Consider the following 57,671-nt stretch of genomic DNA (forward strand, 5'->3'; position numbering starts at 1 on the left):
CTGATTCATGATGCAAGCATCAATCATCAGGAAAGCTCGTTCGACTTGCATGTATTAGGCATGCCGCCAGCGTTCGTCCTGAGCCAGGATCAAACTCTCATATTAAAAGTTTGTGACTCATAAAAAATATTACTAGCGAATTGACTTCGTTGTATTCCAACAAATAAATGTTGGCCTACACAATTTAGTGTTAAAACTTTGTTCAGTTTTCAAAGATCTACCAGCTGATTAAGCGCTTACGCTCATCAGCGACTTAATTAGTTTATCAAGCCGACAAGTTAATGTCAAGAACTTTTTTAAAATAATTTTTCTAACAAGATATCAACGAATTGATAAGATGTTAGGTGATGTCTAACAGACAACTTAATAATCATATCGAAGTTACAAGACCAAGTCAATAACTTTTTTAAAATTATTTGAAGCGATAAAGCCAAGAGATAAACTCGCAAAGCCTTGTCGCCATTGCTCTGTCGCAACAACAAGATATATATATTACCAATTAGATAAGAGGGACGCAACCCTTTTTTACAAAAAAGTTGATTTTTTTGTAAATTAATCAGTCTTACCCTCGTATTTCATAATACTATCACGCTTTTAACCTCTTTGTACACAAAAAGACACCGAAAGCTTCTCTGCTTCCAGTGCCTTTATTTACTTATTAGAACTTAATTCTGGCGCGTCAGTCTGATACAAGTCAAGCATGGACTTATTATCATTTTGTGCTAGTAAACTAGTTCCGTTCTTCTTTTGAGCCTTCTTAAGCTTCTTAAGAGCCTTACTCTTCTTATAAGAGTAATCTTTTGTGTTAACAGTAGTAAATCCTGGTAGTTTATGGAACCTCAATAGATCTCCATTAATAACCCTATCAGATAATGATAGCTCTGTTGTAACCTTATTAGATAATTTAGACTTTTCAGCCTGGGAGATATTCTTATCTACTTTACCAGTCTTTGTATTATAGTACGTACTTCCGACCTTAGTTACTGTTGGCGAGACAAAGTCACCATTTCTAAATGCCACGACTTGCGAGTGTTCACTTGATAACAAGTCACTACCAAATTGAATCATATTCTTATTATCGATTCCAAGAAGATTCAATAGTGTTGGCAAGACATCGATCTCACCACCATAAGTATGGTTAATACCACCTTTTAGTCCATCCATGTGAATCATAAATGGTACACGTTGGTATTGAGCATCATTAAAGTCATTAAATCCTTTAATACCAGTTAACTTAGCCATAGCTTTATTGTGGTTATTGGAAATTCCATAGTGATCACCATATAAGACGACCATACTATTCTTTTCTAAACCGGTTTCTTTAAGCCAATTCATAAATTCACCAATAGACTGATCAAGATAATGAGCTGTTTGGACATACCCATCAACGGTACTGTCACCGGTCTTGGTCTTACTGATACTTTGGTTCTTCTTATCCAAGGTGTAAGGATAGTGATTCGTAACCGTAATCAATTTTGCATAGAAAGGCTGTGGCAATTGCTCGATATACTTAGCCGAATCTTTCAAGAAAATCTTATCCTTCATACCATAGCCAACGTTGTAATCCTTCTTCTGCTTAAAGTAGTTAGAACTAAAGAAGTAATCATAGCCCCATGACTTATAAGTATTATCACGATTCCAAAAACTTGGCACATCCCCATGGAATGAGGCGGTCGTGTATCCATCTTGATCAAGAATTGCTGGAGCAGCTTGGAAGGTACTCGAAGTACCATCCGTAACCATTGCTGATCCTTCTGATAATCCAAAGAGTGAATTCTCAAGCATCAATTCCGCATCAGCTGTTTTACCTTGTCCAACTTGATTAAAGAAATTATCAAAACTCAAGGTATCGTTTTCGTGGTAAATCTTATTCAGATTAGGCGTAACTTCTTGTCCATCCCACTTATAATCAATCATAAATTGTTGCAAACTTTCCAAGTGAATGATGAAGACATTCTTACCCTTTGCAACACCAGAGTATTCAACATTAGGTTGAACATAATTATTCTTCATATATTTTTCAATCGAATCAATATCAGAACTCTTAGCCTGTGATTTAACAGCATTAGTTTTTGTAGTCTTAACCATGTCATAAATATTAAAAACATTTAGACCTAAATACTTCACAATATAATTATTATCGAAAGTTCTAGTCAATAACTGTGACCGATCACTTTCAGCAAGAGTTAAATTAGCTCCGAATAATAAAACTGCTAGAGAACTGACCAAAACTGGAATTCTCCAATTGAGACGTTTGACATCCATTTTAATAACATGGAATGCCAACAATAATATCAATACTAAGACATCAATAAAAACTAGAAAATCAGTCGGTTTGACGATTCCCATAATACTTTTACCCAAGTTATTAGAAACTGAGCCTGAGCCTTTGATCAACACCATTGTTAAAAAGTCTGAAAACTCTCGATAATATAAGATATTCGAGAATAGCCAAACAGTATCCAAGAAGTCAACAATCAAAAGGAAGATATAAGACTTTCTTCCTTTCATGTACAAGGCAATTCCAAATAAAAGCAACATGATAGGAATTGGATTGATAATCATCAAAAATGTTTGGATAGAACCCTTAACGCCTAAATTAAACTTATTTTCATAAGCATAAATAGTTTTCAGGGTATATAAAAATACCGCTAGGATCACAAAACCTAGCCTAGTATTTAAAAAATTAGAAATTGATTTCGTAATACGCTTCATTGTTTTCGCTCCATAGATTTATTAGCAACTTGTTGTTCAATTTTTGGTTTCTTCGAAACAGCAATAATCCCCAAGAACATCCCTAAATAATACGTAATAAATCTCCATAAAAACATTCCCAAAACAAGACCTGAAGGAGAAGGTATAAATCCAGCAAAGAGTGTCTTAAAACTGAATTCTGCCCCACCTGATCCACCAGGAATTGGGAAGATTGAGACAATCATTACAATCATAATATGCATAACTAATACATCAACAATATTTACATGATCACAATTCAATGCCAATAAAACAAAGTAAACTACAAAATAATACAAAAAAAGCTGAACAATCGTTAATAACGACGCTTTGACAACTTTTTTCTTCTCTCGCTTCAAAACTAAACTTTCTTTATAGAAACTGTCAATACTATTTGTAGCTGACTGTAAAATTTTATCACGTTTTTCCTCTTTAAGAAAAAATAAAATCGGTTTCAGAATGATTTGGACCATTTTTTTCGTAAAATCATAATAATACATAATCATTAATAGAAAAGAAATGGTCACAACGTGAATCACCATTCCAAAGACAATCAAGGTCGCTAATCCGGAAAAATGTCTGGCAACGCTTCGAAAACTAACTACCATTGCAATTATGAAGTTGACTAAAACCATTGCTTGATAAATAACAAATTTCATTAGCAAAACTGAACTTGCTCTACCACCATCAATTTTTAATTGCATTAAACCAACTAATTGAGCTGGCTGTCCACCTGAAGAAAAAGGTGTGATTGCATTAAACAAGGCTTGAATAAGTGGAATTCGATACATTTCCCACCAGCCAAATTTTCGATCTTCCTTCTTCTTTAATAAAGTATGCAAAACTAACGCTTCAACGCCATACGACAGTAAAATCGATAAAAAGGCTACTGCAAGCCAAAAATAATTCAAATTCTTAAAAGTCGAAACTAAGGAATTGAAATCAATTTTTCGAGCTTCCCACCAGAAAATACTGATTCCTAACCCCAGCATGACAAAGAGTGCTGCAATTTGTTTTCTATTCATTATCTATCCTGTTTGGCAATTTTATATTGGTCCATATAGAACTCATGCCAAATTTTACTCAAATTATCTTCAGAGTATTGTTTGGAAGCTGCTCGTGATTTTTGCTTGAAATCATTTAAAATAGAACGATTCTGATTAGCTTTATTGATAAAAGCATTCATCTCGGAAAAGCCCTCAGCTTTTTGATAATACCCGTCAATAATTGCTCGATATAAATCAAGGTCACGCAACAAAACAGGTGCCCCGCAACTGAATGCCTCTAGAACTGACATTGGGAACAATTCATCATATGAAGGCAACAAGAAAATATCGCAAATATTATAATAATTCACTAAGTCATTGCGATTGACTATTCCAGTAAACTTCATATTGCTGGGAGCATTTTCAATCATATCTTTATAACGATCATATCCATCAGTAATTTTACCAAAGGAAAAGCCTCCTGCCCAAACAAATTGAATATCAGGATTCATTTCAGCTAAGTGGTAAAAATCATCAATCCCTTTACGCTCTTGAACCTGACCATCGCCAAAGACGACAAATTTATTTTCAGGAATACCGATTTTCTTTCTAAAAGCTGCTTTCTCTTCAGCTGTTTTTTCATAGAAATTATCAGTGGAAACGAAGTTAGGAATATATTTGATTTTCTTTCGATCTAAGCCATGGGCAACCAATTTATCAATAAAGGTTGGATTGACCACGACAATTTGGTCCATACGCTTATAAAAACTAATCACATAATTGTAAAAAATTTTTCTTGCGGGCTTTGGTAAATTAATGCTGCCCTCCAGTGTTTCTGGCAAGAAATGAACATAGCCAATCTTACGTCCGCGTTTCTTAGAAAATGTCGACAAATAAAACTGTGGATCAATTGTGTGATAGTGACTTAAGTCGCTTGCGTGATAATCATTGATCTTAATTTGAAATTCATCGCTAAAGCGTTCTTTTAACAAATTGATCAATTCTAAATACGCACTACCAACGCCTTGTCCAGCTACTTTATCAGCCGATGAAAACATATTTATCTTAATCATTAGAATACTCCTCTGGATCAATTGATGAATCTGAAAGTTTTTCTCTTATGAAGTAATCTTCAGCATGACGATAAAAATCTAATATCGAATTGCCAAATCCATCTGATGAAATGCCATACAATACCTTTTGACGAGCTTCACGATCATCAAAAGACTTGGGATGGTCTAAATAGGTCTTAATTTTAGGTACTAACTGGTCATCTTCGCTGAATGTTACGCCAACTGATGGATCAGTCAGTAATGAATCAGTGTAAGGTGCACTTCTCACAACGATTTTTGTTCCAGAAGCAATTGCCTCAATATAAGTCAAGCCTTGCGATTCTGTATCGCTTGATGATACAAAAAGATTAGCCATATGATAATAAGGCAAAATTTGGTCATGTGCTACTTCGCCGGTAAAAATAACGTTATCGCTAATACCTAAATCTTGAGTCATCTGAACTAATTCATCCATGTCAGGACCATCGCCAACAATAACCAACATAATTTCAGGATTATATTTGAGTAGCTCTGGCATTGACTTCAACATGTGATCAATTTTTTTCTCTAGAGCTATTCGACTTAACATCAAAATCACTGGCGTATCTTCAGAAATACCCAATCGTTCACGAACAGCTGAAGCGTTAACTGGTTTAGTATATTCGGATAAATCGACTCCAGTTGGAATAATTGAAACTGGTGCTTTAATACCATACCTATCCATCGTCTCTTTAACTTGCTTACTTGGAGCAACGACTCCAGAAGCATTTTTTAAAAACAAGCGTGTCATCTGCTTAACGTGATAAGGTTTTAATAAATGTCCATTTAAAACATAGTGCAAATAATCTTCATACATTGTGTGGTATGTGTGAACGAAGGGAATCTTTAATTGCTTAGCAACAAATTTACCCATCATACCTAGTGAAAATTCAGTTTGTGTATGAATTATATCCAATTTTAATTCCTTAGCTAAATCAACCGCATGAAACATTCCCCGAATCGCAATTCTCCGGTCCGTAAACGAAATAAACGGTACACTGGCTAAGCGAAAAATATTAGGTTCAATTGTCTTCTTAGAAACTTTAGGGTCAGTTGTAGTAAAAATATAGACTGAATGACCTTTTCTTTCTAAGTCACTCTTTAATGTCTGGATTGATGTAGCTACCCCACTTACTTGAGGGAAGTATGTATCGGTAAAGATTCCGATATTCATATAAACACATCTCCTCACAATCTTTATAGAATAGATTATAACAAAAAAAAGAGGGAATCACTTCCCTCTCACTGTCTTAATTGATTAATTTGTTGAAATTTTGATTCTGCATCAAGAAATAGAAAATAATTGCGCCGATTGCGACAACAACTAATTCTCCTAATCCAACAGTGACAAAATTTAACCAAAATGGCAAATTCAACACAAAATGTAATTCAGCACCAACGATAATTCCATTTACCACGGCACAAACAACTGGAACAGTCCAGAGCCACTTAACATTTTTAGGAATCTTAGTGATGATCAAGCAAGCGATGGCAGTTGCCAAAGTCCCCAATATCAGATCATATACTCCTAAAGAAGCACTAAAAATGTTCGAAATGAAACAACCAATGATCAATGACCAGCTGTATTTATGATTGAAGAATGGCAACAACATTAATATTTCTGAAACTCGAAATTGAATCTGGCCATACGAAAAAGCTGAAATTACAGGAGCAATCGTCACTGCTACATAAAGTGCAGCAATCAAAGCTAATTGTGTAATATCCCTTGTTTTCAAATTATTCAAAATAAAACCCTCCACTGTTTTAATTAAAGCAGGTTACCAGTGCAAACTGCCTCTAATAGGTTATCTTATTTTGAATCGACTCGCAAGTAACAAAAAAACCACAGCAATCGTCTTTGATTGCTGTAGCGTCTTTGTTTAACTTAATCAATTTCTATTTTAGTGTTCCGCGAGCACGTAATTGTTCATCAATCAAATCCAAAACCTTTTGACGATCTTCAGGGTTTTCAACAAAGTCATACTTGTCGCCATCAATCTTCATCTTTGGACTGTAATCATAATCGTCATACCAGCCATCATAACGGCTAAGCAATTGCTTATAATATTCAGGCAAAGTTGGATCTTGTTCTGGTTGTTCATATGAACGTCCACGTTTTTCGATACGGTGAATCATTGTATCGTAAGAAATATCCAAGTGTACTAATAAGTCAGGTGCTTTTTTTGCAGCAGCATATGGTAATTCTTGCATCATGTTAGCCAATAGTTCATCGTAAACTTTTACTTCTTGTGGAGTGGCTCTTCCCATATCAGCGTTCATATGGAAAAATAGTGAATCTTCATAGATCGAACGGTCTAAGACATTATTATCTTGGACCATCGCTTTCTTGATTGATTCGAAACGTTTGTTCAAAAAGTAAATTTGTAATAAGAATGCATACTTCTTAGGATCCTTATAAAATAGTGGCAAAACGGGGTTATTATCAACCTGTTCATAGAAAGCCTCTGTTCCTAAATGTTCTGATAAAACCGTTGCCAATGAACTTTTTCCGGCTCCAATTGCGCCGCTCAATACGATCATCATTATTCTCCTCCATACCTCATTTAAATATCTTAATTTGTAAAAAAAACAACATTCATAATGATATCACTTCTAATCTATATATTGTATAGATTTCTCAAATTTCACAAGATATGGTGCCTTATGATAGCGGATAATCTCCGATTAATCAGGCTTTTAATTAAATATAAAGTTTTCTTTTTTCTTTTCCCCACCCCCTGTTTAAAAACTATTATTGCCTCTATAATTAGAATTGTATTGAAAAAGAAAGGGGAAGAATAATGGGGAAATATTTACGAAGATTTTTTGTCGTTGCTTTTGCAATATTGGGCTTGATTCTTATTTTCAATAGCCAGACCAATACTACAGAGGCTGCAACTGATTACCAAACTAATGACCTTTTAAGTGGAATGTCGATAGCTCAAAAAGATTATGGTACAGCAAGCGATGTTAATTTAACGCTTGACTGGAAAGTACCTGCAAATACTCAACTGCAAAATGGCGATACTTGGACAGTTGATTTTCCAGATACATTAAAGGTTACTAAAGATGGCGAAAGAATTTCTATCTATGATAGTGATAATAATGTGATTGGTACTGCCGTCCTTAACAAAAGTTCAAATAGTATGACCGTTACTTTCAACGAAAATGTTGAAAATAAAACCGATTTTGCTGGTGAAATCAATATCGGTACCGGAGTTCAACCCGGAAAAGACGCTGTTGTAGGAAACAATGATGTAACGATTGGAAATTTCACTGACAATATGACTTTAGTTTCATCTGATGCCGACTTCTCAAAAAAGGGAGTCATTGGAAAAGATGCCAATGGCAACGCAATTATAACTTGGACGATTCTAGTCAACCGCAATAGCGAAAATTTTCCTAATTTAACGGTCAAAGATTTTATCGACCCTAGTTCTGGACAAACTTACGTTGATGGTACTGTCAATGTTTATGAAGCTTACTGGTCATCACCTGGTTACTATAAGAAAGGTCAATTGCTAAGTAATGGCGACTACAATTTACAAGAAACTTCTGGTAGCGGCTTTACTTTAAATGGACTTTCCAACAATCAATTTTATGCCGTAACTTTCCAAACAAAAATCAATAATCCAGCTGATGCTGAAAATGGAACTAAATTTAAAAACCACGCTGACTTCACATGGGGTGGCGGAACCTCTGGCGAAACTAATTCTGGAGTAGCCGATGGCAGCGTCACTGGAAATAGCAATTCTGGTAGTGGCAATGGTAACGAGATTCTAGGATCGGTGATTTTAACTAAAACTAGTGCCGATGAAAATAATACCCCACTAGCTGGTGCTGTTTATGACCTGTATCAAGAAGGTTCGGATACTCCAATTAAATCAGGTTTAACTACTAATGGAGCTGGTCAAATAAATGTTGGCGAATTAGCAAAGGGCAATTATTACTTCAAAGAAGTAACTCCTCCAACTGGCTATACATTGAACACAGCACAGATTCCATTTACAATTTCTGGAACAACTACCGATGCTGTACATGTCTTCACAACAAATGAACCTGTAAAAGACGATGAAGATAATAATGAAGACAATAATACTGAAGAACCAAATACTGGTGAAGGTAATGATAAGGATGACAATAACGAAGACGTAATTGTTGATCCTGAAAATCCTTCAAGTAACAATGATGAGGAAATAGAAGGAGAAGCAGGTTTGATTACTAATCCCTTTAAACCGGGACAATCCAGCAGCGATTCAGATTCAAAAGCTTCAGATTCAAATACTGCTTTACCACAAACTGGTACTGATTCAGGAATTATTACTTCAATAATTGGACTATTTGTTTTAACGAATCTTATTTATTTTAAACGTCGTAATGTATAATTAAAATTTAAACATTAAAAGGAGACTCCAAAATTAATTTGGAATCTCCTTTTTTAATGTCTTAAAAAGCTCCACCACCGGAACCTCCGCCAAATCCTCCCGAAGATCCGCCACTAAATCCACCAGAACCACCGACAACGCTTGAGGAACCACTGGCTGTGATTGCACTAGTAAATGATGACTGAAAGCCAGTTGAACTGGAGCCAAGAAATCCTCCTGCTCCAATATAAAATGGAATGACCATCGATTGGTCTAATTGCTCAGTACTGAAGTTTAACTTCAATGCCTTAATGACTTTATCTGATACTCCAAAAACGACTGCATAAGGCAAAAACTGCTCCCAGAGAATCACATCCCCGACTTCAGCCATCTTGATATCATCGATATCGTTCAACATTCTCTTAAAAGCACGAATTTGATTAACCTCCACTTCACCTTCATCAGTATACAAAGTAATTTTCTTTTTTAAATACCAATAAATTATCCAAACAGCAATCATTAAGATTACTGCAATTGTACTGAATAATAAGATATGTCGTTCAAACAAAATATTGATCATTATCATAATAAAGAGGATTACATCGCTAGCAATTGCTGCCACACGGAAATTATCCATTATATTAATATTCTTGAAGTCGAGATACTTCTCTCTACCCTCAGCAGCATCCTTGGACCAATTTTCAAAGAGTGTCACAAATTTTTCACTGGAACGAGCCACCCCTTTGATTTGATTCAAGGTAACCGACTCGCCATTTCCAATCTCTTCAATTAAATACTTAAAGAATGCATTAGTTGGTGGTGTCAAGGCGGTTATTTCATAATTTTTGCCATGAATTCCAATTTTCTCGATTTTTAAATGATGTTGACCGACTTCGTACAATAAATCAGCCGTTAAAGCCTGAGCATCAGCTTTATCCGTGTGATTTAAAACTATTTGCGTCATACTTGGCAAAAATTTCGGTTCATCGAAGAAATGATGCAATGGCGTAGGAATAATATGCTTATTAGTAGGATGCTTTTTCAATGAAATGAAGTGATAAAGATAAATTATCAAAATAACTGCAAATCCAAGTATCATCAGGATTCGATAAATCCAAATTTTATGATTTCTTTTTGCATTGGCTGCTTGGGCTAATCTTTTTTCATGTTTTAAAACGGAAGCTTTAGCCTTTTTATTGATGACATTTTTATTGTCAGCAGTCACTGCCGTTGGAAAAATAATATGACTTTCAACAAATTGATTTGAGGGTAAATTATCTATCGTCATTTTAACCTGGCCATTTTTTTGACTAACTTTGGTCGTTCCATTTAAGGGTCCATGCGTCCAGGCTTGCAACTTAGAAACGTTTTTTTGAGGCAAATTGACTTGTAAATCAGCTTTATTTATTTTTTGATCCCAGCCGCTACCAATCATTTTCCAATTCATCTCAGCCGTATCTAAATAATTAGTGATTGCCCCATTCAATTTGTATTTATAAATATAAGTTACTTTTTGAAATGAAACATCGTGATAGACTTTGATATTCACTTGCTTATTACTTTTTGTAACTTTAAAAGTATCGTTTTGTCCAGAATCAGATGCTACTAAGGGTTTAATATCTTGGTCCGAATCTTCATAGTAAACCTGGGGTTTCGACATCCCTTTGATACCCTGAATATCTTGGTTATAGTAGACGCCATGAAAATCACCATTGAATCGATAGGTAACTCGTTGCGTTAAGTCAATGTCGCCATTTTTTAAAATATCAGCATTAGCAAAATATTGCTTAATTGTATAATCGTCAGCTTTTACTGTTGTTGCTGACTGAAAAAAGATAGCCACGCCTAAAACAGCAAAGATAATTCCCCATAGTTTCTTCATTACGCACCCCGTGAAATATTTAATTTAATTTTATCATATCCAAAATTATGACAAAGCACTTAGATAATTTATCCAAATTTTTGGCAAAAAAAAAAGCGATCAATCTAAAGAGATTAATACGCATTCTTAAGAACACGTTGAATTTCTCTTTCTTGATCACGTCTTTTGATTGTTTCACGTTTATCGTATTGCTTCTTACCTTCTGCTACGCCAACCAAAACTTTAGCAAAACCATGTTTCAAATATACTTTCAAAGGTACAACAGTAATTCCCTTTTCCTGAATAGTTGAAGTAATCTTGCGGATTTCTTTTTTGTGCAACAGTAATTTACGATTACGTAATGGGTCATGATTGAACATATTTCCTTGGTCATAAATGCTGATATTAACATTTTCTAACCAAAGTTCACCATTTCTGGCTTGAACGAATCCATCTTTAATATTCATCTTACTGGCACGAACTGATTTGATTTCAGTTCCAGTCAAAGCAATTCCTGCTTCGTAAGTATCCAAAATATTATAATCATGGCGAGCTTTACGATTGTTTGCTACTTCATTAGCAGCTTTTGTATGATGTTTCTTCAAAAGAATCACCGTCTTTCGTATTTACCACGTCTCTTATGGTTATTATTATTGCCGTTTTTACGGTGGTCATTATGACGACCATGTCCACCGCGTCCGCGACCATGTTGATTTGAACGTTTCTTCTTGAACTCAGCTTCACGTTTATCAGCTTGCTCTTGTTCTTCTGGAGTTAAGACTCTTTCAAAGTCGATTTGACGATGTTCAACATCGGCTCTGATAAGTTTGACCTTGATTGGTTGTCCAACTCTAAAGATTTTACCTGTTCCACGACCATGCATGGACATACTCTTCTCATCAAACTCATAGAAGTCATCTTTCATATTTGAAATATGAATCAAACCTTCAACGGTATTGTCGAGTTGAATGAACATCCCAAAACTTGTCACAGAACTGACAACAGCATCAAAAGTATTTCCAACTTGATCAGCCATATATTCAGTCTTCTTCAAATCGTCAACTGCACGTTCAGCATTAACTGAAACACGTTCACGACTTGAAGTATGAGTTGCAATATCGTCCAGTTTATTAGACCACTTAGTTTGTTCTTCATCAGTAAAGCCGTTCTTAGCATAACTGTGAATCATACGGTGAACAGTCAAATCAGGATAACGTCTGATTGGTGAAGTAAAGTGCGTATAGTACTTGGCAGCTAAACCAAAGTGACCAAGAGGTTCGTCGGAATAACGAGCTTGTTGCAAACTTCTCAACAACATAATAGTTACGACTTGTTCTTCAGGTGTTCCGACAACGCTAGCTAAAACATTTTGGAACATCTTAGGTGTGATTTCTTTTAAGTTACCTTTAACCTGAACACCCATTGCGGCTGCGAATTCAAAGAAGTTCTTAACTTTTTCTTCATCGGGCTTTTCGTGGACACGATACAAGAATGGTACGTGTTTAACATTGTAGTGTTCGGCAACAGTTTCGTTAGCGGCCAACATAAATGATTCAATCATCTTTTCAGATGTGCCACGTTCTCTCAACTTAATGTCGATTGGCTTACCGTTTTCATCAACGATGATTTGAGCTTCAGTTTCTTCAAAGTCGATAGCTCCACGTTCATGACGCTTGTTGAACAAGATTTCGTGAAGTTGCGCCATCTCTTTAAGCATTGGAACAACTGGTGCATATTCTTCGTTGAGCAGTTCGTCGCCCTTTAAAATGGCGTTAACGTTGTTGTAAGTCATACGATATTTAGATTGAATGACACTAGGATAAATTTCATGATTAATAACATTACCCTTGTGGTCAATTTCCATTTCACAAGTAAGGGCCAAACGGTCTTCACCCGGATTTAAGGAACAGATACCGTTAGATAGTCTAAATGGAAGCATTGGAATTACTCGATCTACCAAGTAAGTACTTGTACCACGAGCGTAAGCCTCTTGATCTAATGGTGAACCTTCTTTGACATAATGCGTTACATCGGCAATATCTACTTCTAGATGGAAGTTGCCATTTGGCAACATATCTAAACCGACAGCATCATCAAAGTCTTTTGAGTCATCCCCATCGATTGTGATAACCATATTATCAGTTAAATCTTTACGACCAACACGGTCAGAATCTAAGACATGATCAGGAATTTGTTCAGCTTCTTTAAGGACTTCACTTGGAAATTCGGGATTGATATCGTTGTCGACCACGATTGACATGATATCAACACCGGGATCATTTTTATTACCAATGATTTCTAGAGCAGTTCCTTCCATACTTTGAGGGTGCTTGGCATTTGGATATTCATCAATTGATACTTGAACCATATCGCCAATTTGTGGGTGCAAGCCCTTATCGGAAATGAAAATCATGTAAGAAGCAATCTTCTTTTCATGACTTTGAACATAACCGTAATGACCACTCTTTTTAACTTGAGCATCACTATAAGCGTGGAATTCACCAACTGCCTTAGTCAATGAACGTTCTTCAATTTTTATGATTTCACCTTCAGGACCCTTATCTATCCAAGGATTTGAAGGTTTAGTTATCTTAACTTCAACTGTATCTCCATTAACAGCGAACATGGTATTGCTTCTAGCAATAAAGGCATCAGGTTCAACTTCGTCATATCTTACGAAACCAAAACCTTTATCATTACCCTTAAAAGTTCCTTCAACGACAGTTTCTGGTGCAGCCATCTTGAATTCATCCTTATTAGTCAAAGCAATTTTGCTTTCACCTTCTAGGACTGCTAGAGCCTTTACGACACGTTTGAATGCTGATGCCCCGTGCATTCTTAAAATGTCTTCAATTTGTTCAGATTTGTAGCGGCGATCAGGATTACTTCTGAAAACCTCTAATATATCTGCAATTAATTTATTTTCTTTATCTGGCATTTCTATCCTCAATTATTTTCTAAAAAGTTTAAAACATCGCTCTGCAATTGATTATGAGCGTTGTTGATAGTTAAAACATGCCCTGCATTATATAAATGTAGCTGTGATGTTTTAACGTCCTTTGCTACTTCCGTTGCAGCATTGGGATCTACTAATTTATCACTCGTACCTTGACCAATAAAATATGGTCTTTTTATTTCAGCTAGATTATCTGTTACATTTACTGACGCTTTTCTTATCTCCATTAAAAACGAATCTATCTTAGAATCAACAATTCTAAGTTTAGAGTCAATTTCGATATCTGTTAAGCCCTGTTGAACAGAATACACCTTTTTGGCATACGTCATAAAGGCGTTTCTTATATTATTGAACTCTTTATTGTACAAAGGTGAGCCAAATACTCCCCCGCAGACAACGTCATCAAGTTCTTCGATTGCTTGGGTGGCAAAAATAGCCCCTAAAGACAAGCCAAAAACATAGATTTTCGTTTTATTTTCTTGTTTTAAAAAATCAATTGCTGACTTTGTCTGTTGCCACCAGGCTTGTGGAGATCCTTCTTGCAAGATATCTAAAGGTTCAGAAGTTCCATGTCCAACTAACATTGGAGCATAAGCTGTATATCCATTTCTTTCTAAAAACCGACCCAAGAGACGCATATCATTAGATGTCCCTGAAAATGAATGTAACAATAACACTGCACTGGAACCACTGTCAAAATAAAATGGTTTTGGTCTTAGAATTTTCATATAAAGCTCCTTATAACAAAAAACCTCCTGACAAACTTCAGGAGGATAAATTGCTTAGTGAGATGATAAGTAAACTAGTATTAGTGAACATACGAAAAACAATACTAGTAAAACGTAGGTAACCTTAACCATGAAGGCTTCAAAGCCACGTTTCTTCTGGTTGCTGAATAGGTCACCACCACCACCAGATAATGCATTCAAAGCATCTTGTTGCTTTGTAGGTTGCATTAATACGGCAATAATAATCAAAATAGAAACGACTATCAACACTGTTTCGATAATGTTATACACCTGTAAAACCTCCGTTCATGGTGTCTAAAAGCTGAAATCACTCCTAAAACAATAACATAAAAGCAGTCAAATTTCTAGTTAATTCCATTAATCAAATCTTTCAGCTTCCTAGCTATTTTAGCACGTTGACCAGCGTTGACCATAAAGATAATTCTATCGCCAGCTTTGATCAGAGTATCGCCACGAGGTATCAATTGTTGCTCGCCACGATAGACTGCAACTACCAAGATATTCTTAGGAAACGGAATATCTCGAATGTATTTACCATCGATTGAACTGCCCTCATAAATTGGCACTTCCAAACGGTCATTGAATTTGCTGACCCGATTTAAATACTTCGAATTAATCTTGAGACGTTCTTTTAAGGCTTCATAAATTGGTGCCCCATTCATCAAATCGACCACAATATAAGCAACTAATGACAAAACGGCTAAAGGCATCAAATGTTTTAATGACCCAACCATTTCTGTGACTAAGATAATTGCTGTAAATGGCGCTTTACTGATACAAGCAAAGTATCCAGCCATTGCAAAAATAATCAGATTGCTTTCAAAATAAATTGGCAACAAACCTATTTGATTCATAAAAACAGCATAAATAGCACCAATGATGGCACCTAAATTCAGAATCGGTAAGAAAATTCCTCCAGGTAATCCAGAACCATATGAAATCAATGAAAAAATAAATCTCATAACTAACAGACCAACCAAGAGTAACAAACTCGTACCATATTTATCAAGATTGATGATAACAGAGTTACCGCCACCGATAAATTGGGGAACCAGCATCCCTAATGGAACAATCAACAATAGAGGAATTATCCCATGGATATATCTAGGTAAACGTGTTTTAGCAAAAATTGAAGGCATTGATAAAGTACCGACTTGGTAAAGTCTTCCCATCAAACCTAAGATGATTCCTAAAACAATCAAATGCCAATAATATTTAACTGGCAAACTGTATTGGTAAGGTACTTGTAAAACAGGTTCCAATCCAAAAACGTATAAAGCCACCAAATTGGCACTGACGGCACTGGCCAAGGAAGTTATCCACACTAGTGGTGAAAAATTATGATAGACTTCTTCCAAGACAAACATTGCTCCAGCAATTGGGGCACTGAAAGCTGCAGCTAATCCAGCTGCTGAACCACTGGCAATCAAGACACGTTGGTTAACGCCGACATTATCATGCGTTAAGTCACCGATTCCTTGACCAACTGATGCTCCTAATTGAATCGATGGTCCTTCACGTCCAAGAAATAATCCTGGACCGATACTCAAAATACCACCGACGAACTTTCTCCACAAAATCGACCACCAATTAAGTTTCATTTCTCCACCTAATTGAGCTTCAACTTGTGGAATACCTGAACCCGAAATATTGGGTTCTTTTTTAATCAAAAATCCTACAAAAACAGCAATAACAACCATCAACACTAACAAAGCAATGATTAAAAGCGCATTAGTTCTAGCTGCAATGTAAATATCCTGATAAATTTTTAGGGATTTCGCAATCGACCAGCGAAATAAACTGACGATGACCCCTGAAATTATTCCAACTAAAACTCCCTCAAGCGTTAGTCTTACTTTTTCATTATCAGTAATTGTTATCCTCATTATAACTCCCTACATATCTAGCTTTGGAACATTGTAGATTGAAGGTGATGGTTCGTAAAAACCAGCTTCCAATAATTCCATATCTGTTAAAATTTCTTTATTGCTTACTAAACGTGGCTTATGATTGACTAATGTCTGATAGACAGAATCGTAGTACAAACCGTAGTCACCTAGTGGCGTTTTAATTTGTTTCTTAATCCAGTCGCCATTGGAATTTCTATATTTAGCAATTCCGTAATACATAGGACTGTCTTCACCAAAGCCATCAGTTCCTGGCATGATACCAGCTTTCAAGTCATTTTCCTGCTGGTCGGCACCATATTTGATAAAGGAACCATTCATACCCTGAATTATAAAACGAGGATATTCTTGAGCTACATCTGTGCTGACTTTGATTTTAGCTTTCATCTTTTGACCATAGTGCAAGTCGACATCAAAATAGTTATCCACAGCATCTTCAACTTCGGTATTGCGAATATCGTAAACCACTTGGTCAGGCCGACCAAACAAAGCGACCATACGATCCATCAAATGGATTCCTAAACCGTAGAACTCGCCTTGTTCCTTAGTCCCCTTACCGTTAACAGTATTAGGACGGTAATAGTCAATGTGTGACTCAACTTCAACTATATCACCTAAAAAGCCTTGCTCAATAACTTTTTTAGCTGCCAAGTAATCGCCATCGAAACGACGATTTTGATAAGGCATAACTAAGACGTTATTTTCTTGACCTAATTTAATCAATTCTTTGGCATGATCTAAGGTGTCGACAAATGGCTTTTCAACGATAACTGATTTGTGAGCTTCAATAACGCTCTTAGCCAAATCATAATGAGTTTTGGCTGGAGTACAGATGGTTACCAAATCAATTTCTGAATCATTTAGAATGTCGTTTAAATCATTAGTAAATTTAACTCCCTTTTCTTTATAAGGTTTCGCTAGAGATTCATTAGGAGCTTTTCTGGTATAAACGGTCTTTAATTCAAACTTGTCTCTAATATTTAGGTATGGCAAATGATAACGATTAGCTGATTTACCAAAACCGATAAATGCAATTTTAAGTGTCATTTAATATTACCTCCAACAATATATTTATATTGTACAAAAAAAACAGCCCAGAGGGCTGTTTTATTCAACTACACATTTGTAATTATTTCTTTAGGTTGTAGAAGCAATTGCCACCCTTGTATTCTGCTTGGTCACCAAGTTGATCTTCAATTCTCATCAATTGGTTGTACTTAGCAATACGGTCAGTACGGCTCATTGAACCGGTCTTGATTTGTCCTGCGTTTGTAGCAACAACAAAGTCAGCAATAGTTGTATCTTCAGTTTCACCTGAACGGTGTGAAACGATAGCTGTGTAACCAGCTTCTTTAGCCATTTCGATAGCTTCAAATGTTTCTGTAAGTGTACCGATTTGGTTAAGCTTGATAAGGATTGAGTTTGAGACTCCCATTTCAATACCTTTCTTCAAGTAGTCAGTGTTTGTAACGAACAAGTCATCACCAACAATTTGTACTTTCTTACCAAGAACCTTAGTAGCTTTTTGCCAGTCTTCCCATTCGTTTTCATCGATAGGATCTTCGATTGTAACAACTGGGTACTTGTCAACGATACCATCAAGCAAGTCGATAAGTTCGTCAGCAGTTAAGCTAGCACCGTTTTCGCCTTCACCCTTAAGGTTGTATTTCTTTGTATCAGCGTCGTAGAATTCTGATGAAGCAACATCAAAACCAATAGCAACGTCGTCACCAGGCTTGTAACCTGCTTTTTCGATAGCTTCAACAAGAATCTTGAATGGAGCTTCGTTGTTTTCAAGGTCAGGAGCGAATCCACCTTCATCACCAACGGCTGTGTTCAAGCCACGGCTTTCAAGAACAGCTTTAAGTGAGTGGAATGTTTCTGAACCCATACGTACGGCTTCACGCATTGATTTTGCACCAACGGGCATAATCATGAATTCTTGGAAGTCAACGTTGTTGTCAGCATGCTTACCACCATTGATAACGTTCATCATAGGTGTTGGCATAACGTGACCATTAGGACCACCAAGGTATTCGTACAATGGAAGACCTAATTCGTCAGCAGCAGCACGTGCAGCAGCCAATGAAACACCAAGAATAGCATTAGCACCAAGAGTAGCTTTGTTTGGTGTACCATCCAAGTCGATCATAGCTTGATCAATAGCACGTTGGTCAGTAACATCCATACCGATAACTTTTTTAGCGATTTTATCGTTAACGTTAGCAACGGCTTTAAGAACACCTTTACCACCAAAACGTGATTTGTCGCCATCACGTAATTCGACAGCTTCGTGTTCACCAGTTGAAGCACCTGATGGAACAAGTGCGCGGCCAAAGCCACCTAGTTCAGTATATAGTTCAACTTCAACAGTTGGGTTACCACGTGAATCAAGAACTTCACGGCCTAAAATATCAGTAATTACAGACATATTTTAAATTTCTCCTTTATGATTTAATACAACCTAATTTTAACCTTTTTGGCACTTAAAATAAATAACTTAATAAAAGTTATTACTTATTATAGTTAACCAAAGCTAAGAATGATTCAGGGTCCATGCTGGCACCACCAACAAGTCCACCATCAATATCTTCTTTAGCCATTAATTCTTTAACATTAGCTGGTTTTACAGAACCACCGTAAAGAATTCTTACTTTATCAGCAGTATCTGCATCGTACAAGCTAGCAATCTTTTCACGGATTACGTGAACCATTTCTTGTGCTTGATCAGCAGTAGCAGTCTTGCCAGTACCGATAGCCCAGATTGGTTCGTAAGCGATAACTGATTTAACTAAGTCGTCAGCAGAAATACCTTTAACAGCATTTTCGATTTGACCAGTTACCCAGTCTTCAGCTTTTCCGGCTTCACGTTGTTCTAGTGTTTCACCACAACAAATGATTGGGAACATGTTGTTCTTTAAGATAGCATGTGCTTTCTTGTTGATGTCTTCATCAGTTTCCTTGAAGTATTGTCTTCTTTCTGAGTGACCGATGATTACATAGTCAAGACCCATTTCGTCAAGTGCTTTAGGTGAAGTTTCACCAGTAAATGCACCTGCATCTTCGAAGTATGAGTTTTCAGCAGCAGTCTTTAAAGGTGTACCTTCAGCACCAGCAACAAGTGTTGTCAAGTCGATAGCTGGAGCACCGATAATAGCTTCTACGCCAGATTCTGGCAATTTGCCTTTGATGCCGTCTAAGAATTCTTGGGTTTCTTTAGGATTTTTGTTCATCTTCCAGTTACCCGCAATAATAGGTGTACGCATAAATTAATTCTCCTTGTGAAAAATAATTATTTATCTGAAATTGAGTCAATACCAGGTAATACTTTACCTTCAAGGTATTCTAGTGATGCACCACCACCAGTTGAGATGTGTGTAAGCTTGTCAGCAATACCAAGGCTCTTAGCAGCAGCAGTTGAGTCACCACCACCAACGATAGTAATAGCATCTGATAAGTTACCCATAGCACGTCCAACTTCAAGTGTACCTTCAGCGAACTTGCTCATTTCGAATGCACCCATTGGTCCATTCCATACAACAGTCTTTGCACCATTTAATTTATCTTGGAACAATTTAACTGTCTTAGGTCCGATATCAAGAGCCATTTCGTCATCAGGAATATCAACGCCATCAGTAGTTGTTGCATCAGCATCATTAGAGAATTCTTTAGCAACGATGTGGTCTACAGGAAGTACGATCTTGTCGCCAGCTTTTTGAAGGAGGTCCTTAGCTAGGTCAACTTTGTCAGCTTCGAATAGTGACTTACCAATCTTGTGGCCTTGTGCAGCCAAGAATGTGTATGCCATACCACCACCGATTAAGATGTGGTCTGATTTTGGAATTAAGTTTTCAATAACACCGATCTTATCTGAAACCTTAGCACCACCAAGAATAGTTACGAATGGGTGTACAGGATTGTCAACGGCATTACCTAAGAACTTGATTTCCTTTTCCATCAAGAATCCAGCAGCAACTGGCTTGCCAGCAGCCTTCATGGCTGTTGAAATACCAACGTTTGAAGCATGGCTTCTGTGGGCTGTACCGAATGCATCGTTGATAAATACGTCACCAAGTGATGCCCAGTATTCGCCAAGTTTAGGATCGTTCTTGCTTTCACGTTTACCAAAGTCATTATCGATATCTTGGAAACGAGTGTTTTCCATAAGTAGGATGTCGCCATCATTTAGTTCGTTGATAGCATCTTCAAGTTCTTTACCTTCGTTAGTTGGTACGAACTTAACTGACAAACCACTTAATTCTTGAAGTTTAGCAGCAACTGGCTTCAATGATAAAGCTTTCTTGTCTTCGTCACTCTTAATACGACCCAAGTGAGAAAGTAAGATAACCTTTCCACCATGTTCTGAAACATATTTGATTGTTGGGATAGCACCAACGATACGGTTAGTATCGCCGACAACACCATCTTTGATAGGAACGTTGAAATCAACACGCATCAAGACTTTTTTGTCTTTTACGTCAACGTCAGAAACAATAAGTTTTGCCATTATAAATCCTCCAATATTTTCCTTAAAAAAAGGCGGAAGGAGTTTCCTCCCTCCGCCAATTTAAATCACACTAAATTAGGTTTTTGCGATTACATGTAGATTAAATAATTAGTCCAATGTAGCAAATTTTTCAAGTGTACGAACCATTTGTGCAGTGAAACCTGATTCGTTATCATACCATGCAACAGTCTTAACAACTTGGCCATCACCTGAACCAACAACTTGTGTTTGTGTTGGGTCAAATACTGAACCAAATGAAGTACCGATGATATCTGATGAAACGATTTGGTCATCATTGTAACCGAATGATTCATTGTTTTCTGTTCTCTTCTTGATAGCTGCGTTAACATCGTCAACTGTAACTTCTTTGTCAAGAGTTGCAACTAATTCTGTCAATGAACCTGTGATAACAGGTACACGTTGTGCGTGTCCATCAAGCTTACCCTTAAGTGCAGGAACAACAAGACCCATGGCCTTAGCAGCACCAGTTGAGTGAGGGATGATGTTTGCAGCAGCAGCACGTGCAGCACGAACATTACCTTTACGTTCTGGACCATCTTGAAGTTTTTGTGTAGCTGTGTATGCGTGGATTGTTGTCATTGTACCAGCTTTGATACCGAAAGCTTTGTTTACAGTATCAGCAAGTGGTGCAAGACAGTTTGTTGTACATGAACCAGCTGAAGCGATCTTAACATCCTTTGTTAGGACATCTTCGTTAACACCGTAAACAACTGTAGGCATGTCACCTGATGGAGCTGAGATCAATACACGTTTTGCACCGGCATCGATGTGAGCTTGTGCTTTTTCTTGTGATGTGTAGAAACCAGTACATTCAAGAACGATGTCAACACCGTCGTTAGCAACCCATTTAAGGTCTGCAGCGTTCATTTCTGCGTATACAGGGATCTTCTTACCATCAACAACGATAGCACTTTCTTCAGCTGTAATAGCATCTGTCTTGAAGTTACCGTGAGCTGTATCATACTTCAACAAGTGTGCAAGCATAGCAGGTGAAGTTAAATCGTTAATAGCAACAACTTCCAAATCTGTTTTGCCTTCTGCTTGAAGAGCAGCGATACGGCGGAAAGCCAAACGACCGATACGGCCAAATCCATTAATACCAACTTTTGTAGTCATACAAAAATTCCTCCTTCAGGAAATCAAAAAAATATTATTTTAAAGGGTTATCCCTTAAAATCAACTTTGAGGCACCCTCATCAGTGATTAGAATCGTATGATGAGGTGCGTTTTTCATATATGATTGAATTGCTTTAGCCTTACTTTGACCACCGGCAATTGCAATCACATGTTCTATTTTATCAAGGTCCCGGACATGAAGTCCAATCCTAGGTACCTTATATACAAGTTTACCACTTTGATCGAAGAAATCACCAAAAGCTTCAGAAACAGCTTTTCCTGAGCTGACAAGTTTACGTTCCTTATCAGAAAGATTTCTTCTCTCAGCCATAATACTTGCGGTTCCAATGCTGTGAATCACAACATTACTTCTATATATTAAGTCAAGAACCGATTTAATTGAAGTCTCTTTTTGCAAAGATTCAAAACTTTTTTCGCTAATGTCTTCAGGAAGATACAAAGCACGGTACTGGCCTTGCGTTCTTAAAGCCATTTCGGCACAAACACTATTTGCCTGAATCGTAACTGACTCACCTACTCCACCTCGAGCTGGTAAAAAGACCAACTGACGGTTTTTTGATAAATCAGGTGAAAGATTTCTTGCAGCTCGTGCCAAGGTGCTTCCTCCAGTAACAGAAATCATTGACTGTCCTGTAAGAAGCAATGAGCCTAAAAGTTGATTGAGCCTTCGTCCAAATGAGTCAATCACACGGTATTGCTTGTCAGCATTACCTGGTAAAACAATACAACGACTGATTCCAAGTTTTGTACTAAGTTGTTTTTCCAAGATAGCCGTTCCTTGATAATCAGCTAAAATATCGGTTAACTTACCCACTACGTCGCTACCAGTTTCAGTAAGAGACATCCCTGACTTTGAAGACTCAAGCAACCCTTGCTTCTTCAATAGGTCTGTCTCAGTTCTTAAACCACGTTCCGTAATGTTGAGGTCATCAGCTAATACTCTGCGCCCGACCGGCTCCATTAATGAGATACTCTGAAGAATTTTAAATCGCTTTTCCAGAGTCTTAATGAAGTCTGGAGCGACTAAATCTAGCAATTCTAAATCTTCATTATTAGTCATCTGATATACTCCACGGGACTTATTTCGTCCCTGTATGTCTGTTTACGACCCATGTACTCCAAAAATAAAAGCTCGGATGAATCAAGTTCATCTCTCAAGCACAGTTATTAGTATAAACTCTCTTGTGAAAATATCAAGGGATATGTTTACGAAAAATCCAATTAATTCGATTTTTTTAGTGATTTACTTTTCACCCTAATGTGCGCTAAAATTATTATTGTACTTGCGCCGCTAGTGTAATGGATCGCACACAGGATTCCGGTTCCTGGAATGCGGGTTCGACTCCCGCGTGGCGCATTTTTTTGTTTCACAAACTATTGATTTTAAGTGTTGATAAATCAACTTTTTACACCGTTTTCAGAATATTATTACAAAAAATAAGATAATTCTTCGGATTTAGACCGAGAATTATCTTATTTTTTTCGTTTACTCTGAAAAATGAAGTGGCGTAAGGTTTGGTTGAAGATATCAGGTACCTCCGCCATAATGTCATGCCCACAATCATCAATAACGACTTGGCTAATACAAGGATTCTTCTCTGACATCAATTGGGCAAATCGATAGTTAAAATATGGACTTTCCTTCGCTACGACCAAATTAATGGGTACTTTAGTATTCAAAACAGTGTCGCGCCAATCTTTTTGAATGTGATCAAACAATAATGGCAAGTCTTTATCTCTATCGAAAGGATAATTAGCTTTAACTTTATTCAAATCAAAACTGATTCGACTATCTAAACCATGCAGCGTTTCATGGATACCATTAGGAGTGGTGACTTTTGCTTTGAAATTTTCCTGTGTAATATCTTCAAATCCATACTGCCAATCTTGACCATTTAACATCTTAGGCGATTGATCGATTGCCATAACCGTTTTGACATTACGATATTTGGACAAATACGCATAACAGATGCTTGCTCCCATTGAATGCCCAATCAAAATTGGTTTTTTAATCTGCAAATAATCAATTAAGCTTGCTAAATCATTGACCAGTTGTTCTATCGTCAAATTTTTATCAGTTCGCTGCGACTTACCTTGATTGCGATGATCGTAGGTGATGACTCGACAATTCATCTCTAAAAGGTATTCGACTTGAGCCTGCCAAACCTCTTGATAGCCACCAAATCCTTCTACTAATATAACAGGTTGGCCACTGCCACTATCTTGATAATCCAGTTTTATCTTGTCATTTGTTAAAAATTTCATCTTTTCTCCTATAAAAAAAGCCCAATCCACTAATGTGAATTCGACTCTTTTATACAATTTATTCTTTTGTCCAGGGATTCTCAACCAAAATTGGTCCCGAAATAGTTTTCATCATAATAGTTTTTGAACTATTAGCGTACTCCTCTAATGAAAAGCCGCTGCTTCCTAAAATGACTTGCAAATCGGCATGAACGCCAAATTGATTGAGTTTTTCTAAAAGTTTCTTTGCGCTGATTTTATCAATTGGCGTTTGAGTCTTTAAAATCAAATCCAAATCGCTAGTCATTTTGGCTGCTTTAGTTCTCGTAGCTAATTCAAAACCTACGCTACCACTGATTCCCCATCGATAGTTAGACAAAATTTGCGCTACTTTTGGTAATGCTTTAATTGCTGGCAATTCAAAACGTGTCGTCTTTTTAGTCCAAGCCTCATCTTGAACCAAATCAAAAGGCGTGATGACCTTCTTGATCTTCTTTTCAGAAAGATACGTTGCAAACCGATGCTCTCGTTTAATACCGCGAATACCAACCGGAATCAAATCACCTTGTTTTTTCTGTCGTCTAACTACAACCGTCAGTGAATTAGAAAAAATTTGTTCGGCCCAATCTGGCAGTCTATCGCCTGACAAATCATTAATAGAGTTAATTTCTAATAAATCGTGTGGCTCTACTTCTACCATTGTTCGTCCACTAATTTACGGACTTTGAGAGTAGCTTTACGACCACTTTCAATGGCAATTGGTGTTTGATAACGGAAATGTAAAGTTCTATCGCCATCGAGACTATCGATAGCACCTTGAATCAATTCCTTAACTTTAGCTACATTTTCGTCAGTTGCATCCCATGAACCGATACCCTTAACTAATTTGTACAAAGCACCAAGTTTTTCATAGTTATCGATATCATAAGCCATAGCTGGAACATGCTTCGTAGCTTCTTCTAGTTCGGCAATAGTTCTTTGAGTGATACGGGCAGCACTAGCCTTTGACATAGCTTGAATAGTGATTGAATCATCATCAAGTGCAATCATACGGTTAGATTGAAGACCATGTGCTAAGAAACCACCGGAAACAGCATCGCCAGGAATAAAGTCAATTACGGGGTGACCTGCTTGTCTAGCTTTAGCATAGGCTGCAGCACTTGAACCTAAAGCCAAGTGGATACCAATCAATTCCTCTTGGTAACCATAAGCTTGACTAGGAACATCAACGACTAGAATAATAGGACGCTTTGTGTCTTTATCTTTGTCTTCAGCAACAATGTTGTTAACGATGTTACCCACTGCAAAGCCTTCTTGCAAACCAACTTCACCTTCACGAACACGTGGGAAGTCATTGTTTTCATCAGGAACGATAGCAATGTATTCTTTGCCATCCTTATTAGCATGCAAAACTGTTGAAACTGGACTAGTAGCATTCTTGATGCCAGTCAATTTTTCAAACCACAAACGGCCACGACTCTTAGTACCAGCTTTGTCGCCAGCAGTAGCTTCTGGAATTTCATGCTTTGTAACTTTAATATTCTTATATAGTTTGTCATATGTTGGAATATCTAACTTCTTAGACAAGTCCAATTCATCTAGCAAGCTAAGGTAAAAGTCAGTTTGTTCTGTTCTCTTGCTATCCTTTTTCTTATCGATAGCATCGACGATTGAAGCTTTGATGTTATCAACAGTATCTTCAACCACTTCATCAACTAAGCCTGTCTTAAGACGTTGGTTAGTTCCTAAAGTATTCCAAATCAAGTTCTTATCGCTAGAGTCAAATTCACGAACGCCAGCTTCTTGTTCAATAACTTCTGGACCATTTAGACCAATTCTAGCTTTATTAGTTGTAATCAAGTATGACAAGATTGAGGCAGTAATTGACATACCACCAAATGATCCAACACGACCAGGAATAAGTCCGATAACTGGAACGTATTTCTTCAAAGCAATAACAGCATTTTGAATTTCAGAAATCGACAACAAACCATAGTTAGCTTCTTGTAGACGAACACCACCAGTATCCAAAACGATAATTGGATAGATTGTCTTGCCATTCTTGTTATCTTCTAAGGCCTTCTCTAAGGCTGCAACGATTTTGGCACCACTAACTTCACCAATACCGCCTCCTTGGAATTTACCTTCGATAGAAACGATCAAGACATTTTTGTCATTGATCTTACCTTTCATTAAAACAATTCCGTCATCACTTTCAGGAACGATATCTTGGGGCTCCAAATGTGGTGAAATCATGTCATCTAATGGTCCAACTAACTCTTTAGAAGTTCCAGCATCTAATAATGAAAGCGCACGTTCACGTGCATGTAATTCAACAAAACTATTTTTCATCTTTTAGTTCCTCCAATGCTTGAGTTAAACGAAGATTAACAACGCCCGGAGTTGAACCAAAGTCGTTGATTTCAGCGTTTACTTGGATTGGGTATCTGTCAAAGAAACGGTTCAAAACATTTTGCCAAACTTCTTTGAAACCATCGCTACCGGTAACAATATTAACTTCTGTCTTTTTATCTGTTGGTCTGAAAATAACTTCGAGGTCACCAGATGCTACAACACCAACGTGAACTGGTTTAGAAATTGCATCTTTAGTGTCGAAATTAAAGTGTAATTTTTCCATTTTTGTCTCCATTCTCTTTTTAATTGTTTATAAAAATTAGTCTGTTAAAAATTATGACCAACTTCTGAATTTTGCGGGTGGGTTGTATAGTCCATCAGACCACTTAACAAGATCATCCATATTTTGAGCTGCAAGAAGTGATCTCTTAGCTTCGCTACGGTGAACACCTAAGTCTTCTGGCAAGGCAACGATACCTCTAGCACGTAAATCAGCTAGTTGTTTAGGATTGCTTCTCAAACCTACAGGTGTGACACCAGCAATTGCCTCGATAGCAGCTTGTCTTTCGGCCATACTGTCGGTCTTATAAAGGTAAGCAATACCTTCTTCAGTCACAATGTGAGTTGTATCTTCGCTATAAATCATAATTGGAACATTAGCTAGCTTAGCTTCTTTTTGAACTTCTTCAGCATCCAAGTGGTCGACAAAGACAGGCTTCTTATTAGAACCGAATGTCTCAACCATTTGAACAACTAATTTTTGTCCCTTACCTAGTGGATCATCATCGGGACGAAGACTTTGCCAAGCTGGTGTTGAGTGACGACGGCCATGTGGATTGCTTCCCATATTAGGAGCTCCACCAAATCCAGAAAGACGACCGTTAGTAACAGTTGATGAATTACCATATTTATCAATTTGTAGAGTTGATCCAACGAACATATCAAGAGCATATTGACCAGCCATTTGTCCGAAGGCACGGTTAGAACGCATTGTTCCATCTTTACCAACGAAGAAAATATCAGGACGGTGAGCGATATAGTTTTCCATACCAACTTCTCCACCGAAACTGTGGATTGTTTGAATCCAGCCACTTTCAATTGCAGGAATCAAAGTAGGTGTTGGGTTAACTTCCCAGTTAGGAACAATCTTACCCTTCAAGCCTAGTTGGTCGCCATATGTTGGCAACAACAATTCGATTGCAGCAGTATTAAAACCAACACCGTGGTTAACTGTTTGAACGTTGTGTTTTTCATAGATACCACGAATGGCCATCATACCCATAAGGATTTGTAGTTCTGTAACATTTTGAGGATCACGTGTAAATAGTGGTTCCAATTGATATGGTTGATCGGCTGGAACAACGACATCGACCCAGTCGCCAGGGATATCAACACGTGGAACTTTATCAACGATTTCGTTAGCTTGAACGATAACGATTCCGTCTTTGAAAGCTGCAGCTTCAACAATAGCTGGAGTTTCCTCTGTATTTGCACCTGTGTAAAGATTACCGTCGCGGTCAACTTTATCAGCAGCAACTAAAACAACATTAGGAATCAAATCAACGTACAAACGAGCATACAATTCAAGGTATGTGTGAATATCGCCGACTTCCAAAGTTCCGTCAGCAATCATTTGGGAAATTCTTGTACTTTGGGGACCAGCAAATGAGAAGTCTAACTTCTTAGCGATTCCTGTTTCAAAAATATCCAAATGTTCTGGACGTGACACACTGGACATGATCATATGTAGGTCATGAACTCTTTCAGGGTCAACTGAAGCTAAAGTCTTTGAAAGAAAACTTGCTTGCTTTTGTTTATCCCCTTCCAAAACGACTTTGTCGCCAGGTTTAATGACGCTTTCTAATAATTGTTTAGCATTTTCTGTTTTAACTAATTTGCCATCCAAAATTGATGAAATGCTGCTCATTTTTTCAGCTTTTAAATCACGATTTTGGGTCCAACTTCTCTTAGCCATCGATTATCCTCTTTTCCATTTTTCTAACAAAAATTCAATATCATCAATATTCATACTATCCATTGTGATAGTTCTAAAATCCGAGAACTTGCTTTTAACTAATTTGGTAAAAGTATGACCCGGTTGTAGTTCAAGCGAAGTATCGATGCCAATTTCTTTTGCGACATCCATCATCGTATCCCAGTAAACAGGATGAACTAGATTATTGATCATATCGTATTTAATGCCGTCAACTTTTCTGACAGCATGACCATTGTAATTAGCTAAATAAGTACAATTAGGATCATGCAAAGTTACCTTTGCCAATTCTTTCTCCAATACATCAGCAACTGATTGCATCAAAGGAGAATGTGAAGGAACTGGCACCTTTAACAAGACTGTCTTTTGTGCACTGTGATCTTTTGCTAAATCTAAAACTTTTTTGATACCTGCAATCGATCCTGAAATAACAGTCTGTAATTCTGAATTTTGATTAGAAGTAAAGACTGGCTCATCTTCAGTATTGATTTGGTCGACCAATGCTGAAACCTCTTTACGAGTTAAACCAACGATTGCTCCCATTCCATATCCAGTTGGGTAAGACTCTTGCATCTTCGTTGAACGAACATAAACGATCTTAATTGCATCATCTTCACTGATAACATCTGCAGCCACTCCTGCAGCAAAAATACCTAAGGAATGCCCAGCAACTGCATCAGGTTGTTGATGAATCTTTTTTAATTGGCGGATATTAAATAATTGAAGCAATAAAATACCTAACTGAATCTGAATCGAATCTTGATAAGCCTTGTCATCATCGGTCAATTCAACTCCAGTTAAGGTTTTTACTCTCTCAATCATTTCTTGAGGGACATCTTTTAACATCCCACTTTTTTGACCACCTTGGCCCGGAAATATCCACAAAGTTTTGATAATTAATCACCTCCAACAAATCCTTCTTATTGATCTCACAAATTCAGTATAATTGCCCTTACATAACATGTATAATATAAAAAAAGCATGATACTTAACCAATTAGTTATATGAGGTGATAATTTGCAGTTGAATCAATTAAAGTACTTCGTCGTTGTTGCAAACCAAGAAAGTATCACAAAGGCGGCTAAAATTTTGTATGTCTCGCAACCAGCCGTCAGTAAGACTATCGGCCAACTTGAAGACGAATTAGAAACGACACTATTTGATCGAACGGGTCGGACTTTGAAATTAAACCGTGCTGGAAAACTGTTCTACAGCTATGTTAACGATAGCTTGGAAGAGTTGAATCGTGGCGTGTCAGCTGTTAAAGGTGGCCTCGATAAAACTGAACAGCCAATTTCTATTTTGATGGAAGTGGCATCTCCCTTTATCCCGAGCATTGTCGCTAACATTAAAAGTCGTTTCCCGAATGTCAGATTAAATATTGCCCAACACAATGTCCGCGAAACTGACTTCAAACAATTCGATTTCATTTTCTCTAGTAAAGCCTTGCAAGGGCTAACAAATGTTCCTGTATTAAAGGAAGAAATTTTTGTCGGGTGGAGTATCAGTTATGGTTATAGTCAACAATTCGTTAATCCAAAAGACCTTACAACTGAAAAATTCATTGGCCTCAGTCCTATCAATCCATTACGTCAAACGACCGACAATTACTTTTTGAAACGCGATATTACTTTGGACTACAAATATGAGACCGACGACCCAGCAACTGTTAGAGGTTTGATTGAAGCTGGCGTTGGTTTGAGTTTTATCCCGTCAGTTACTTGGCAAACTATCAGTTCTAAAATTCAAATTGCTCGCTTGACCCCAGAGCCTTTACAAAGAACGATATTTCTCAGCTCCCCACATAAAAAATTAACTAGTATTCAACGAGAAATCAGTAATGAATTAATTTTGATTTTTTTAAGTTTCCAACGGTCAGAATTAAAAATATAGTTGCTTTTTTATTAGTTTGAGAATATATTGACCATATGCATTCCTTTTGTTGATCTCACAATCTAGCAAGAGGAGAAATTAACATGAATTCAAAAAAAGACACTACAAGTCCTGCCGCTGATATCGGCGATTACATGAAAGTGTTTGCTTGTACTGCCGTTATGATGCAGACCGTACTCAGTTTAGTTTTATCGACCAGTCCCAGTTTTAGTTTTCAGACACCAATTGGAATCATTTATAATTTGGTGAAATTTACTGCTCCAGCCTTTATTTTTGGTATTTTATATACTACGACTAGAACAACGAATCAAAATACCTTGGGCAATTATGGTGGATATATGAAAAAACAGTGGTCTGCTCTTTTTGTCCCTACTATTTGGTGGACATTAGCTTACCTCTTGATTTTTCCAAACGTTCAACAGGTCAACAAATTCAACAGCTTCGGATCATTTTGTTGGCACTTCATCAACGGTAATGCTGCTCCCCACCTTTGGTACAACACGATGATGTTGCAATTCATCATCTTGATGCCACTATTTTGGGCTTTGGCTCATTGGGTCAGAAATAATGCTAAGCGAGGACTTTGGGCAGTTGTTTTGACTATTGTCGTTTTCTTTGCTTGGATTTACTTCTACGACGTCCAAGTCTTCCATGGTCCCAACGAACAAAATTGGTACCTCCTAGATCGACTATTTGTCAGTTTCTTTATTTACGGCGTCTTTGGAGTATTAGCTTGGATGTTTCGGGCAAAATTTGAAACTTTTATCAAAAAATCATTTCCTATCTTGGTAATTTTATTTTTCGCCGTTTTCTACTGGACTAATCGCGAACTCTTCAGTTTCGGTTACCCAGTTCAATTGACCAACGCACCTTATTACAAACCTTCAATGACGATTTACGCTTTAGTAGTGATATTCTTGGTCGCTGCCTTAGCCATTCACCACATCAACAAGAGCTCTAAAGCTTTGCCGGTTTTCCATTTCTTAGCAACTTACGCTTATAGAGCCTACCTTTCCAACGTCTTTTGGCTTCAAATCATCTGGCGTTTAGGAGGTAAAACTTTACCAGCAGTCAATCCAATTCTAGCGATTATCGTTTGTTACGTTTTGACTTGGATTTTGTCATTTACTTCGGCTTACGTCTTCCACATTGCTTGGTCAAAAGTTAAATCAGCAATGAGCAGATCACGTGTCACACAGTCAGCCGAATAAATAATTTCCTATCTCGAGCTTTGTTTGTTGACCCATTATAAATATTATGCTAAATTAGCACTGTGCTATTAAGAGTGCTAATTAAAAACAGGAGGCATTTTATGTTAGTTCCTACAGTTATCGAACAGAGTTCACGTGGCGAACGTGCCTATGATATTTACTCAAGATTATTAAAAGATAGAATCATCATGCTATCTGGTGAAGTTAACAGCCAAATGGCCAATACAGTTATCGCCGAATTGTTATTCCTCGATGCCCAAGATTCAGACAAGGATATTTCCATGTACATCAACTCACCCGGTGGTTCAGTTACCGACGGATTAGCAATTATGGATACAATGAACTTCGTTAAATCTGATGTTCAAACAATTGCTACTGGTATGGCTGCTTCAATGGCCAGTGTCTTGTTGTCAGCTGGTACTAAGGGCAAGAGATTTGCTCTTCCAAATTCAACTGTCTTGATTCACCAACCATTAGGTGGTGCACAAGGTCAACAAACAGAAATTGAAATTGCTGCTCAAGAAATCTTGAAGACAAGAAAGAGATTAAATCACATTTTGGCTGATAATTCTGGTCAAACATTTGAAAAGCTTCAAAAAGATACTGATCGTGATAATTACATGACAGCTCAAGAAGCTAAGGATTATGGTTTGATTGATGACATCATGACTAATAAAGCTGATAAATAATTTTTATTAATCAAGAAAAAACATCTGAATAAATTTCAGATCACAAATTAAGGTAATGAAAAATCTAAAATTTTTCATTACCTTTTTTTCTGTCATTAAATAGACAATAAGGATATGGATTAAGAAAGACTAATTTCACAATGAAAATTTAAAATAATTTTGATAATATGAGCTGTGAAAGCGCTATATACGGGCGTTCAACTGGACACCCTTTTTTATTTAGTCTATCCTTAAATAGTTATTAGATTAAACAAAGAAGGGGTATATATGAATAAAGGTGAAATCCAAAATAGCTTAGCTCGCAAGTTATTCATTATAACTTTGCTATCAGGAACCTTCACAATGTCCATCAGCCAGTCATCGCTTTCTACGGCTTATCCTACATTGATGAAGTTCTTCGGCGTCACAGCACCAACTATTCAGTGGTTGACTACTGGTTTTATGTTGATTATGTGTATTATGATGCCAATTAGCCCTTGGCTATTAAGCAATTTTTCATTTAAAAAAATCTTTTTAACGGTTGTTGGTATTTTTGCAATCGGGACGCTGATTATTATCGTAGCCCCAAACTTTCCTTTAGCAATGCTAGGAAGAGCCTTAGAAGCCGTTGGGGTCGGAATTCTATTCCCATCCTTTCAGTCAGTTCTATTGACTATCACGCCTGAAAAAAAGCGTGGTTCTACCATGGGATATGCAGGTTTAGTCATGGGCTCTGCTCTAGCTTGTGGACCTATTATTTCAGGTATCGTTTTGAACTTTTTAAAATGGCAAGGTTTATTCGTCATTTTCCTACTGATAATGATTGTCATCTTTATCAGCGCACTCTTTAATATCAAAGACGTTATGCCACGTCACAAAGCAAGTTTAGATTTAGTTTCAACAGTTTATCTACTTGGTTTAATTGGACTCTTATACGTCGTTAACCAAGCCGGCAGTACTAGAAGTTTTGGTACAAGCTTGATTATCTTGTTAGTCGTCAGTTTAATCTTAACTGCCCTCTTCATTTATCGTCAGTTGACTAAAGATAAGCCATTGCTTGATTTAAAAGTTATGAAGAACTTTAACTTTGATTTAGCAGTTCTTCTAACAGGCTTTTCTTACATCTCATTGATCGTTGTCACTATCATTTATCCACTTTATTACCAAAATATTCTTCATACTTCAGTCTTGATGTCAGGTCTAGCATTAGTTCCACCTGCTATCGTCTTAAGTATCTTGAATCCTTTAACTGGTAAATTAGCTGATAAAATTGGCTTTAAGTCAACTTTAATCACTGGTATGTCAATGATCGTTATCGGCTGGTTCTTGCTATTCATCGTTCACACGCAATTATCTATCTGGCCAATGATTTTGATTGCGGTTCTGATTGAAGGTGGAAATGCCTTTGTCATGATGCCAGCAACTACTTTAGGTGGAAATTCTTTACCAGAAGACTTGATTCCTCATGGTACAGCTATTATCACGACAGTTAGACAGCTTTTAGGATCACTTGGTGTCAGCATCGCTACCTTGATTTTGGTCACAACGAACCAAAATCATCACCTACCTGACAACAGCGGATTCATTGGTTTCCAACATGTTTTTGCATTCTTCTTCGTTATGGCAATCATCGGCTTTATCTTTGCCCTATTAATCAAGAACAATAAAAAACAAACAAATTAATCTATTAACTAATAAAACAAAAATCCCGACCAAAATTAATAATTGGTTGGGATTTTTGTTTTTTCGACTTTTTTCACATATACACCTTGAAGTATAATAAGAGTCTGAATTACTTAATTTTAGGGGAGTTTTACTGTGAATTTAAAAAATAAATCAACTTGGCTTACGATTATTATTGCACTGGGGTTTTTCGCATTTCTTTTTGGCTGGACTATTTGGCAATTTCACTTTAATTACATGGTCGCAGCATACGATACAATTTTTCATTCGCAAAGAATTTATGAAATCAGATTAGCGTTTCAATCCCATCACCTACCAAGCTGGGTCAACTTCAATACTTTCTTCTTCACCGGTCAGGCTATCAATGGGATGTATCCTGACTTTACTTTATGGCCTTTTGTATTACTTACCAATTTTTTAACACCAATTCATCAAATAATTGCTATCAGAACTTTGATAGCATTGGCTTCATTTATCGTAACCTTTCTATCATTAAATAAACGTTTCAACAGTCATAACGCCGTTATGGCAGCTGCCATTTTTGCCTTATCTGGCTCAGTTCTAAAAGATCTTACCGGTGAGATGCAATCTGGAACAGCGATTATCATGATTTTTATCTTTCCAATTTTCTTTACTTTTAAAGAGATTATTCAAAGTCAACAATTAGATAAAAAGTTGATTATCAAAACGGCTTTATTAATGACGATTGTTGTCAATTCCCATCTCTTAAGTGCAATCACTTTAGGAATCGTTGTGGGAATCTTTTTAATCGTCAACACCGTAATCAAGCACAATTTTAAAGCCTGGTTAAATCTTCTCATCGCGGCTATTTTAACGATTATCCTATCTTTGCCAATAATTTATCGAGTGATGACTATTTCAAAAACGGGCCTGTTATCTCCTTTTGGCAAAGGCAACATTACCAGCCCAACAGTTTTAGGCTTAATCAGCAATCTTGCTTGGGATTCTAAAGCTACTATCAGTCTAACGACTGCTATTCTCTTAGTCGTTTCCTTGATTGGTCTTCGCAAGAATAATTGGCGCAACGTTCTTCCTTGGTATTTAGTTGAATTAGTTTTGATTGTTCTCTCGACTGACATCTTTCCTTGGAAACTCTTCAACAACGTGCCCATTATCAACAACTTCCAAGTTGCCAATTGGCGCTTTGGAATCTTCATTGGCGTAATTCCGATAATTTTGATTTTGAAAACTTTCAAAAAATCACTGGCCTCAATTATTTTGCTAATCATGGTAATTATTAGTTTTCCAATGGCTACTAAAACTGCCATTCATAATCAACATTTCATGGCTGATGACGCTGTTGTTGTTACTAACAATACTCAAAAACAAATTCCGCAAAATAATGTCGTAAAACTTTCATCTACTGGTATTAACAGCGATAAAATCATGCGTTCACTCTTACCTGACTACTCCCCAAACACTACGCCATTGCAACAAGGTACCGATGGGATGTTTTTAGATCAGTCCATCATTTATTTGCTGTCAAATCACCTTGGACAAATTCAAAATAAAGAACTTGCTCTTTATCCCACTACCTCAACTGATAGCGTTACTTGGTCAGGTAAAAACATTCCTTCGGGAAAAATTTCTTTACCTACCTATGGTTATAAATCCTTGGACTATCAAGTTACTGTTAATGGAAAAAAAGTTCCATATTCGCTCAATCAATACAGCTTGATTACTGTTAAAACTAAAAAAATGCATCATGCATCTTTTAAAATAAATTGGCTAACGCCAAAAATTTATTATGTTTTATTAGCTTTTTCTTTATTAATTTTTATCTTGCTTGGTATCAGTCTATTCATCATTTAAAAAAAGAAACCGGACATCATTGTCTGGTTTCTTTTTTTAAACTTTATCGGCTTCAGCCATTTCATTTAATTTTCTTAAACGGTGATTGATACCCGACTTAGAGATAGGTCCGCTTGGCACCATATCGCCCAATTCCTTTAAGGAAACTTCTGGATTCTCAAGTCGTAATACGGCAATTTCTCGTAATTTATCAGGTAAATTTTCTAATCCAACTGTTGCCTGCAAATGCTTAATGTTTTCAACTTGACGTTCAGCTGCTGCCACAGTCTTATTGATATTAGCATTTTCGCAATTGACCAAACGATTAACTGAATTACGCATATCACGCACGATTCGAATATCTTCAAACTTCAGCATCGAGTTGGTTGCTCCGATTACTTGTAAGAAGTCAGCAATTTTTTCAGCTTCCTTCAAATAAGTGATATAGCCATTACGACGTTTAGTTGTTCGAGCATTCAAATGAAAGTGATTCATCATTTGAGCAATGCCGTCATTATGCGTTTCATAGAGTGAATAAATTTCCAAATGATATCTGGAAGTTTCAGGATTATTCACGCTTCCGGTTGCTAGAAAAGCCCCACGTAAGTAGGAACGCATTCTTTGATCTTCATTTAAAACTTCTTCTGGTACATCGGTATTAATCGATAAGCCAGATTCATCTAGAATATCTAGGTCGGTCAAAACTTCATTCGTGCCATGTTTTAAACGAACTAGATATTGGTTGTTCTTTTTTAATTTCATCTTTTTACGCACAATCAATTCTGATTCAATGCCATATTTTTGCTTAAGCAAAGAAAAGATTCTCCTTGCAATGGCAGCATTTTCAGTTTGTGCGGTCAAGACGAAGTGATGGTTTTGCAGACTCAAAGAGCCATTCATCCTTAACAAGGCCGATAACTCAACTCTTGCATGTTCTGGATGAACGACTAATTTCGTTAGCTCCTGTTTCACTTCACTAGCGTAAGAAGCCACTAACGTCTCACCTCATTTTTTCTATTTCCTGATTGTAGAGATAAGTTGATAATTTCTTTAGCAACTTTTTCTCCATCGTGAAAGGCGCCTTTGTCGTGCAATGATAAAAAGTCATCTTGGATAACTTTGCATCCCATTGCTCGCAAACCGCCAAAGTCCGTTTCAACTTGGTTGACATATTCATCATATTTCTTATGATCCATGTAACCGTCTGGTACCTTTCTCGTATTAACAAGTACAGTATCAATAAAATTACCACCTAGGTGGCGATTCAAAACTCGAACGTGATCAGCATCAGTAAAACCTTCTGTTTCACCAATCTGTGTCATGATATTACAAATATAAACAATTTCAGCTGAAGTCTTTTTAACTGCTTCACCAATATCGCTAATCATTAAATTAGGCAAAATACTAGTAAACAAGCTTCCTGGTCCTAAAACCACTACATCAGCCTGCATAATTGAGGCAATAACTGAAATAACAGATTTAGGTTCTTTTTCTGGTTCATCTGAATCAGTGACCCAAACTCGTTTAACATGTTTACCTGAGTGAGTAATTTCATGCTCACCAGCTAATTTAGTTCCGTCAGTAAATTCAGCGTGCAACGTCAATTTGGTATTGCTAGCTGGATAAACATGACCATCAACACGCATCATTTCAGATAGTTCTTGTACGGCATCGAAAATATTAGGTGACATTTCGTTTAAAGCTGCAATAATCAAATTTCCAATCGCATGACCGGAAAAGAAATCATCGTTAGTCTTAAAACGATATTGAAAGACATCCAAATCTACCTTTGGTAAATCAGATAAGGAAGCTAAAACGTTTCTGATATCCCCAGGAGGGACAACGTTGATATAATCGCGAATCACGCCAGATGATCCCCCATCATCAGCTACGGTAACGATTGCGGTAATATTAGCATCCATTCTTCTTAAACTTTTTAGTACAACTGGTAAACCAGTTCCCCCACCTATAACTACAACTCTGGGACGACGTCCTTTAACAACCCGAACTATCCTATTTGTTGCCATGTTCGATTACCTTCTTTTGAGATTTTTCCATGTCACGATGAGTAATGTCTACGTAGTATTTTAATTTCTTCAAATCACTACCAAGACGTTGAGCAATCGCTACTGAACGGTGTTGGCCACCAGTACATCCAATTGCAATCGTTAAACTGGTTTTTCCCTCTTTTTCATATCCGGGAACAATATCCTTTAACAAACTATAAAATTTATCATAGAAATTTTTAGTTTCAGCATCATCCATGACGTAATCATAAACAGCTTTATCTTCACCTGTTTGCGTCTTCAATTCTTTAACATAAAATGGATTTCGCAAAAATCTGACATCCATTACAATATCAGCATCAATGGGCAAACCATATTTAAAGCCAAATGACATCACTTCAATGTGGAAAGCTGGTACTTCTGACGTTTCTTGAAAATTATCGAATATCTCTTCACGAAGCTGTCTCGGAGTCAATTCAGTCGTATCAATTTCGACTGACGCACGACTTCTGATTTCTCCTAAGATTTCTCGCTCTTTTTGAATTCCATCTAATAAACGGCCCTCCATAGCCAAAGGATGACTACGGCGAGTTTCTTTATAACGTGAAACTAATTCTTCATCTGAGGCATTCAAGAAGAGGATTTTCATATCGACTTTTTGATGTTTCTCTTGCTCATCTTCATCCATCTTTGAAAGCATCGAGAAGATTTCATCATAGAAAGATCGTGATCTAATATCCACGACTAGAGCAACTTTTTTGATTTTGCCGGATTCGTGGACTAGCTCCCAAAATTTAGGAAGCAAGTTTGGTGGCATATTATCAATGCAAAAATAGCCTAAATCTTCAAAAGATTGCATTGCAACAGTCTTACCTGCACCACTCATTCCGGTTACGATAACCAAACTAAGCATATCTTCTGCCATACTGCACCTCACATTCGAATATAAGCATAACACAACAAGCCGGGCGTGTCAGTTTTTAAGTGATAATTAAAATTATTCTTAAAAATTGCTTCTTGAATATCCAAAAAATTATTAATACGGACAAATAGTACAGATACCGCTTTAACCGTATAAAATATTTGGTAGTCCGTTTAATTCGGAATTAATATTACCCCGAATCTTAAAAAGGGGTGATTTCAATTATGATTTTAAACAAAAAAATTATTGCTCTAGGTGTCTTCTTATTCTCCGCTACAACCTTAACGACAACTGTAAAAGCTGATATCACAACTCAAACTGAACCAACTGCCACCTCTACCAATGCTAGTGACACACAAACTGGTTCTGTCGCAACAACTAGTTCGCAAACAACCAATGAAAATACGAATAATTCCACTAATTCCACGCAAGCGACGCCATCTTCAAATACGACGAGTCCCTCCACAAATCAAACTGCTGCTGGTACTGATACCAATGCAACCTCAACTACAGCCACATCCCCAGCAAAAACTTCTCCGCCAACTACTTCAAGCGCATCATCTACATCAACTATTTCAACTGTAACTACGCCAACGTCTCCAGTAACTGCACCAACAGATGATACTCCTTTGACCATAACTGATCCTCTATTGGAAAAAGTTTTTAAACAGACATTAAATATTCCTGATAGTGGAAATATTACTGCTAGCGACATCAAAAATTATCAAGGCGGAACTTTTAATGCTAGCGTCATCAAATACCTAGCAACCACATCTGGCACTTCAATGAACGTCACTCAAACGACGCCTATTGAAAGTCTTAATGGCATGCAATATTTACAAATGTTACCAGCTAATACCAAAGTTTATTTCCAAGCTAAATTAGCGTCAGATGCTAATTCAGATCAAGATTTAACGCCACTAGATAATCTAAACTTTTCTTATTTCAATCTAACTGGCAATTTTAACAATTACTCTCAAAAAGAAATCGACGTCAGTCAATTAACAAAGTTAAATGTCCAAAATGCAACTGTAGTCGCTCTTAATGGTAATCTCGATGTTTCTTATAACTCTGGTATCAACGACCCACAATTAGCAGAAATTGGCCCTTGGTTGGTTAATTATGCTAATAGTGCTACCTCTGCCAATATTCAATTAGGAAACAGTGCTATTACTGACTTAACTCCTCTGAAAGGAACTGAGACCGGCAATAATGTTTCGATTATTGCTGAAAATAACGTCAATTATATCAAGACGCCCATTTATGCGGTCAGCAATCAACCGATTGCAATCACTGCCAGTCCTGTTTTAGGACTTGATGGCGATGATTTAGCCAGTGGCTATCACTTCTCTAATTCCGTTCCTCAACAATATTTAACAACTGATAATTTGACCAATTTAGGTAACGACAAATATATTTTGGAACATCCCGACCCCACTGCTCAAGTTATCTCTTATGGTTATGTTGGTTTTGGGTACGGTTCTGATCCTAATAACTTCGTCAATAAAAATTACGGCAATGCCAATTTAAATTACTTTATTTTAAATGGTCAACCAGTAATTTGGCAGGCACATCCCAATGTAACTATCAATTACCTCGATACTGACCAACAGCCAATCATCGAAGATGGAACTCCTTTAGTCAAAACTATCAATGGAGTCAATATTGGTGATGCTTACGACCTGACTGACGACGCTTTGGTTCCTGGATATGAATTAGCCAGTTCGCCTGAACTCTTGACGGGTAATTACACTCAAAATCCTCAAGTAGTCAATCTGATTTTCTCACCAATAGAGATTCAAAATGAAGAACCTATCGAATCCCCTATCACGACACCACCTGCTACTGAAACAAATAACTCGAATTTGATTCCAGTTTATGATAGCTCCGGTAAATTAGTCACAGGTTCAAAGGTCAATGCTACTAATGCCAATATTCTTTCGACTATGAGACAAGACAAGCAAACATTTTATCAATTAAATACCGGACAATGGGTCAAAGCATCTGACTACTTTGCTCAACAAAATCCCGAAAATGTCGTCAGAACTTTTGGTGCTGATACTCGTCTGGTCGACCAAAATGACAAAACTATCAGTATTAAACTAGTCCCTAATAGCGAATGGAATCACTTTAAGATTGTTACTATGAATGGTCAACAATTTTATGAAGTTGCCAACAACGAATACTTAGCTGTCGACAGTGCTGTCTTCTTCACTCCCTTAATTAACGAGCAAGCTATTCATTTAACTCAAACAAGTCAAGTTTACAACTCTAAGGGACAAACTATTAATATTGCTTTTTCTCCTAACAGCGAATGGTTCTGCGATGGCTTCGCAAAAATCGATGGTACGTTAATGTATCGAATAGGAAATGACGAATGGATCAAAGAGAGCAATCTCTATTCTTATAAATCCGTCAAAACTGTTATCAAATTGACCAAAAAAGCTGTTGTTTACAACGAATTCGGTCAAAAACTCTCCTTAACTTTACCAAGTGATTCGGCCTGGAAAGTTGACCAAGTGGCTACGATTAATGGCGTCAATTACTACCGCGTCGCAACGAATAAATTCATCAAGGTAGATTAGACTTTTTAAGTACGCAAATAAGCATGACAACAGTCTTAGTTGCCATGCTTATTTTTATCTAAATTTTATTTTCTGATTTAGCTTGAGCTTCTTTAGTCCGTTTCGTATCACGAAGCAAAACTGGTTTCAAATATTGACCAGTATAACTTTTCTTAACTTCACTAACATCCTCTGGAGTTCCAGTAGCGACGATATCGCCTCCACCTTCACCACCATCTGGGCCTAAATCAATTAGCCAATCAGCTGACTTAACAACATCTAAATTGTGTTCAATTACTAGAACAGTATTGCCTTCGTCAACTAATCTTTGCAAGACAGCCAATAAACGTTTGATATCGTCCGTATGCAAACCAGTTGTAGGTTCATCAAGAATATAAAAATTCTTGCCATTAGACTTCTTATAAAGTTCAGAAGCCAACTTCATTCTTTGAGCTTCACCACCAGATAATTGCGTAGCAGATTGTCCCAAAGAAACGTAGCCTAATCCAACATCCTTGATAGTTTGCAATTTACGTCTAATCTTAGGAATATTGCTAAAGAAATCAAGAGCTTCAGAAACCTTCATATCAAGAACTTGAGCAATATTTTTACCTTTATAAGTAACTTCAAGCGTTTCGGAGTTATAGCGAGTTCCATGACAAACTTCGCAAGGAACGTAAACATCAGGCAAGAAGTTCATCTCAATCTTAATAATTCCATCGCCGTGACAGTTTTCACAACGTCCGCCTTTGATATTAAAGGAGAACCTGCCCTTCTTATAACCTCTGAGCTTAGCTTCATTAGTTTGAGCAAATAAATCTCTGATATTATCGAAGACGCCGGTATAAGTAGCTGGATTGCTTCGTGGAGTCCGACCAATTGGACTTTGATCGATAGCAATCATCTTCTCGAGATTTTCATAGCCAGTAATCTTCTTATATTTACCAGGTTTTTGTGAATTATGATTCATCTTTTGAGCCAAAGCCCGTTTGAGAATCATATTGACCAAAGTAGATTTACCTGAACCCGAAACTCCTGTCACAACAATGAATTTACCCAAAGGAAACTTAACGTTTAGTTTCTTAAGATTATTTTCTTCAGCACCGAATACTTCGACGAATTCGCCATTGCCCTTGCGTCGCTCTAAAGGAACAGGAACAAACTTCTTACCAGCCAAATATTGACCAGTCAACGACTTAGGATTTTTTTCAACTTCTGCTGGAGTTCCAGCTGCTACGATTTGACCACCGGCTTCACCAGCACCTGGTCCTACATCAATCAAATAGTCAGCTGCTCGCATCGTATCTTCATCATGTTCGACCACGATTAAAGTATTGCCTAAATCACGCATTTTCTTAAGTGAATTAATCAAACGGTCATTATCTCTTTGATGCAATCCAATTGAGGGTTCATCCAAAATATACATGACGCCAGATAGATTAGAACCAATCTGAGTAGCCAAACGAATTCTTTGTGCTTCACCACCAGATAAGGTTCCTGCAGAACGTGACAATGATAAATATTCCAAACCAACATTAATCAAAAAACTAAGTCTATCCTTAACTTCTTTTAAAATTGGTTTAGCAATAACAGTATCTTGTTCACCAAATTTTGTAGCTTTAAAGAATGGCAATTCATTCTTAATCGACATATCTGATACTTCAGCAATATCTTTGCCAGAAATTTTAACGGCTAGTGCTTTACGATTCAATCTCTTGCCATGACAAACAGGACATTGCAATTCAGTCATATATTTACGCATTACTTCACGTGTAAAATCACTATTAGTTTCGTGATAACGGCGTTTAACATTTGGAATCACGCCTTCAAATGGTACATCGACATCACGAACGCCACCAAAATCACTTTCATAATGAAAGTGGAAAGTTTTGCCATCAGAACCATATAAAACAGTGTTTTGATCTTCTTTTGACATTTTTTCAAAGGGTGTATTCATATCAATGCCAAATGCTTTGCAAGCTTGAGCCAACAATTCAGGATAATACTGCGAACTGATTGGGTTCCATGGCATTAATGCGCCTTCAGCTAAAGTCTTAGTTTGATCAGGGACGACTAAATCTAAGTCGACTTCAAGTTTGATGCCTAAACCATCACAGTTATCGCAAGCTCCAAAAGGAGCATTGAACGAGAATAAACGTGGTTCTAACTCGCCGACTGTAAAACCACAAATTGGACAGGCATTCTTTTCAGAGAAGACCATCATATCAGAACCAATAACGTCAACATTCATATATCCATCCGAAAGTCTTAAAGCAGCTTCGACAGAATCAAACAAACGTGACTTGATATGGTCATTGATAACGATTCTATCGACCACGACATCGATACTGTGTTTCTTATTCTTATCCAATTCAATATCTTCACCGATATCTCGAGTTTCGCCATCAACTCTAATTCTGACGTAACCTTGTTTTTTAATTTGATTCAAGGCTTTTTTATGTTGACCACGTTTTGATCTAACTACTGGCGAAAGAATTTGCAGTTTAGTTCTATCGCCTAACTTCAAAATAGCATCGACCATTTGTTGAGCTGACTGACTGGTAATCTTAGTCCCATCATTAGGACAGATTGGCGTGCCAACACGTGCCCACAACAAACGTAAATAATCATTGATTTCAGTAACCGTTCCAACAGTCGAACGAGGATTTTTTGAAGTCGTCTTTTGGTCAATGGAAATTGCTGGACTTAAACCATCAATCGAATCAACATCTGGTTTATCCATCTGGCCTAAAAATTGACGCGCATAAGAAGACAAACTTTCAACATATCTTCTTTGTCCCTCAGCATACAAAGTATCAAAGGCTAATGAACTCTTTCCTGAGCCAGATAAACCAGTCATAACAACCAGTTTATCTCGAGGTATCGTTACGTTAACATTTTTTAAATTGTGTGCTCTGGCGCCATGAATAACAATTTTATCATTTAACATACTATTTTATTTCCGCCTTTAATTCCAAAATCGTATCACGCAAATTGGCAGCTGCCTCAAAGTCTAGTTTCTTAGCAGCAGATTCCATTTGTTCTGTTAGATTGGCAAGAAGCTCTTGTCGATCCTTTTTACTCATATCCTTGAAGTCGATATCATCATCGATCTTTTCTTCCTCAGATGAAGAATTATCGACTTTCTGGAACATTGAAATTGCATCCCTGATTGGTTTAACAATTGTTTTAGGAGTTATTCCATGTTCTTCATTGAATTTCTTTTGAATGCGACGACGACGAGCTGTGGCATCGATTGCGCCTCGCATCGAATCAGTAATTGAATCAGCGTACATGATAACTTTACCATGTTCATTTCTTGAGGCACGACCAATAATCTGAACTAAAGAACGTTCAGCTCGTAAAAATCCTTCTTTATCAGCATCAAGAATAGCAATCAAAGAAACTTCAGGAACATCGATTCCTTCACGCAGCAAATTAATTCCAATCAAAACATTAAACTTGCCTAAACGTAAATCACGAATAATCTTTGAACGTTCCAAAGTCTTGATATCGCTATGCAAATAACGAACCTTGATTCCTAAATCTTTGAAATAGTCAGTTAAATCTTCTGCCATCTTCTTAGTTAAAGTGGTGACAAAGACACGCTCGTGCTTTTCGACACGGTCATTTATTTCAGATACTAAATCATCAATCTGACCCATAATTGGTCGAACTTCAATCTTTGGATCAAGCAAACCAGTTGGTCGAATAATTTGTTCTGCCAAATGATTCGTTCGGTCTAACTCATAAGGGCCTGGAGTTGCCGAAACATAAAGGATTCGTTTGACATGCTGTTCAAACTCATTCAATTTTAAGGGACGATTATCTAAAGCACTAGGTAATCTAAATCCATAGTCGACCAATTGTTGCTTTCTAGCACGATCGCCATTATACATCCCTCTAATCTGAGGCATAGTAACGTGAGATTCATCAATCATGATATTAAAATCTTTAGGGAAAAAGTCTAGTAAGGTAAATGGAGGTTCACCTTCAGCTCTTCCTTCCATATGACGCGAATAATTTTCGATTCCAGAAGTGTAACCCATTTCTCGCATCATTTCGATATCATATTCAGTTCTTTGTTTAATACGTTGAGCCTCCAACAATTTACCTTCTTTAGTAAATTTCTCAACTTGTTGATCCATTTCATCTTTAATTCGTTTCAAAGCTTCGTCCATTTTTGCATCACTAATCATAAAGTGAGTGGCAGGGAATATTCCGATATGGTCCATTGAACCCTTAACCTCACCAGTTAGTGGATCCATTTCGATGATACGATCGATTTCATCACCAAAAAACTCCACCCGAAGAGCATTGTCATCGTTTGAAGCTGGGAAAATATCGACTACGTCGCCACGAACACGGAAACGTCCACGTTGAAAATCAATATCGTTTCGCTCAAATTGATTTTCGACTAATTCTTCTAATAGCTTATCTCGTGGGATCTCTTGGCCGACTCTTAGAGAAATAATACTATCCGCATATTCTCTTGGATCACCTAAACCAAAGATACAAGAAACTGAAGCAACGATGATAACATCATTGCGCTCCAATAGTGAACTTGTGGCCGCATGCCGTAATTTATCGATTTCATCATTAATGCTGGAATCTTTTTCAATATAAGTATCACTTGAAGGAACATAGGCTTCAGGTTGGTAATAATCATAGTAACTGACAAAATACTCAACGGCATTGTGGGGGAAGAATTCCTTCATTTCACCATATAATTGGCCAGCTAAAGTTTTATTGTGAGAAATAATTAAAGTTGGCTTATTGAGATTTTTAATGACATTAGCCATGGTAAAAGTCTTACCAGTACCAGTGGCACCCTCAAGGACTACCTCTTTATCGCCCGCTTTAAAATCATCTGTAATTTTATTGATTGCTTGAGCTTGGTCTCCAGCTGGAGAATACTTTGAAACCAAATCAAACTTATTATCGTTAACTCTATCTATCACGGATTAACTTACCCCCTTAAGCTAAAAAATACATCTAACCCACGCATACGAATTAGATGTAATTTATGTCTTTATTTCACTGGGTCTATATTACCATAGCGAACATATTTTCGCTATATATTTACTTACTTGTTGTCAAACGTGGCAACATTAGAAAAATTGCCAAGCCAATCATAAATAAAATACTCAAGGAAGCAGCGCCAATGGTCGACTTACCAGTAACTTGGGTCACGATTCCTACTAGAACTGGTCCCATAACAGCTGAAAACTTTCCTAAAATATTATAAAATCCGAAAAATTCACTTCCAGAATCCTTAGGAATCAACTTGCCAAAATAAGATCTGCTCAATGCTTGAATACCACCTTGGCTAGTTCCAACAAGAACAGCTAAAATCCAAAAATCAACTGCTGAATGTAATTTTAAAGCATACAAACAAATTCCAAAATACAAGACGATAGCTAACAAAATTCCTTTACGAGCTGAGAATCGATTAGCAATCCAACCATATAAAATTGAAAATGGAAAAGCGACTAACTGTACCACTAACAAAACTAACATCAAAATGGTCGTGGAAATTCCCATATCCATCCCAATTGAAGTCGCCATCGTAAAAATAGTATCGACTCCATCTATATAGAAGAAATAAGCTACTAAAAACCAAGCTGCAGCTTTATATTTTTTTAAATGAGTAATCGTCATCCAAACTCTTTTGAAACTAGACGTGATCGGATGCGGATTCTCAGGCAACGAATAAACTTGACGAACATTTTTTAACATTGGTATAAAGAAAATCAACCACCAAACTGCTGCTAAAAGAAAACTCCAGCGAGCAACACCGTAACTGAACAACATCCCAAAGCCACTCGTCAATTGTAAAACTAAAAACAAAATAAACGCTAAAACTCCACCTAAATAACCAAAAGCATAACCATTTGATGAAAGTGAATCCATCTGACGATTATCTGAAACATCTGTCAAAAAACTATCATAGAATAAGTTCCCAGCGGAATAACCAATTATCGACAGAATAAAAACACCTAATAATAAATGCCATTGACTCGGCGGTACTAACGCTAAACCAAAAGTCATAATAATTCCTAAAAATGAAAAATAACTCAAAAGTTTTTTCTTGTGATGTGGATAATCAGCTAAAGCACCTAAAACCGGCGCTAAAACTGACACAATCAAAGTTCCAAAACTATTAGCATATCCCCAAAAGGCTGTGGCATTAGCCTGAGATACACCTGCATTTTGGGCAACCGACTTGAAATAAACTGGCAAAACTGCTGTCGTGACAATTATTCCATAGCCGGAATTAGCCCAATCATAAAAAATCCAACTCCACTGCTTTTTATTAAAACCCATAATCTCCTCTAATCTAATTCAAGAAAATGTCATCAATCGCATGTCCTGCCAATGGTTCTGGAAATTCCAAACCTAATAGCTTAGCAAACGTTGGTGCTTCATCAACCAAATTAGCCTTCTTTACTGTATGATTTTTCTTGACCATTGGACCATTAAAGGCAATTGTCGTCTTATAGTCTGGCTTCAATGGGTCATAACCATGAACGCCACGATAGCGGTCAGCATTCCCCATCATTTGTGGTAAAACTTTTTCCACCACTTGTGCACGGTCGCTTTCATCGGTGAAGTAATATCCAGCTTTAGCCTCAACCATTAGCGTACATTCTGGATCAGCACCTCTAGTTATAGCTTCTTGAGCTGAATAAATCTTTTCGACGCCTTCAACATCTGAAATCAAGTCTTTCAAACGCTTCATCTGGTCAAAATTTTTCGTGTAAATATAAGTACAGCCATCACACGTCTTAGCCATGACTTGCCAATCTTTTTTGAATGTTTGATCAGGCTTTGACGTTAACCAGCCTCTCTTGGCAAATAAAGTATTCAAATGAATCATCTTATTGACATTTATTTGATAGTGATCGCCTAAAATAACAAAATTGGTATCATTAAAAGTTCCTGCTTCTCTAGTTGCCTCAATTACTTGCTTGACATGCTTATCTAATCGACTTAAAGCTTGCATAGCCTCATCAGAACGGACCCCATAACGGTGACGCATACTGTCCATATCCACTAAATGAAGCAAAGTTAAATTAGGTCGTTTGTTCTTAATTGTATCGACGGCACAGGCAGTAATAAAATCATCCAATTGTGGCTGTTTGATGCCATTACGTAATTTACCGTATTTTTTATCCATTTCTAAAATAAACAATGGCGAACTAGCTTTCAAAGAAACTAAAACTTGATTCGTCCAAATCCGATTTGGAAAAATCTCAGCCAAGTTATAGTCAATCTTGCTGCCAGCTGTGACTGGCCACAAAAAGGCTGCCGTTTTGAGGTTCTTTTGTCTTGCTAAATCATAAAGAGTTGGCGATTTAACGTCTTTTTGATACCAGAACCAATCAGGCGAACGACGTTGTGGCTGAATTTTAGTATTATTAACGATTCCGTGAACCTTAGGGTATTGTCCTGTAATAATCGTCGTGTGCGAAGGATAAGTCAGAGTTGGATAAATTCCTGTAACTTCTTTGATCCAAGTTCCACCAGAAACTAGCTTATTCAAGGTTGGCAATTCAGCTTGATGTTCATTGATGTCACGATATCCCAATGAATCAAGCGAAATAATGACTAAATGTTGATTGACTGTCAATTTAATTTCCCCTTTTTTACTACATGAAAGTATTATATCGCAGTTGGCAAATCCTTGTAATTTCTCCAAAAAGCAATTAGATTTTCTAAAACAAAAAAATATGGTAATCATTTTTTGATTACCATACATTATTAAGATTAAATTTAAATTTTATTCCCAACCTTCGATTACTTTACCAAAATCAGCCAATTTCTTATTAGCATTATCTTCAGTATCGCTCTTAACGCCGATATAGAATTTCATCTTAGGTTCAGTACCAGAAGGTCTTGCAGCAATCCAAGTATCGTCAGCTAAGACATACTTCAAAACATTAGCCTTAGGTAAACCAGTTTCTTTAGTACCAGATTCTGTGACATCAGTATCATTTAAGTAGTCAATCGATTCAACGACCTTTACGCCATTGACCTCATCGATGCCTTCTTCACGTAATGTTTTCATGATTTGAGCCATCTTATCCTTACCAGAAATACCAGCAAAAGTCTTTGAAATAGTCTTTTCGCGGTAATAACCGAATTCTTTGTACAAGTCTTCCAAAGCATCGTAGATAGTCTTACCTTTTGATTCGTAGAAAGCAGCAGCTTCAGCCAGTAACAATGTTGATTGCATAGCATCCTTATCACGCACGAAAGGTTTGACTAAATATCCATAACTTTCTTCAAAACCAAATAAAAATTCATTGCTGCCAGTTTCTTCAAAGTGTTCAATTTTTTCAGCAATATATTTGAAACCAGTCAAAACATTGAACATCTTGATATTGTATTTATCAGCAATGGCAGTTGCTAGTTCGGAAGAAACAATTGATTTAACGACCGCACCATTTTCAGGCAACTTATTTAGATTCTTCTTGGCTTGTAACAAGTAATTCAACAAGACAGAAGCAATTTGATTACCAGTCATCAATTTGTAAGAACCATCTGGTTGTCTGACGGCAGCACCTAATCTATCAGCATCGGGATCAGTGGCAATCAAAATATTTGCACCGATTTTTTTACCACGTTCAATTGCCAAATCAAATGTTTGAGCAAATTCTGGATTAGGGAAAGGTGTTGTTGCAAATTCTGGGTCAAGGATTGCTTGTTCAGTCACCATTTCAAAGTTCTTGAAGCCTAACTTTTGAAAAATTCTTGGAGCAATCATTTTACCAGTACCATGAAGTGGTGAATAAACAAACTTCATCTTGTCGCCGACATCTTTAATCAACTTAGGATCAACGATTACCGTTTCAAGATTCTTCATATAGTCTAAATCAACATCTTCACCGATTAGTTTTAGTAATTTTTCGCTTCTCAATTTTGTAACCGGCATAACTTTGATTGCAAATAAATCGCTCGCCTTACGAGCAAAACTAGTAATATTATCTGATTCCTTAGGTGGCATTTGTCCACCATCTGGACCATAGATTTTAAAACCATTGTATTGTTTAGGATTATGGCTAGCTGTAATCATGATACCTGCATAAGCATGCAAATCTCTTACAGCAAAAGATAATTCTGGAGTTGGTCTTAAACTGTCGAAAACATAACTGTGAATACCATGAATGCCTAGAACTTTAGCGGATTCATAAGCAAAGTCCTGTGAATAGTAGCGTGAATCATAACTAATTGCTACACCTTGCTTCTTAACTTTTTCATCCAAGGTGTCCATAAATGATGCCAATCCCTCAGTCGCTTGACGAACAGTATAAATATTCATGCGATTGATACCAGGACCAATCAAACCACGCATACCAGCTGTACCAAACTCCATAGGTTCATAAAATGCCTCTTCAGCCACTTTATCGTCTTGCTTCATTTCATTTAGTTGCTCTTTCATGTCTGGATCCAAATCTTTATAATCGAGCCATTCTTGCATATTATCTTGCCACGACATTAAAATTGTCCTCCTAATTTGTAAGTACTGATACCTATTATATCAATCATCCAGCACTAATAAAATTTGATTTAAACAACTTTAACAATAAAAATTTAAATCAAACTTAAAATTAAAAAGCCATCTTAGACTTTACAACGGTTTAAGCTGGCTTTTAGAACAATAATATTATCGCTTTATTAATAATAATTTTTTTACTAATAATCACTACTAATTATTCGATTGATATCCGTATCATAATATCTAGCTAAGGCAATCAATGTATCAATATCCGGCATTCTAATGCCAGTTTCATAATGAGACAAGGTTGTAACATCAATGTTCAAATGTTGAGCCACTTCTTTTTGGGTCACATTCTTATCTCTTCTCAGTAGTTTAAGATTTCTTGCAATGTTAAACCCTGATTCGTGCATTAGTCGGTTCAAGTTCTTATCTACTACTTCGCGCATAAGAATCACTTCCTGTCTTTTTACAGATATTATATGTTTAAACATGTACACTACGGAACCAATTCCTAATAATTTATTTTTCGATATTTAGGTATTTACTGTAAATTCAACAATAAAAAAAGGATTATGCGATTAGGTCAAAAATAACCCATCACACAATCCTCAATTTATTTTTACTTAATGTTTAATTATTTAGCTGAAACTTTTTCATCAGACAATTCTTGAATATAATTGTAAGCTTGTTGTCCAGCAATGCCACCTTCACCAACAGCAATAGCTACTTGACGAAGATCTTTCTTTCTCACATCACCAACAGCAAAGATACCAGGGATATTAGTTTCCATGTGATCATTTGTATCGATCCAACCATTTTCATCCAATACGCCTAAGCTCTTGAATGGTTCTGTCATTGGTTTGATACCAACGTAGATAAAAGCACCTTTAGCTGGAACAACGTGTTCTTCGCCCGTCTTCTTATCAACATATCTTACGCCGGATACTTTATCATCAGCACTCGTGATTTCCTTAACGTCAGCATTCCAAACGAACTTAATCTTATCGTTCTTAAATGCACGGTCTTGCAAAATCTTTTGAGCACGTAATTGATCACGACGGTGAATGATTGTTACTGACTTAGCTAATTGTGTTAAATAGATACCTTCTTCAACGGCAGAATCGCCACCACCGATAACGGCAACGTCTTGTCCTTTAAAGAATGCTCCATCACAGACGGCACAATATGAAACCCCACGTCCTGACATTTCATTTTCGCCAGGTACGCCAATCTTTTTATATTGTGAACCAGTTGCAATGATCAAAGCTTTTGTTTCGTAGTCGCCATCATCAGTATGAATGATTTTGACATTACCCTTATCCTCAACAGATTCAACGGCGCCATAACCAAAGTCAGCACCAAATTGAGTTGATGATTTGTACATCTTTTCACTCAAATCAGGACCCAAAATTGAATCAAATCCAGGATAGTTTTCAATTGCAGCAGTGTTATTCATTTGACCACCATAGATACCACGGTCAAGAATCATTACTGATAAATTAGCACGTGAAGCATAAAGAGCGGCAGTTAAACCACCAGGACCTGCTCCAATAACAACTACATCATATGTTTTCATCGTCGATTACCTCCTATTACTCAACAAATCTTACCATTTTTTTCAAAGTTAGCAATTAAATTGCTCACAACTCATTATACCAAGGCTCCGTTTTTTTCTTTCTTCGATAAATGAACAATGCGATAGCACAGATAAATAAAACTAAAGATAAAACCTGTGAAACTCTTACTCCAGGAAAAATATACAGGCTATCAGTCCGCATCCCTTCGACGAAGAAACGAACAGCTGGATACCAAATCAAGTAAGTCAAAAAGACCTCGCCTCGTTTTAAGAGATGCTTGCGATTTCTCAGTACCAGAATCAATATCAAGCCGATTAAATTACCAACTGATTCATAAAGAAAAGTTGGTTGGCGATAAGCTCCATTGATAAACATTTGATCCACAATAAAATGTGGCAAATGCAACGACTGTAAAAATGACAAGGTCGTTTTAGCACCAAACGCTTCTTGATTCATGAAATTACCCCAGCGACCGACGATTTGACCAAGCAAAACTGAAGGTGCTGCAATATCTAACATCAACCAAGGCGATATTTTTCTTTTTTTGCACAATACTAGCAAAACAATAAAAGCAGCTATCAAACCACCATAAATAGCAATTCCTCCATGCCAAATCTTGATGATTTCGCCTGGATTAGCTAAATAAAATGGCAATTCAAAAATTACGTAGTAAAGCCTTGCTCCGACTAAAGCAATTGGTACTCCATACAAAACTAAATCCAAAATATTATCTGGATCTAAATGTCTTCTTTTAGCTTCTCTCATTGCCATGATTACTCCAACTAGGGCACCCATAGCAATGATTATGCCGTACCAATGAATTTGCAATTCACCCAAATTGAATGCAATTGGGTTCAATGCCAATAAATCAAAATTCATTACTTAGTTTCTCCGTCATTCTTAGTTTTTGTTTCATTTTCTTTAATTAGCAGTCCTAAATTATCTTCGAACTTCTTCGTTGCATCGTAACCCATCTTTCTTGCACGATAGTTCATCGCAGCAACTTCAATAATGATGGAGATATTACGACCAACTTTAACTGGTACTGTGATTTGTGGAACATCGACATCAAAGAAAGTTCTCTTATCTTCCAATGTTCCAATGCGGTCATAATTCTTATCAGCTGACCAATTTTCCAAGTTGATTATCAATTGAATTTCACTTTGTGAACGAACCGCACCAGCACCAAAGAGATTCATGACATCGATAATTCCGATACCTCTGATTTCTAGTAGGTGATTCAAGATCTTAGGTGCTTCACCGACAATCGTTTTTTCATCACGTTGGTAAACATCAACTCGATCGTCAGCAATCAATCGGTGACCACGCTTAATCAATTCCAAGGCAGTTTCACTTTTACCAATGCCAGAATGACCTGTCAAAAGAATTCCAATACCATAAACATCGACCAAAACGCCATGAATCGATTCTCTAGGTGCTAATTTCTCATCTAGATATTCAGTAATCATACTTGAGAGTCTCGTTGTTGGCAATTCCGAACCAATCACTGGTACATGATGCTCTTCAGCTGCTTGTAAAATCTCTTTACTAGGTTGGATATTCCGAGAAATAAGTAAAGCTGGCGTATCTTCTCGACACAACTCCAACATGACTTTATAGCGATTATTTGAAGTCATTGAACGTGAATAAGCTGATTCTGTTTGTCCAAATAATTGAATCCGTTCACTTGGATAATAGTCAAAATAACCTGTCAATTCGATTCCAGGACGTGAAATATCGCTTGTTGTTACTTTTTTCTTTTCAAGCAATTGTTCTCCATTATAAACTTTTAGTTCATTATCTTTTACCATTTGTGATACGGTAACGAAATTTGTCATAGCCAACCCCCACTGATTCTAGTTTTATCTTAATTTTATCATTAAAAAAACAAAAAAACGCGCACTAGACGCGTCTTTGAAATTTATCCATGGTATAGCTGTTAATAATCGAATTACAAATTGCCAAAATAATGGCTACAACTATGGCTGAACCAAAGCTACTAAAATGGAAACTTGCAGGTCCGACTAAAGAAGAAGTTAATTCCAAGGTAAATGCATTTATAACGAATGAAAATAATCCAAACGTGATAAACGTAATCGGTAAAGAAATGATATGTAAGAATGGTCTGACAATCATATTTAGGATGGCCAAGACCACACTAGCAATTATGGCTGTTCCTAAACTGGCAATTTGAAACATACCTGGCAAGAGACGTGCAATTGCCAAAAATAATAACGTCTGTACAACCACTCTAATAATCACTCTAATAATCAACTTCATTTTGCTTCTCAAAAACTCCCTTTTAAATCAGTAATATTTTTTTGACGCCTTTGGACGATCATGCTTTTTATTATAATCCGTTTCTTGAATATTGCGCTTTTCCGGTAATGAAAAAACACAGATTACATAAATCAAAATCGGTAAAAAGTAAGTGAACGGTAATAAAAAGATAAAGGCTAAACGAATCCAAGTCGAGTCGATGCCAAAGTATTCACCTAAACCGCCACAAACTCCGGCAAGCATTCGGTCAGTACTTGATCTCGTAATTTTTCTTCTCATACATTCTCACCTCAACTTGTTCAAAAATATACTACACATCGTGATAAATATCAATTGTACTAATCTTCAACAATGTGCTTTCGATTCAGTTCTACCACATGTCCTGTATTTAAGTAAACGACCCATTCACAGATGTTTGTTGCATAATCACCGACACGTTCTAGATAACTGGCAACCAACATATATGATGAACCACTTAAAACATTTTCAACGGTCTTTTGCATATCTTTAATACATAATTCATTGATCATCGCACTTTTAGCATCAATTTCGATGTCACGATGAGCTACTTCTTCAGCTAATTTGCTATCTTTTTTCAAATAAGCTTCTAGGGCATCTTCAACGATACTTGTTGCCATATCGCCCATTTCACCAATAACTTTTTCAATTTCAGGGATTCTCGTTTCACCCTTAACTCTGATTGTTTCTTGAGCAATGCTGACTGCGTGATCGCCCATTCTTTCCAAATCAGAACTAGCTTTTAAAACGGTCACGATCATCCGTAAATCAGAAGTCACTGGCTGTTGTAAGGCAATCATTTCAAACGATTCTTTTTCAAGATCCATTTCACGCTTGTTGATAAAGTGGTCATTTTTAATAACCTCTTTAGCTAATGATTTATCGTGATCAATATATGCCTTAACTGATTTCATAATGGCTTCACTTGCCATCATACCCATTTCTGAGAACCGTAAATGTAAATTATTTAGTTGTTCTTCAAATGTAGTACGCATCTTTTTTTCTCCTAACCGAATTTTCCAGAAATATAATCTTCCGTTTGTTTTTGTTTTGGATTTAAGAAAACATTTTTAGTCTTATCGGCTTCAATTAATTCTCCATTTAGGAAAAAGGCTGTCCTATCAGAAATTCTTGAAGCTTGTTGCATATTATGTGTAACTGTAATGATAGTATAGTCTTCACGTAATGCCAACATTGTTTCTTCAACTTTAGATGACGAAATAGGGTCCAAGGCACTTGTTGGTTCATCTAATAAAATAATATCAGGTTTCACTGCTAAAACTCTAGCAATACAAACTCTTTGTTGCTGTCCACCAGAAAGCGATAAAGCACTTTGGTGCAATTTGTCTTTAACGTCATCCCAGACAGCAGCGTTTTGTAAACTAGTTTCAACTGCTTCATCTAAAGTCTTTTTATCCTTAACTCCCGCTAATCTTAATCCATATATTACATTATCATAAATTGAGAATGGAAACGGATTTGGTTGTTGAAAAACCATTCCGACCTGCTTTCTTAATTCAACAGTGTCGATGTTAGGTGCGTAAATATTCTTTCCATCAAGGGAAATCGTGCCTGTGATTGTAACGTTTGGAATCAAATCGTTCATTCGATTCAAACATCTCAGATATGTTGATTTACCACAACCCGATGGTCCAATCAAGGCTGTAATCTCATTTTTATTAAAATCGAGATTTACTCCCTTTAATGCTTCTTTCTTACCATAAAACAAATGTACATCAGAAGATGTTAAAATTTTCTCTGCCAATTTTAATGCTCCTATCCAAAGTGTCCAGAAACATAATCTTCAGTCGTCTTAACTTTTGGACGAGTAAAGATTTTTCTAGTTTCGTTAAATTCAACTGCATGTCCCATATGAAAAAATGCTGTGTAATCACTAATTCTAGCTGCTTGTTGCATGTTGTGCGTCACGATAATAATGGTGAACTTATCTTTCAAACTCAACATTGTTTCCTCAACATTTGACGTTGAAATTGGATCTAGAGCACTTGCCGGTTCATCCATCAATAAAATATCTGGTTTCATAGCAATTGCTCGAGCAATACAAAGTCTTTGTTGTTGACCCCCAGAGAGCGCTAAAGCACTTTTGTTCAGATCATCTTTGACTTGATCCCACAACGAGGCCTGTTTCAAAGTTGTCTCAACAATTTCATCTAATTTCTTTTTGTCATGTAAACCATGACGTTTTAAAGCAAAAGTAATGTTGTCATAAATTGATTTTGAAAACGGATTCGGACGCTGAAATACCATTCCAATATGTTTTCTAACCTCATAAATATCAACATTATTTTTATTGATATCTAAACCACGGTACATAATCTGTCCTTTAACTGTAGCTCCGGGGATATTGTCGTTCATTCGATTCAAAGATCTTAAATAAGTCGACTTACCTGATCCTGAAGCTCCAATCAAAGATGTAATCTTGTATCTTTCGAACTGAAGCGATGCCTTATGCATCGCTTCTTTTTCGCCATAAAATACTTGTAGATCCTTAGTACTCATGGCAATTTCATGCTCATCCTTATCTAAATGAAGGATGGATTGTTTTACTCTTTGTTCATCCATATATTACTCGCCACCCGTCATTTTTTTATAAACTAAATTACCGAT

49 protein-coding genes, 1 tRNA gene and 1 rRNA gene (1 of these 51 running past the window's edge) are annotated in these 57,671 nt (G+C 36.8%); 8 read left to right on the forward strand and 43 right to left on the reverse strand.

The window, feature by feature from the left end; genetic code table 11:
- The 7 genes from FHL06_RS05270 to FHL06_RS05300 form a co-directional block, all read right to left on the reverse strand.
- Positions 1-105: ribosomal RNA gene (locus FHL06_RS05270) — 16S ribosomal RNA — on the reverse strand; the annotation flags it as partial.
- A 546-nt stretch (positions 106-651) separates the two neighbouring features.
- Positions 652-2,715, reverse strand: coding sequence for an LTA synthase family protein (locus tag FHL06_RS05275; RefSeq protein ID WP_153385188.1), 2,064 nt, complete (start codon positions 2,713-2,715; stop codon positions 652-654).
- Positions 2,712-3,758, reverse strand: coding sequence for a lysylphosphatidylglycerol synthase transmembrane domain-containing protein (locus FHL06_RS05280; protein WP_153385189.1), 1,047 nt, complete (start codon positions 3,756-3,758; stop codon positions 2,712-2,714). The genes FHL06_RS05275 and FHL06_RS05280 overlap by 4 nt, the downstream gene beginning before the upstream one ends.
- Entirely contained in the window at positions 3,758-4,792 is a 1,035-nt protein-coding gene (locus tag FHL06_RS05285; RefSeq protein WP_153385190.1) for a glycosyltransferase family 4 protein, read from the reverse strand. The genes FHL06_RS05280 and FHL06_RS05285 overlap by 1 nt, the downstream gene beginning before the upstream one ends.
- Positions 4,785-5,984: a glycosyltransferase family 4 protein gene (locus FHL06_RS05290; protein ID WP_153385191.1), complete on the reverse strand. Its 1,200-nt coding sequence runs from the start codon at positions 5,982-5,984 to the stop codon at positions 4,785-4,787. Before FHL06_RS05290 ends, FHL06_RS05285 begins: the two co-directional genes overlap by 8 nt.
- Positions 5,985-6,060: 76 nt before the next feature.
- Entirely contained in the window at positions 6,061-6,555 is a 495-nt protein-coding gene (locus FHL06_RS05295; protein ID WP_153385192.1) for a QueT transporter family protein, read from the reverse strand.
- 151 nt (positions 6,556-6,706) lie between these two features.
- The gene (locus FHL06_RS05300) at positions 6,707-7,351 is read right to left on the reverse strand and encodes a deoxynucleoside kinase (RefSeq protein ID WP_153385271.1); all 645 of its coding nucleotides are present in this window, start codon (positions 7,349-7,351) and stop codon (positions 6,707-6,709) included.
- 260 nt (positions 7,352-7,611) lie between these two features.
- Here FHL06_RS05300 and FHL06_RS05305 point away from each other — a divergent pair, with 260 nt between their 5' ends.
- Positions 7,612-9,195: an Ig-like domain-containing protein gene (locus FHL06_RS05305; protein WP_153385193.1), complete on the forward strand. Its 1,584-nt coding sequence runs from the start codon at positions 7,612-7,614 to the stop codon at positions 9,193-9,195.
- 61 nt (positions 9,196-9,256) lie between these two features.
- Here the strand turns inward: FHL06_RS05305 and FHL06_RS05310 are convergent, their stop codons facing one another.
- From FHL06_RS05310 to FHL06_RS05365, 12 genes are all read right to left on the reverse strand, one after another.
- Positions 9,257-11,056, reverse strand: a complete 1,800-nt coding sequence (locus FHL06_RS05310) for a DUF2207 domain-containing protein (RefSeq protein WP_153385194.1) — start codon at positions 11,054-11,056, stop codon at positions 9,257-9,259.
- Between the two features lie 113 nt (positions 11,057-11,169).
- Positions 11,170-11,646, reverse strand: a complete 477-nt coding sequence (smpB, locus tag FHL06_RS05315) for an SsrA-binding protein SmpB (RefSeq protein ID WP_162000265.1) — start codon at positions 11,644-11,646, stop codon at positions 11,170-11,172.
- Positions 11,646-13,973, reverse strand: coding sequence for a ribonuclease R (gene rnr, locus FHL06_RS05320; RefSeq protein ID WP_153385196.1), 2,328 nt, complete (start codon positions 13,971-13,973; stop codon positions 11,646-11,648). Before rnr ends, smpB begins: the two co-directional genes overlap by 1 nt.
- Before the next feature lie 8 nt (positions 13,974-13,981).
- Positions 13,982-14,719, reverse strand: a complete 738-nt coding sequence (locus FHL06_RS05325; protein ID WP_153385197.1) for an alpha/beta hydrolase — start codon at positions 14,717-14,719, stop codon at positions 13,982-13,984.
- A gap of 54 nt (positions 14,720-14,773) precedes the next feature.
- Complete coding sequence (gene secG / locus FHL06_RS05330; RefSeq protein ID WP_162000264.1) at positions 14,774-15,010, reverse strand: preprotein translocase subunit SecG; 237 nt, start codon at positions 15,008-15,010, stop codon at positions 14,774-14,776.
- 74 nt (positions 15,011-15,084) lie between these two features.
- Positions 15,085-16,626: a ClC family H(+)/Cl(-) exchange transporter gene (locus FHL06_RS05335; protein ID WP_153385198.1), complete on the reverse strand. Its 1,542-nt coding sequence runs from the start codon at positions 16,624-16,626 to the stop codon at positions 15,085-15,087.
- 9 nt (positions 16,627-16,635) lie between these two features.
- The gene (locus FHL06_RS05340) at positions 16,636-17,694 is read right to left on the reverse strand and encodes an oxidoreductase (protein ID WP_153385199.1); all 1,059 of its coding nucleotides are present in this window, start codon (positions 17,692-17,694) and stop codon (positions 16,636-16,638) included.
- Between the two features lie 82 nt (positions 17,695-17,776).
- Complete coding sequence (gene eno, locus FHL06_RS05345; protein WP_153385200.1) at positions 17,777-19,078, reverse strand: phosphopyruvate hydratase; 1,302 nt, start codon at positions 19,076-19,078, stop codon at positions 17,777-17,779.
- Positions 19,079-19,160: 82 nt separating this feature from the next.
- Positions 19,161-19,913, reverse strand: a complete 753-nt coding sequence (gene tpiA, locus FHL06_RS05350; protein ID WP_153385201.1) for a triose-phosphate isomerase — start codon at positions 19,911-19,913, stop codon at positions 19,161-19,163.
- A 26-nt stretch (positions 19,914-19,939) separates the two neighbouring features.
- Positions 19,940-21,154 carry a phosphoglycerate kinase gene (locus FHL06_RS05355; protein WP_153385202.1) on the reverse strand — a complete coding sequence of 405 codons (1,215 nt, stop codon included), beginning with the start codon at positions 21,152-21,154 and terminating at the stop codon, positions 19,940-19,942.
- Positions 21,155-21,262: 108 nt separating this feature from the next.
- A complete protein-coding gene (gene gap / locus FHL06_RS05360; RefSeq protein ID WP_153385203.1) occupies positions 21,263-22,291 on the reverse strand; it encodes a type I glyceraldehyde-3-phosphate dehydrogenase in 1,029 nt (342 codons plus the stop codon).
- A gap of 34 nt (positions 22,292-22,325) precedes the next feature.
- Positions 22,326-23,372: a sugar-binding transcriptional regulator gene (locus tag FHL06_RS05365; RefSeq protein ID WP_153385204.1), complete on the reverse strand. Its 1,047-nt coding sequence runs from the start codon at positions 23,370-23,372 to the stop codon at positions 22,326-22,328.
- A 225-nt stretch (positions 23,373-23,597) separates the two neighbouring features.
- On the opposite strand from FHL06_RS05365, the gene FHL06_RS05370 reads away from it, so the two are divergent.
- Positions 23,598-23,669, forward strand: a tRNA-Arg gene (locus FHL06_RS05370).
- A gap of 116 nt (positions 23,670-23,785) precedes the next feature.
- On the opposite strand, the gene FHL06_RS05375 is transcribed toward FHL06_RS05370, so the two are convergent.
- Genes FHL06_RS05375 through FHL06_RS05400 form a run of 6 tightly spaced genes read right to left on the reverse strand, consistent with a single transcriptional unit; the run spans position 23,786 to position 29,789 of the window.
- Entirely contained in the window at positions 23,786-24,577 is a 792-nt protein-coding gene (locus tag FHL06_RS05375; RefSeq protein WP_153385205.1) for an alpha/beta fold hydrolase, read from the reverse strand.
- 58 nt (positions 24,578-24,635) lie between these two features.
- The gene (locus FHL06_RS05380) at positions 24,636-25,256 is read right to left on the reverse strand and encodes a malonate decarboxylase holo-ACP synthase (RefSeq protein WP_153385206.1); all 621 of its coding nucleotides are present in this window, start codon (positions 25,254-25,256) and stop codon (positions 24,636-24,638) included.
- Entirely contained in the window at positions 25,250-26,908 is a 1,659-nt protein-coding gene (gene mdcD, locus FHL06_RS05385) for a biotin-independent malonate decarboxylase subunit beta (RefSeq protein ID WP_153385207.1), read from the reverse strand. Before mdcD ends, FHL06_RS05380 begins: the two co-directional genes overlap by 7 nt.
- Positions 26,898-27,194 carry a malonate decarboxylase subunit delta gene (locus FHL06_RS05390; RefSeq protein WP_153385208.1) on the reverse strand — a complete coding sequence of 99 codons (297 nt, stop codon included), beginning with the start codon at positions 27,192-27,194 and terminating at the stop codon, positions 26,898-26,900. The genes mdcD and FHL06_RS05390 overlap by 11 nt, the downstream gene beginning before the upstream one ends.
- Positions 27,195-27,245: 51 nt before the next feature.
- Positions 27,246-28,886 (reverse strand): malonate decarboxylase subunit alpha, encoded by a 1,641-nt coding sequence (mdcA, locus tag FHL06_RS05395; RefSeq protein WP_153385209.1) that lies wholly within the window; start codon positions 28,884-28,886, stop codon positions 27,246-27,248.
- A 3-nt stretch (positions 28,887-28,889) separates the two neighbouring features.
- Positions 28,890-29,789, reverse strand: a complete 900-nt coding sequence (locus FHL06_RS05400; protein ID WP_153385210.1) for an ACP S-malonyltransferase — start codon at positions 29,787-29,789, stop codon at positions 28,890-28,892.
- Between the two features lie 132 nt (positions 29,790-29,921).
- Here FHL06_RS05400 and FHL06_RS05405 point away from each other — a divergent pair, with 132 nt between their 5' ends.
- The 5 genes from FHL06_RS05405 to FHL06_RS05425 all read left to right on the forward strand — a co-directional run bounded on the left by FHL06_RS05405 (position 29,922) and on the right by FHL06_RS05425 (position 36,192).
- Positions 29,922-30,797, forward strand: a complete 876-nt coding sequence (locus FHL06_RS05405; RefSeq protein ID WP_153385211.1) for a LysR family transcriptional regulator — start codon at positions 29,922-29,924, stop codon at positions 30,795-30,797.
- A gap of 83 nt (positions 30,798-30,880) precedes the next feature.
- Positions 30,881-32,008, forward strand: coding sequence for an acyltransferase family protein (locus FHL06_RS05410; protein ID WP_153385212.1), 1,128 nt, complete (start codon positions 30,881-30,883; stop codon positions 32,006-32,008).
- A gap of 101 nt (positions 32,009-32,109) precedes the next feature.
- Complete coding sequence (gene clpP, locus FHL06_RS05415) at positions 32,110-32,697, forward strand: ATP-dependent Clp endopeptidase proteolytic subunit ClpP (protein ID WP_153385213.1); 588 nt, start codon at positions 32,110-32,112, stop codon at positions 32,695-32,697.
- A 267-nt stretch (positions 32,698-32,964) separates the two neighbouring features.
- Positions 32,965-34,359 carry an MDR family MFS transporter gene (locus tag FHL06_RS05420; protein ID WP_153385214.1) on the forward strand — a complete coding sequence of 465 codons (1,395 nt, stop codon included), beginning with the start codon at positions 32,965-32,967 and terminating at the stop codon, positions 34,357-34,359.
- 135 nt (positions 34,360-34,494) lie between these two features.
- Complete coding sequence (locus FHL06_RS05425; protein WP_153385215.1) at positions 34,495-36,192, forward strand: glycosyltransferase family protein; 1,698 nt, start codon at positions 34,495-34,497, stop codon at positions 36,190-36,192.
- A 36-nt stretch (positions 36,193-36,228) separates the two neighbouring features.
- Here FHL06_RS05425 and whiA read toward each other — a convergent pair whose 3' ends face one another.
- From whiA to rapZ, 3 genes are read right to left on the reverse strand one after another with little or no spacing between them, the layout of a single operon-like run.
- On the reverse strand, positions 36,229-37,164 hold the full coding sequence (whiA, locus tag FHL06_RS05430) for a DNA-binding protein WhiA (protein WP_162000166.1): 936 nt from the start codon (positions 37,162-37,164) through the stop codon (positions 36,229-36,231).
- Positions 37,164-38,198 carry a gluconeogenesis factor YvcK family protein gene (locus FHL06_RS05435; RefSeq protein ID WP_153385216.1) on the reverse strand — a complete coding sequence of 345 codons (1,035 nt, stop codon included), beginning with the start codon at positions 38,196-38,198 and terminating at the stop codon, positions 37,164-37,166. The genes whiA and FHL06_RS05435 overlap by 1 nt, the downstream gene beginning before the upstream one ends.
- On the reverse strand, positions 38,185-39,102 hold the full coding sequence (gene rapZ, locus FHL06_RS05440; protein ID WP_153385217.1) for an RNase adapter RapZ: 918 nt from the start codon (positions 39,100-39,102) through the stop codon (positions 38,185-38,187). Before rapZ ends, FHL06_RS05435 begins: the two co-directional genes overlap by 14 nt.
- A gap of 221 nt (positions 39,103-39,323) precedes the next feature.
- Between rapZ and FHL06_RS05445 the strand changes: the two genes are divergently transcribed.
- On the forward strand, positions 39,324-41,684 hold the full coding sequence (locus FHL06_RS05445; RefSeq protein ID WP_153385218.1) for an SLAP domain-containing protein: 2,361 nt from the start codon (positions 39,324-39,326) through the stop codon (positions 41,682-41,684).
- 58 nt (positions 41,685-41,742) lie between these two features.
- On the opposite strand, the gene uvrA is transcribed toward FHL06_RS05445, so the two are convergent.
- From uvrA to pstA, 15 genes are all read right to left on the reverse strand, one after another.
- Positions 41,743-44,613: an excinuclease ABC subunit UvrA gene (gene uvrA / locus FHL06_RS05450; RefSeq protein ID WP_153385219.1), complete on the reverse strand. Its 2,871-nt coding sequence runs from the start codon at positions 44,611-44,613 to the stop codon at positions 41,743-41,745.
- A gap of 1 nt (position 44,614) precedes the next feature.
- Positions 44,615-46,624, reverse strand: coding sequence for an excinuclease ABC subunit UvrB (uvrB, locus tag FHL06_RS05455; protein WP_337692533.1), 2,010 nt, complete (start codon positions 46,622-46,624; stop codon positions 44,615-44,617).
- A gap of 121 nt (positions 46,625-46,745) precedes the next feature.
- A complete protein-coding gene (locus FHL06_RS05460; protein ID WP_153385220.1) occupies positions 46,746-47,990 on the reverse strand; it encodes an MFS transporter in 1,245 nt (414 codons plus the stop codon).
- A 13-nt stretch (positions 47,991-48,003) separates the two neighbouring features.
- Positions 48,004-49,296, reverse strand: coding sequence for an alkaline phosphatase family protein (locus FHL06_RS05465; protein WP_153385221.1), 1,293 nt, complete (start codon positions 49,294-49,296; stop codon positions 48,004-48,006).
- A gap of 150 nt (positions 49,297-49,446) precedes the next feature.
- The gene (locus FHL06_RS05470; protein WP_153385222.1) at positions 49,447-51,165 is read right to left on the reverse strand and encodes a phospho-sugar mutase; all 1,719 of its coding nucleotides are present in this window, start codon (positions 51,163-51,165) and stop codon (positions 49,447-49,449) included.
- Positions 51,166-51,362: 197 nt separating this feature from the next.
- Positions 51,363-51,614, reverse strand: coding sequence for a helix-turn-helix domain-containing protein (locus FHL06_RS05475; protein WP_162000164.1), 252 nt, complete (start codon positions 51,612-51,614; stop codon positions 51,363-51,365).
- A gap of 188 nt (positions 51,615-51,802) precedes the next feature.
- Positions 51,803-52,744, reverse strand: a complete 942-nt coding sequence (gene trxB, locus FHL06_RS05480) for a thioredoxin-disulfide reductase (RefSeq protein WP_153385224.1) — start codon at positions 52,742-52,744, stop codon at positions 51,803-51,805.
- A 64-nt stretch (positions 52,745-52,808) separates the two neighbouring features.
- Positions 52,809-53,624, reverse strand: coding sequence for a prolipoprotein diacylglyceryl transferase (gene lgt, locus FHL06_RS05485; protein ID WP_153385225.1), 816 nt, complete (start codon positions 53,622-53,624; stop codon positions 52,809-52,811).
- Positions 53,624-54,583 (reverse strand): HPr(Ser) kinase/phosphatase, encoded by a 960-nt coding sequence (gene hprK / locus FHL06_RS05490; protein WP_153385226.1) that lies wholly within the window; start codon positions 54,581-54,583, stop codon positions 53,624-53,626. The genes lgt and hprK overlap by 1 nt, the downstream gene beginning before the upstream one ends.
- Before the next feature lie 64 nt (positions 54,584-54,647).
- Positions 54,648-55,025 carry a phage holin family protein gene (locus tag FHL06_RS05495; RefSeq protein WP_153385227.1) on the reverse strand — a complete coding sequence of 126 codons (378 nt, stop codon included), beginning with the start codon at positions 55,023-55,025 and terminating at the stop codon, positions 54,648-54,650.
- A gap of 27 nt (positions 55,026-55,052) precedes the next feature.
- Complete coding sequence (locus tag FHL06_RS05500; protein WP_153385228.1) at positions 55,053-55,304, reverse strand: PspC domain-containing protein; 252 nt, start codon at positions 55,302-55,304, stop codon at positions 55,053-55,055.
- Positions 55,305-55,363: 59 nt separating this feature from the next.
- Positions 55,364-56,038, reverse strand: a complete 675-nt coding sequence (gene phoU, locus FHL06_RS05505; RefSeq protein ID WP_153385229.1) for a phosphate signaling complex protein PhoU — start codon at positions 56,036-56,038, stop codon at positions 55,364-55,366.
- Positions 56,039-56,049: 11 nt separating this feature from the next.
- Complete coding sequence (gene pstB, locus FHL06_RS05510; protein WP_153385230.1) at positions 56,050-56,808, reverse strand: phosphate ABC transporter ATP-binding protein PstB; 759 nt, start codon at positions 56,806-56,808, stop codon at positions 56,050-56,052.
- An 11-nt stretch (positions 56,809-56,819) separates the two neighbouring features.
- Entirely contained in the window at positions 56,820-57,626 is an 807-nt protein-coding gene (gene pstB / locus FHL06_RS05515; RefSeq protein ID WP_153385231.1) for a phosphate ABC transporter ATP-binding protein PstB, read from the reverse strand.
- Positions 57,627-57,629: 3 nt separating this feature from the next.
- Positions 57,630-57,671: the 3' end of a phosphate ABC transporter permease PstA gene (gene pstA, locus FHL06_RS05520; protein WP_162000163.1), read on the reverse strand. It continues 849 nt past the right edge of the window; 42 of the gene's 891 nt are visible here — the last part of the coding sequence; its start codon lies off the right edge, out of view; its stop codon occupies positions 57,630-57,632.

The organism is Companilactobacillus halodurans (assembly GCF_009600985.1).
In the GTDB taxonomy this organism is placed as follows: Bacteria; Bacillota; Bacilli; order Lactobacillales; family Lactobacillaceae; genus Companilactobacillus; species Companilactobacillus halodurans.

Excerpts from the sequence above, each read along its gene's own strand:
- FHL06_RS05275 (WP_153385188.1), bottom strand. The coding sequence starts at position 2,715 with ATGAAGCGTATTACGAAATCAATTTCTAATTTTTTAAATACTAGGCTA.
- FHL06_RS05280 (WP_153385189.1), bottom strand. The coding sequence starts at position 3,758 with ATGAATAGAAAACAAATTGCAGCACTCTTTGTCATGCTGGGGTTAGGA.
- FHL06_RS05285 (WP_153385190.1), bottom strand. The coding sequence starts at position 4,792 with ATGATTAAGATAAATATGTTTTCATCGGCTGATAAAGTAGCTGGACAA.
- FHL06_RS05290 (WP_153385191.1), bottom strand. The coding sequence starts at position 5,984 with ATGAATATCGGAATCTTTACCGATACATACTTCCCTCAAGTAAGTGGG.
- FHL06_RS05300 (WP_153385271.1), bottom strand. The coding sequence starts at position 7,351 with ATGATCGTATTGAGCGGCGCAATTGGAGCCGGAAAAAGTTCATTGGCA.
- FHL06_RS05305 (WP_153385193.1), top strand. The coding sequence starts at position 7,612 with ATGGGGAAATATTTACGAAGATTTTTTGTCGTTGCTTTTGCAATATTG.
- FHL06_RS05310 (WP_153385194.1), bottom strand. The coding sequence starts at position 11,056 with ATGAAGAAACTATGGGGAATTATCTTTGCTGTTTTAGGCGTGGCTATC.
- rnr (WP_153385196.1), bottom strand. The coding sequence starts at position 13,973 with ATGCCAGATAAAGAAAATAAATTAATTGCAGATATATTAGAGGTTTTC.
- FHL06_RS05325 (WP_153385197.1), bottom strand. The coding sequence starts at position 14,719 with ATGAAAATTCTAAGACCAAAACCATTTTATTTTGACAGTGGTTCCAGT.
- FHL06_RS05335 (WP_153385198.1), bottom strand. The coding sequence starts at position 16,626 with ATGAGGATAACAATTACTGATAATGAAAAAGTAAGACTAACGCTTGAG.
- FHL06_RS05340 (WP_153385199.1), bottom strand. The coding sequence starts at position 17,694 with ATGACACTTAAAATTGCATTTATCGGTTTTGGTAAATCAGCTAATCGT.
- eno (WP_153385200.1), bottom strand. The coding sequence starts at position 19,078 with ATGTCTGTAATTACTGATATTTTAGGCCGTGAAGTTCTTGATTCACGT.
- tpiA (WP_153385201.1), bottom strand. The coding sequence starts at position 19,913 with ATGCGTACACCTATTATTGCGGGTAACTGGAAGATGAACAAAAATCCT.
- FHL06_RS05355 (WP_153385202.1), bottom strand. The coding sequence starts at position 21,154 with ATGGCAAAACTTATTGTTTCTGACGTTGACGTAAAAGACAAAAAAGTC.
- gap (WP_153385203.1), bottom strand. The coding sequence starts at position 22,291 with ATGACTACAAAAGTTGGTATTAATGGATTTGGCCGTATCGGTCGTTTG.
- FHL06_RS05365 (WP_153385204.1), bottom strand. The coding sequence starts at position 23,372 with ATGACTAATAATGAAGATTTAGAATTGCTAGATTTAGTCGCTCCAGAC.
- FHL06_RS05375 (WP_153385205.1), bottom strand. The coding sequence starts at position 24,577 with ATGAAATTTTTAACAAATGACAAGATAAAACTGGATTATCAAGATAGT.
- FHL06_RS05380 (WP_153385206.1), bottom strand. The coding sequence starts at position 25,256 with ATGGTAGAAGTAGAGCCACACGATTTATTAGAAATTAACTCTATTAAT.
- mdcD (WP_153385207.1), bottom strand. The coding sequence starts at position 26,908 with ATGAAAAATAGTTTTGTTGAATTACATGCACGTGAACGTGCGCTTTCA.
- FHL06_RS05390 (WP_153385208.1), bottom strand. The coding sequence starts at position 27,194 with ATGGAAAAATTACACTTTAATTTCGACACTAAAGATGCAATTTCTAAA.
- mdcA (WP_153385209.1), bottom strand. The coding sequence starts at position 28,886 with ATGGCTAAGAGAAGTTGGACCCAAAATCGTGATTTAAAAGCTGAAAAA.
- FHL06_RS05410 (WP_153385212.1), top strand. The coding sequence starts at position 30,881 with ATGAATTCAAAAAAAGACACTACAAGTCCTGCCGCTGATATCGGCGAT.
- clpP (WP_153385213.1), top strand. The coding sequence starts at position 32,110 with ATGTTAGTTCCTACAGTTATCGAACAGAGTTCACGTGGCGAACGTGCC.
- FHL06_RS05420 (WP_153385214.1), top strand. The coding sequence starts at position 32,965 with ATGAATAAAGGTGAAATCCAAAATAGCTTAGCTCGCAAGTTATTCATT.
- FHL06_RS05435 (WP_153385216.1), bottom strand. The coding sequence starts at position 38,198 with ATGGCAACAAATAGGATAGTTCGGGTTGTTAAAGGACGTCGTCCCAGA.
- rapZ (WP_153385217.1), bottom strand. The coding sequence starts at position 39,102 with ATGGCAGAAGATATGCTTAGTTTGGTTATCGTAACCGGAATGAGTGGT.
- FHL06_RS05445 (WP_153385218.1), top strand. The coding sequence starts at position 39,324 with ATGATTTTAAACAAAAAAATTATTGCTCTAGGTGTCTTCTTATTCTCC.
- uvrA (WP_153385219.1), bottom strand. The coding sequence starts at position 44,613 with ATGTTAAATGATAAAATTGTTATTCATGGCGCCAGAGCACACAATTTA.
- FHL06_RS05460 (WP_153385220.1), bottom strand. The coding sequence starts at position 47,990 with ATGGGTTTTAATAAAAAGCAGTGGAGTTGGATTTTTTATGATTGGGCT.
- FHL06_RS05470 (WP_153385222.1), bottom strand. The coding sequence starts at position 51,165 with ATGTCGTGGCAAGATAATATGCAAGAATGGCTCGATTATAAAGATTTG.
- FHL06_RS05475 (WP_162000164.1), bottom strand. The coding sequence starts at position 51,614 with ATGCGCGAAGTAGTAGATAAGAACTTGAACCGACTAATGCACGAATCA.
- trxB (WP_153385224.1), bottom strand. The coding sequence starts at position 52,744 with ATGAAAACATATGATGTAGTTGTTATTGGAGCAGGTCCTGGTGGTTTA.
- lgt (WP_153385225.1), bottom strand. The coding sequence starts at position 53,624 with ATGAATTTTGATTTATTGGCATTGAACCCAATTGCATTCAATTTGGGT.
- hprK (WP_153385226.1), bottom strand. The coding sequence starts at position 54,583 with ATGACAAATTTCGTTACCGTATCACAAATGGTAAAAGATAATGAACTA.
- FHL06_RS05495 (WP_153385227.1), bottom strand. The coding sequence starts at position 55,025 with ATGAAGTTGATTATTAGAGTGATTATTAGAGTGGTTGTACAGACGTTA.
- FHL06_RS05500 (WP_153385228.1), bottom strand. The coding sequence starts at position 55,304 with ATGAGAAGAAAAATTACGAGATCAAGTACTGACCGAATGCTTGCCGGA.
- phoU (WP_153385229.1), bottom strand. The coding sequence starts at position 56,038 with ATGCGTACTACATTTGAAGAACAACTAAATAATTTACATTTACGGTTC.
- pstB (WP_153385231.1), bottom strand. The coding sequence starts at position 57,626 with ATGGATGAACAAAGAGTAAAACAATCCATCCTTCATTTAGATAAGGAT.